Annotated in this window: 53 protein-coding genes, 7 tRNA genes and 1 riboswitch (1 of these 61 running past the window's edge); of the genes, 21 read left to right on the forward strand and 39 right to left on the reverse strand. The window is 66.7% G+C overall.

Features of this window, described 5'->3' with window-relative positions; translation table 11 throughout:
• A partial coding sequence (locus tag ABIN76_RS06675; protein WP_346958943.1) for a hypothetical protein occupies positions 1–226 on the forward strand: 226 nt, incomplete at its 5' end.
• A 17-nt stretch (positions 227–243) separates the two neighbouring features.
• Here the strand turns inward: ABIN76_RS06675 and ABIN76_RS06680 are convergent.
• Both ABIN76_RS06680 and ABIN76_RS06685 read right to left on the reverse strand, forming a co-directional pair.
• Positions 244–1,374, reverse strand: coding sequence for a tyrosine-type recombinase/integrase (locus ABIN76_RS06680; RefSeq protein ID WP_346958944.1), 1,131 nt, complete (start codon positions 1,372–1,374; stop codon positions 244–246).
• Positions 1,375–1,462: 88 nt separating this feature from the next.
• Positions 1,463–1,544 (reverse strand) — tRNA-Leu (locus ABIN76_RS06685).
• Between the two features lie 207 nt (positions 1,545–1,751).
• On the opposite strand from ABIN76_RS06685, the gene ABIN76_RS06690 reads away from it, so the two are divergent.
• Positions 1,752–2,357 carry an ANTAR domain-containing response regulator gene (locus tag ABIN76_RS06690; RefSeq protein ID WP_056739732.1) on the forward strand — a complete coding sequence of 202 codons (606 nt, stop codon included), beginning with the start codon at positions 1,752–1,754 and terminating at the stop codon, positions 2,355–2,357.
• A gap of 97 nt (positions 2,358–2,454) precedes the next feature.
• On the opposite strand, the gene pyk is transcribed toward ABIN76_RS06690, so the two are convergent.
• From pyk to hisI, 11 genes are all read right to left on the reverse strand, one after another.
• The gene (pyk, locus tag ABIN76_RS06695) at positions 2,455–3,951 is read right to left on the reverse strand and encodes a pyruvate kinase (protein ID WP_346958945.1); all 1,497 of its coding nucleotides are present in this window, start codon (positions 3,949–3,951) and stop codon (positions 2,455–2,457) included.
• Between the two features lie 91 nt (positions 3,952–4,042).
• The gene (locus tag ABIN76_RS06700) at positions 4,043–5,500 is read right to left on the reverse strand and encodes a glutamate synthase subunit beta (protein ID WP_346958946.1); all 1,458 of its coding nucleotides are present in this window, start codon (positions 5,498–5,500) and stop codon (positions 4,043–4,045) included.
• Complete coding sequence (gltB, locus tag ABIN76_RS06705) at positions 5,493–10,109, reverse strand: glutamate synthase large subunit (protein ID WP_346958947.1); 4,617 nt, start codon at positions 10,107–10,109, stop codon at positions 5,493–5,495. Before gltB ends, ABIN76_RS06700 begins: the two co-directional genes overlap by 8 nt.
• Before the next feature lie 271 nt (positions 10,110–10,380).
• Positions 10,381–11,610 (reverse strand): prolipoprotein diacylglyceryl transferase, encoded by a 1,230-nt coding sequence (gene lgt, locus ABIN76_RS06710; RefSeq protein WP_346958948.1) that lies wholly within the window; start codon positions 11,608–11,610, stop codon positions 10,381–10,383.
• Positions 11,611–11,613: 3 nt separating this feature from the next.
• Entirely contained in the window at positions 11,614–12,414 is an 801-nt protein-coding gene (gene trpA, locus ABIN76_RS06715) for a tryptophan synthase subunit alpha (protein ID WP_346959124.1), read from the reverse strand.
• Positions 12,415–12,467: 53 nt separating this feature from the next.
• Entirely contained in the window at positions 12,468–13,829 is a 1,362-nt protein-coding gene (gene trpB / locus ABIN76_RS06720) for a tryptophan synthase subunit beta (RefSeq protein ID WP_346958949.1), read from the reverse strand.
• Between the two features lie 90 nt (positions 13,830–13,919).
• The gene (gene trpC, locus ABIN76_RS06725) at positions 13,920–14,735 is read right to left on the reverse strand and encodes an indole-3-glycerol phosphate synthase TrpC (RefSeq protein ID WP_346958950.1); all 816 of its coding nucleotides are present in this window, start codon (positions 14,733–14,735) and stop codon (positions 13,920–13,922) included.
• Positions 14,736–14,737: 2 nt separating this feature from the next.
• Positions 14,738–15,025 (reverse strand): HGxxPAAW family protein, encoded by a 288-nt coding sequence (locus ABIN76_RS06730; RefSeq protein WP_346958951.1) that lies wholly within the window; start codon positions 15,023–15,025, stop codon positions 14,738–14,740.
• A 114-nt stretch (positions 15,026–15,139) separates the two neighbouring features.
• The gene (locus tag ABIN76_RS06735) at positions 15,140–15,769 is read right to left on the reverse strand and encodes a Trp biosynthesis-associated membrane protein (protein ID WP_346958952.1); all 630 of its coding nucleotides are present in this window, start codon (positions 15,767–15,769) and stop codon (positions 15,140–15,142) included.
• Positions 15,766–17,334, reverse strand: a complete 1,569-nt coding sequence (locus ABIN76_RS06740; protein ID WP_346958953.1) for an anthranilate synthase component I — start codon at positions 17,332–17,334, stop codon at positions 15,766–15,768. The genes ABIN76_RS06735 and ABIN76_RS06740 overlap by 4 nt, the downstream gene beginning before the upstream one ends.
• Positions 17,335–17,422: 88 nt before the next feature.
• Positions 17,423–17,815, reverse strand: coding sequence for a phosphoribosyl-AMP cyclohydrolase (hisI, locus tag ABIN76_RS06745; RefSeq protein ID WP_346958954.1), 393 nt, complete (start codon positions 17,813–17,815; stop codon positions 17,423–17,425).
• Between the two features lie 144 nt (positions 17,816–17,959).
• Here hisI and ABIN76_RS06750 point away from each other — a divergent pair, with 144 nt between their 5' ends.
• A complete protein-coding gene (locus tag ABIN76_RS06750) occupies positions 17,960–18,604 on the forward strand; it encodes a TIGR03085 family metal-binding protein (protein ID WP_346958955.1) in 645 nt (214 codons plus the stop codon).
• 458 nt (positions 18,605–19,062) lie between these two features.
• On the opposite strand, the gene ABIN76_RS06755 is transcribed toward ABIN76_RS06750, so the two are convergent.
• Positions 19,063–19,956, reverse strand: a complete 894-nt coding sequence (locus tag ABIN76_RS06755) for a helix-turn-helix transcriptional regulator (protein WP_346958956.1) — start codon at positions 19,954–19,956, stop codon at positions 19,063–19,065.
• A 155-nt stretch (positions 19,957–20,111) separates the two neighbouring features.
• Between ABIN76_RS06755 and ABIN76_RS06760 the strand changes: the two genes are divergently transcribed.
• The 3 genes from ABIN76_RS06760 (at position 20,112) to ABIN76_RS06770 (ending at position 22,939) form a co-directional block, all read left to right on the forward strand.
• A complete protein-coding gene (locus ABIN76_RS06760; protein WP_346958957.1) occupies positions 20,112–20,954 on the forward strand; it encodes an SDR family oxidoreductase in 843 nt (280 codons plus the stop codon).
• Between the two features lie 109 nt (positions 20,955–21,063).
• Positions 21,064–21,837, forward strand: a complete 774-nt coding sequence (locus ABIN76_RS06765) for an SDR family NAD(P)-dependent oxidoreductase (protein ID WP_346958958.1) — start codon at positions 21,064–21,066, stop codon at positions 21,835–21,837.
• Between the two features lie 76 nt (positions 21,838–21,913).
• Complete coding sequence (locus ABIN76_RS06770; RefSeq protein ID WP_346959125.1) at positions 21,914–22,939, forward strand: aldo/keto reductase; 1,026 nt, start codon at positions 21,914–21,916, stop codon at positions 22,937–22,939.
• 207 nt (positions 22,940–23,146) lie between these two features.
• On the opposite strand, the gene ABIN76_RS06775 is transcribed toward ABIN76_RS06770, so the two are convergent.
• The 4 genes from ABIN76_RS06775 to ABIN76_RS06790 form a co-directional block, all read right to left on the reverse strand.
• Complete coding sequence (locus ABIN76_RS06775; RefSeq protein WP_346958959.1) at positions 23,147–23,959, reverse strand: AAA family ATPase; 813 nt, start codon at positions 23,957–23,959, stop codon at positions 23,147–23,149.
• A complete protein-coding gene (locus ABIN76_RS06780; protein WP_346958960.1) occupies positions 23,956–25,383 on the reverse strand; it encodes a Mu transposase C-terminal domain-containing protein in 1,428 nt (475 codons plus the stop codon). The genes ABIN76_RS06775 and ABIN76_RS06780 overlap by 4 nt, the downstream gene beginning before the upstream one ends.
• 41 nt (positions 25,384–25,424) lie before the next feature.
• Positions 25,425–26,036: a recombinase family protein gene (locus ABIN76_RS06785; RefSeq protein ID WP_346959126.1), complete on the reverse strand. Its 612-nt coding sequence runs from the start codon at positions 26,034–26,036 to the stop codon at positions 25,425–25,427.
• Positions 26,037–26,320: 284 nt separating this feature from the next.
• Positions 26,321–26,683: a hypothetical protein gene (locus ABIN76_RS06790; RefSeq protein WP_346958961.1), complete on the reverse strand. Its 363-nt coding sequence runs from the start codon at positions 26,681–26,683 to the stop codon at positions 26,321–26,323.
• Positions 26,684–26,753: 70 nt separating this feature from the next.
• On the opposite strand from ABIN76_RS06790, the gene ABIN76_RS06795 reads away from it, so the two are divergent.
• From ABIN76_RS06795 to ABIN76_RS06805, 3 genes are all read left to right on the forward strand, one after another.
• Positions 26,754–27,449, forward strand: coding sequence for an RNA polymerase sigma factor (locus ABIN76_RS06795; protein WP_346958962.1), 696 nt, complete (start codon positions 26,754–26,756; stop codon positions 27,447–27,449).
• Positions 27,446–28,105 carry a hypothetical protein gene (locus ABIN76_RS06800; protein WP_346958963.1) on the forward strand — a complete coding sequence of 220 codons (660 nt, stop codon included), beginning with the start codon at positions 27,446–27,448 and terminating at the stop codon, positions 28,103–28,105. Before ABIN76_RS06795 ends, ABIN76_RS06800 begins: the two co-directional genes overlap by 4 nt.
• A 190-nt stretch (positions 28,106–28,295) precedes the next feature.
• The gene (locus ABIN76_RS06805) at positions 28,296–28,769 is read left to right on the forward strand and encodes a hypothetical protein (RefSeq protein WP_346958964.1); all 474 of its coding nucleotides are present in this window, start codon (positions 28,296–28,298) and stop codon (positions 28,767–28,769) included.
• 92 nt (positions 28,770–28,861) lie between these two features.
• On the opposite strand, the gene ABIN76_RS06810 is transcribed toward ABIN76_RS06805, so the two are convergent.
• The 5 genes from ABIN76_RS06810 to ABIN76_RS06830 form a co-directional block, all read right to left on the reverse strand.
• Positions 28,862–29,473, reverse strand: coding sequence for a recombinase family protein (locus ABIN76_RS06810; protein WP_346958965.1), 612 nt, complete (start codon positions 29,471–29,473; stop codon positions 28,862–28,864).
• 113 nt (positions 29,474–29,586) lie between these two features.
• The gene (locus ABIN76_RS06815) at positions 29,587–30,747 is read right to left on the reverse strand and encodes a TniQ family protein (protein ID WP_346959127.1); all 1,161 of its coding nucleotides are present in this window, start codon (positions 30,745–30,747) and stop codon (positions 29,587–29,589) included.
• A gap of 27 nt (positions 30,748–30,774) precedes the next feature.
• Positions 30,775–31,683 carry a TniB family NTP-binding protein gene (locus ABIN76_RS06820; protein ID WP_346959128.1) on the reverse strand — a complete coding sequence of 303 codons (909 nt, stop codon included), beginning with the start codon at positions 31,681–31,683 and terminating at the stop codon, positions 30,775–30,777.
• Between the two features lie 2 nt (positions 31,684–31,685).
• The gene (locus tag ABIN76_RS06825) at positions 31,686–33,329 is read right to left on the reverse strand and encodes a DDE-type integrase/transposase/recombinase (RefSeq protein ID WP_346959129.1); all 1,644 of its coding nucleotides are present in this window, start codon (positions 33,327–33,329) and stop codon (positions 31,686–31,688) included.
• Between the two features lie 256 nt (positions 33,330–33,585).
• Positions 33,586–34,539, reverse strand: coding sequence for a LysR family transcriptional regulator (locus ABIN76_RS06830; protein ID WP_346958966.1), 954 nt, complete (start codon positions 34,537–34,539; stop codon positions 33,586–33,588).
• A 106-nt stretch (positions 34,540–34,645) separates the two neighbouring features.
• Between ABIN76_RS06830 and ABIN76_RS06835 the strand changes: the two genes are divergently transcribed.
• Both ABIN76_RS06835 and ABIN76_RS06840 read left to right on the forward strand, forming a co-directional pair.
• Complete coding sequence (locus tag ABIN76_RS06835) at positions 34,646–35,833, forward strand: TDT family transporter (protein ID WP_346958967.1); 1,188 nt, start codon at positions 34,646–34,648, stop codon at positions 35,831–35,833.
• A gap of 156 nt (positions 35,834–35,989) precedes the next feature.
• Positions 35,990–36,529: a DUF3105 domain-containing protein gene (locus ABIN76_RS06840; protein WP_346958968.1), complete on the forward strand. Its 540-nt coding sequence runs from the start codon at positions 35,990–35,992 to the stop codon at positions 36,527–36,529.
• A 463-nt stretch (positions 36,530–36,992) separates the two neighbouring features.
• Here the strand turns inward: ABIN76_RS06840 and hisF are convergent, their stop codons facing one another.
• The 14 genes from hisF to ABIN76_RS06910 all read right to left on the reverse strand — a co-directional run bounded on the left by hisF (position 36,993) and on the right by ABIN76_RS06910 (position 48,149).
• The gene (hisF, locus tag ABIN76_RS06845) at positions 36,993–37,769 is read right to left on the reverse strand and encodes an imidazole glycerol phosphate synthase subunit HisF (RefSeq protein WP_346958969.1); all 777 of its coding nucleotides are present in this window, start codon (positions 37,767–37,769) and stop codon (positions 36,993–36,995) included.
• A 48-nt stretch (positions 37,770–37,817) separates the two neighbouring features.
• Entirely contained in the window at positions 37,818–38,660 is an 843-nt protein-coding gene (gene hisG / locus ABIN76_RS06850; RefSeq protein ID WP_138769531.1) for an ATP phosphoribosyltransferase, read from the reverse strand.
• A 103-nt stretch (positions 38,661–38,763) separates the two neighbouring features.
• Entirely contained in the window at positions 38,764–39,027 is a 264-nt protein-coding gene (locus tag ABIN76_RS06855) for a phosphoribosyl-ATP diphosphatase (protein WP_024367461.1), read from the reverse strand.
• An 81-nt stretch (positions 39,028–39,108) separates the two neighbouring features.
• Positions 39,109–39,594 carry a 6,7-dimethyl-8-ribityllumazine synthase gene (ribH, locus tag ABIN76_RS06860; RefSeq protein ID WP_175321713.1) on the reverse strand — a complete coding sequence of 162 codons (486 nt, stop codon included), beginning with the start codon at positions 39,592–39,594 and terminating at the stop codon, positions 39,109–39,111.
• A 44-nt stretch (positions 39,595–39,638) separates the two neighbouring features.
• Complete coding sequence (ribA, locus tag ABIN76_RS06865) at positions 39,639–40,334, reverse strand: GTP cyclohydrolase II (protein ID WP_346958970.1); 696 nt, start codon at positions 40,332–40,334, stop codon at positions 39,639–39,641.
• A 21-nt stretch (positions 40,335–40,355) separates the two neighbouring features.
• Positions 40,356–41,039: a 3,4-dihydroxy-2-butanone-4-phosphate synthase gene (gene ribB, locus ABIN76_RS06870; protein WP_346958971.1), complete on the reverse strand. Its 684-nt coding sequence runs from the start codon at positions 41,037–41,039 to the stop codon at positions 40,356–40,358.
• Complete coding sequence (locus ABIN76_RS06875) at positions 41,036–41,674, reverse strand: riboflavin synthase (protein WP_346958972.1); 639 nt, start codon at positions 41,672–41,674, stop codon at positions 41,036–41,038. The genes ribB and ABIN76_RS06875 overlap by 4 nt, the downstream gene beginning before the upstream one ends.
• Entirely contained in the window at positions 41,674–42,738 is a 1,065-nt protein-coding gene (gene ribD / locus ABIN76_RS06880; RefSeq protein WP_346959130.1) for a bifunctional diaminohydroxyphosphoribosylaminopyrimidine deaminase/5-amino-6-(5-phosphoribosylamino)uracil reductase RibD, read from the reverse strand. The genes ABIN76_RS06875 and ribD overlap by 1 nt, the downstream gene beginning before the upstream one ends.
• Positions 42,739–42,993: 255 nt before the next feature.
• A riboswitch (FMN riboswitch) is annotated at positions 42,994–43,147 on the reverse strand.
• Between the two features lie 82 nt (positions 43,148–43,229).
• Positions 43,230–43,886 carry a ribulose-phosphate 3-epimerase gene (gene rpe / locus ABIN76_RS06885; protein WP_346958973.1) on the reverse strand — a complete coding sequence of 219 codons (657 nt, stop codon included), beginning with the start codon at positions 43,884–43,886 and terminating at the stop codon, positions 43,230–43,232.
• Positions 43,887–43,949: 63 nt separating this feature from the next.
• A complete protein-coding gene (locus ABIN76_RS06890; RefSeq protein ID WP_346958974.1) occupies positions 43,950–45,572 on the reverse strand; it encodes a transcription antitermination factor NusB in 1,623 nt (540 codons plus the stop codon).
• The gene (fmt, locus tag ABIN76_RS06895; protein WP_346958975.1) at positions 45,569–46,489 is read right to left on the reverse strand and encodes a methionyl-tRNA formyltransferase; all 921 of its coding nucleotides are present in this window, start codon (positions 46,487–46,489) and stop codon (positions 45,569–45,571) included. The genes ABIN76_RS06890 and fmt overlap by 4 nt, the downstream gene beginning before the upstream one ends.
• Positions 46,486–47,061 (reverse strand): peptide deformylase, encoded by a 576-nt coding sequence (def, locus tag ABIN76_RS06900; RefSeq protein ID WP_346958976.1) that lies wholly within the window; start codon positions 47,059–47,061, stop codon positions 46,486–46,488. The genes fmt and def overlap by 4 nt, the downstream gene beginning before the upstream one ends.
• 70 nt (positions 47,062–47,131) lie before the next feature.
• The gene (locus ABIN76_RS06905) at positions 47,132–47,977 is read right to left on the reverse strand and encodes a cytochrome (protein ID WP_346958977.1); all 846 of its coding nucleotides are present in this window, start codon (positions 47,975–47,977) and stop codon (positions 47,132–47,134) included.
• 100 nt (positions 47,978–48,077) lie between these two features.
• A tRNA-Val gene (locus ABIN76_RS06910) sits at positions 48,078–48,149 on the reverse strand.
• 471 nt (positions 48,150–48,620) lie between these two features.
• Here ABIN76_RS06910 and ABIN76_RS06915 point away from each other — a divergent pair.
• From ABIN76_RS06915 to ABIN76_RS06940, 6 genes are all read left to right on the forward strand, one after another.
• A tRNA-Gly gene (locus ABIN76_RS06915) sits at positions 48,621–48,693 on the forward strand.
• Between the two features lie 47 nt (positions 48,694–48,740).
• A tRNA-Cys gene (locus ABIN76_RS06920) sits at positions 48,741–48,811 on the forward strand.
• Between the two features lie 40 nt (positions 48,812–48,851).
• A tRNA-Val gene (locus tag ABIN76_RS06925) sits at positions 48,852–48,926 on the forward strand.
• 57 nt (positions 48,927–48,983) lie between these two features.
• A tRNA-Gly gene (locus ABIN76_RS06930) sits at positions 48,984–49,056 on the forward strand.
• Positions 49,057–49,103: 47 nt separating this feature from the next.
• Positions 49,104–49,178, forward strand: a tRNA-Val gene (locus ABIN76_RS06935).
• A 159-nt stretch (positions 49,179–49,337) separates the two neighbouring features.
• Positions 49,338–49,604, forward strand: a complete 267-nt coding sequence (locus ABIN76_RS06940) for an antitoxin (protein WP_346958978.1) — start codon at positions 49,338–49,340, stop codon at positions 49,602–49,604.
• Between the two features lie 139 nt (positions 49,605–49,743).
• Here ABIN76_RS06940 and zapE read toward each other — a convergent pair whose 3' ends face one another.
• Complete coding sequence (gene zapE, locus ABIN76_RS06945) at positions 49,744–50,781, reverse strand: cell division protein ZapE (RefSeq protein WP_346958979.1); 1,038 nt, start codon at positions 50,779–50,781, stop codon at positions 49,744–49,746.
• A 216-nt stretch (positions 50,782–50,997) separates the two neighbouring features.
• On the opposite strand from zapE, the gene ABIN76_RS06950 reads away from it, so the two are divergent.
• From ABIN76_RS06950 to ABIN76_RS06965, 4 genes are all read left to right on the forward strand, one after another.
• Positions 50,998–51,915 carry a sulfurtransferase gene (locus ABIN76_RS06950; protein WP_346958980.1) on the forward strand — a complete coding sequence of 306 codons (918 nt, stop codon included), beginning with the start codon at positions 50,998–51,000 and terminating at the stop codon, positions 51,913–51,915.
• A gap of 10 nt (positions 51,916–51,925) precedes the next feature.
• Complete coding sequence (locus ABIN76_RS06955; RefSeq protein WP_346958981.1) at positions 51,926–52,396, forward strand: SufE family protein; 471 nt, start codon at positions 51,926–51,928, stop codon at positions 52,394–52,396.
• A 9-nt stretch (positions 52,397–52,405) separates the two neighbouring features.
• The gene (gene ybaK / locus ABIN76_RS06960) at positions 52,406–52,903 is read left to right on the forward strand and encodes a Cys-tRNA(Pro) deacylase (protein WP_346958982.1); all 498 of its coding nucleotides are present in this window, start codon (positions 52,406–52,408) and stop codon (positions 52,901–52,903) included.
• A gap of 161 nt (positions 52,904–53,064) precedes the next feature.
• Complete coding sequence (locus tag ABIN76_RS06965) at positions 53,065–54,060, forward strand: alpha/beta hydrolase (protein ID WP_346958983.1); 996 nt, start codon at positions 53,065–53,067, stop codon at positions 54,058–54,060.
• A gap of 398 nt (positions 54,061–54,458) precedes the next feature.
• Here the strand turns inward: ABIN76_RS06965 and ABIN76_RS06970 are convergent, their stop codons facing one another.
• On the reverse strand, positions 54,459–55,112 hold the end of the coding sequence (locus ABIN76_RS06970) for an alpha/beta fold hydrolase (RefSeq protein ID WP_346958984.1). The gene runs 684 nt beyond the window's last position; the window shows 654 of its 1,338 coding nt (coding positions 685–1,338); its start codon lies off the right edge, out of view; it ends in the stop codon at positions 54,459–54,461.

Raw genomic sequence — 55,112 nt, forward strand, 5'->3', positions numbered from 1 at the left:
CCAGCGGGCACATCAACTGGCCGCCCATGGGCAGAAACTACTGGCCATTGACAGAGCTGCAAAGGGAGAGTTCCCGCATTCCGTCTGGGGCAAGGGAAAGATCGTCTTTACGTCTGTCCACTTGAAGGAGATTGCTCTGTTGCGCGAAGTCCGATCCACGAACCCCTCCCCGGCTTCCGTCCGAATGATCGGGACCCGTGCCCAGGGACGCCAGAAATACTCGTAGTTTGGCGAGGACCGCAGCTAGCCGCGCCAGACAACGGCGGACCTCTCAACGGCGTCCGCAGCATCTTGAAGGGCTTGAGGCATCAAGTGGCCGCACACCTGCTCCGTCGTCCGGGTGGATGCGTGCCCCAGGCGCCTGGACACAGTGAATAGAGAAACGCCATCTTGGATCAGCCAGGACGCATGAGTGTGACGCAGGTCGTGAATTCGGGGCTCCTTGGTGAGTCCGCGGGCTTGCGCCGCCTTCACTGCGGGAACCCAATAGTGATGCCAATACAGCTTGTGAACGATCCGTTCACCCTTCGGCGTCGTAAACAGAAGCTCCGATCCGGGACGGCTGGCCACTAGGGGGATGAGAACCTCCACTAAGTGCGGGTTTAGCGAAACGGTCCTCTTGCCGGCGCCCGTCTTGGTGGCACCGATGTAGTACTCGGAATCTGCGCCGCGTTTCCACGCCTTGTTGATCCGCATTGTTGCGGGCCTGGACATGAGGTCCACATCGGCCACGGTCACGGCAGTTGCCTCGCCAAAGCGTGTTCCGGTCATGACCAGGAACTCGGTGAAGGCCCTGTACCTCTCCCCCATACCCTCAAGGATCATCCCAAATTCGGCGTGGGTCAGGAACCGGGTCTCATCTTCCGCCTTTTCGCCCGAAGGTAGCTGTACGCCGCGGCAGGGATTTTCCTTCCGGTATCGCAGCATGACGGCCGTCTCCATTGCGGCGAAGATCAGGCCGTGGTTGTTCTTGATGGTTTTGGGAGACCTGCCCTTCTGCTGCATCGTCTTGATCCAGTAGGTCAAGTGCCGGTAGTCAAGCTTGTCGACCGGGATATGACCGATGACGTCCGCAATGTGCAGCTTCAGCATCGTCTGGTACGTGTGGACAGTCCCGACGGACGGGCGAACCAAAAGGTCGATGTGTTCCTGAATCACTGCCGCCACTGTGGGTGATTTGGTCTGGTTCTTGACCATCGCATGCTGGGCGATTTCGAAGGATTGATTATTTGCGTCAAGGAGCCGCTTCAACGTCTGAGCTTCAGCCGACGTAGCGAAGGTGATCCCCTCTTGCTTTCGCGTCTCGGGGTTCCGCCAGCGGACCGTAAAGGATGTCGATCCATCCGATTTTTTTCGTTCCCAAATGCTGGCCATGCCTGAAATTCTAGGCTTCGTGTGCACAGAAAACGAGTTTCTGTGCACACTCCAGCGGCCAAATCAGCTCTGACCAGGGAAAACACTGTGCCCGAGGTGGGACTCGAACCCACACACCTTTCGATACCGCATTTTGAGTGCGGCGCGTCTGCCAATTCCGCCACTCGGGCGCGGAGTACACCGGTTGTCATATTCGCCTGCTCCATGGTGCTGTGAGCAACGCGATCGCTTCCGGTGCGCGAAATTACTCTACATGCAGATAGGCTGAATTCCAGAATCGCGCCAGTGACGCCGCATCGATCCCAACCGGCCCCCAGTACACCAGCGGACTTGCCTCAGATGGTTCAGTTCCCGCCGTACCTTTCCAAGGAGTACCCGTGTCAGAACAGACGGAGTCAACCCCCACCTCCCAGCCGGCGCGCCGTGTCGTGGTCGCCGAGGATGAGACCCTCATCCGCCTGGACATCATCGAGATCCTGCGCGGCGAAGGCTACGACGTCGTCGGCGAAGCGGACAACGGCGAGAAGGCCGTGCAGCTCGCGGAAGAGCTGAAGCCTGACCTCGTCCTGATGGACGTCAAGATGCCCGTCATGGACGGCATCTCCGCCGCTGAAAAGATCGTCAAGGCCCGCATCGCCCCGGTGGTGCTGCTGACCGCGTTCAGCCAGAAGGAACTAGTCGAGCGCGCCCGCGACGCCGGCGCCATGGCCTACGTGGTCAAGCCCTTCACCCCGGCGGACCTGATCCCCGCCCTGGAGATCGCCCTGTCCCGGCACGAGGAGATCAAGGCCCTCGAAAGCGAAGTCAGCGACCTACAGGAGCAGTTCGCCACCCGCAAGCTCGTGGAGCGCGCCAAGAGCCTGCTGACCACCAAGATGGGCTTGACCGAGCCGGAGGCCTTCCGCTGGATCCAGAAGACCTCGATGGACCGCCGACTGAGCATGCGCGAGGTTGCCGAGACCATCATCAACCAGGTCAACTAGCGCCCGGCAGGCCCGGCAAACGGGCCCACCGACAAAGGGAGGGTCCCCGCCGCTGAATACCAGCGGCGGGGACCCTCCCTTTGTATTGCCTGAAGAACTAGACCTTGGTGTTCTTCTTCTTCTTTTCCGGCCAGGGGCCGAGCTTGTCCTTGGTGACGGCCTCGCCGTGGCTGCCGGCGTCGGCCAGGTCGCCCACCTTGTGGACCTTCAGCATGTTGGTGGACCCGGCCTTTCCGGGAGGCGAACCGGCCGCAATGACCACCATGTCGCCGTCCTCGACGAGGTCCATCTCCAGCAGGTTGCGGTCCACCTGGGCGGTCATCTCATCGGTGTGGCCCACCATCGGGACCAGTACCGGTTGGATGCCCCAGGTCAGCGCCAGCTGGTTCCAGACGTGCTCCACCGGGGTGAAGGCGAAGACGGGGCGGATCGGGCGCAGCCGGGAGAGGCGGCGGGCCGAGTCGCCGGACTGGGTGAAGGTACAGATGTACTTCGCTTCCAGCTGGTCGGCGATTTCGACGGCGGCCCGGGTGATGGCGCCGCCGCGGGTCTTCGGCTTGGTGCCCAGCGGGGGGACGCGCTCCAGACCGTGGACCTCGGTGGATTCGATGATCCGGGCCATGGTCTTGACGGTTTCGATCGGGAACTTGCCCACGCTGGTCTCGCCGGAGAGCATCACGGCGTCCGCGCCGTCGAGCACGGCGTTGGCGCAGTCGGAGGCCTCGGCGCGGGTCGGGCGCGGGTTGTCGATCATGGATTCGAGCACCTGGGTGGCCACGATGACGGGCTTGGCCCAGCGGCGGGCCAGTTCGACGGCGCGCTTCTGCACGATCGGCACTTCCTCGAGCGGAAGCTCCACACCGAGGTCGCCACGGGCCACCATAATGGCGTCGAAGGCGTCGATGATTTCGGGGAGCTGCTCCACGGCCTGCGGCTTTTCGATCTTGGCGATCACCGGCACGCGGCGGCCTTCTTCGTCCATGATTTCGTGGACGCGCTTGATGTCCGAGGCGTCGCGGACGAAGGAGAGAGCCACCATGTCCACGCCGCGGCGCATGGCCCAGCGCAGATCGTCCTCGTCCTTTTCGCTCAGGGCGGGGACGTTGACGGCGACGCCGGGCAGGTTGATGCCCTTGTTGTTGGACACGTAGCCGCCGACGACCACCTGGGCGACGACCTTGACGTCGTCGACCTCGATGGCCCGCAGGGCAACCTTGCCGTCGTCGATCAGCAGCGAGTCGCCGGGGTTGACGTCCTCAGTGAGGCTCTTGAGCGTCGTGGAGCAGATGTCCTTGGTGCCCGGAACGTCCTCGGTGGTGATGGTGAAGGTGTCACCGACGGCCAGCAGGTGCGGCCCGTCGACGAAGCGGCCGAGGCGGATCTTCGGGCCCTGCAGGTCGGCCATGATGGCGACGGCCTTGCCGAGCTGCCCGGCGGCCTTGCGGACGTTGTCGTAGGTGTTGTCGTGCACGGAGTAGTCTCCGTGGCTCATGTTCATGCGGGCCACGTCGACCCCGGCTTCCAGCACGGCGAGCGTGTTCTCGAAGCTCGCGATCGCCGGTCCGAAGGTGGCCACAATTTTAGCGCGTCTCATATACCTACCCTAGTTGTCTCTTGGTTGTTTTAAGTTCTCGCGGGAATGAACGGCCGGTGTCCGGCCCGGGCCCGCAAGGGGCCGGGCCGGACTACAGGACGGCGATCGCGCGGTCGGTCGGCGCTACCGGCGCCGGGAGAACGGTGCTGCCCATCAGGAACTTGTCCACCGCGGCGGCGCAGGCGCGGCCCTCGGCGATCGCCCAGACGATCAGCGACTGGCCGCGGCCGGCGTCGCCGGCGACGAAGACGCCTTCAGTGTTGGTCATGTAGTAGCCGTCCCGTGCCACGTTGCCGCGGCCGTCGAATTCGGCGTGCACCTGGTCGGTGATTCCGGCCGGTTCGGCGCCGGTGAAGCCCAGCGACAGGAAGACCAGGTCCGCCGGGATGATCCGCTCGGTGCCGGCTTTGGGCAGCCGCTTGCCGTCAACGAATTCGGTTTCAGCGACCTTGACGCCGGTCAGCTTGCCGTTCTCGCCGACGAATTCGACGGTGGACGCCAGGTAGGTGCGCTCACCGCCTTCCTCGTGGGCGCTGGCCACCTCGAACAGGGTGGGGAACGTCGGCCAGGGCTGGTGCGCGGCCCGCTCCGCGGACGGCTGCTTGCCGATCGCCAGCGTGGTCACGGATGCGGCCTGGTGCCGGTGCGCGGTGCCGAGGCAGTCCGCGCCGGTGTCGCCGCCGCCGAGGATGACCACGTGCTTGCCGGCGGCGTTGATCTGGTTTTCGACCGTCTCGCCGGCCACCACACGGTTGGCGGGGACCAGGTAGTCCATCGCAAAGTGCACACCTTCGAGCTCGCGGCCCGGGATCGGCAGGTCCCGCGGCACGGTGGCGCCGGTGGCCACCACGACGGCGTCGTAGCGCCGGCGCAGCTGCTCCCAGGTCACGTCGGTGCCGACGGCGACGCCGGTCCGGAAGCGCGTGCCCTCGGCCTTCATCTGGTCGAGGCGGCGGTCCACGTGCTCTTTTTCCATCTTGAAGTCGGGGATGCCGTACCGCAGCAGGCCGCCGATCTTGTCGTCACGCTCGTACACGGCGACGGTGTGGCCCACCCGGGTCAGCTGCTGCGCGACGGCGAGCCCGGCGGGGCCGGACCCGACGACGGCGACCGTCTTGCCGGAGAGGCGCGCCGGCGGCAGCGGGGTGACCCAGCCGTTGTCGAAGGCCTGGTCCACGATGGAGACCTCAACCTGCTTGATGGTCACGGCAGGCTGGTTGATCCCCAGCACGCAGGACGCCTCGCAGGGTGCCGGGCAGAGCCGGCCGGTGAACTCGGGGAAGTTGTTGGTGGCGTGCAGCCGTTCCATCGCTTCCTCGCCCTTGTCCCGCCAGACGAGGTCGTTCCACTCCGGGATGAGGTTGCCCAGCGGGCAGCCCTGGTGGCAGAACGGGACGCCGCAGTCCATGCAGCGGCCGGCCTGGCTTTTCAGGACACCCTTTTCCTGGGCTTCGTAGACCTCTTTCCAGTCCATGATGCGGACCGGAACGGGACGGCGGGGCTGCGTTTCACGCTGGCGTACTTTCAGAAATCCGCGTGGATCAGCCACCGGTCACCTCCAGGATTCGAGACCAAACTTCTTCGCCGTCGGGGTCCAGGCCCTCTTCGATGGCGTCAAGACGGGTTTGCAGCACCGCCGCGTAGTCGCGCGGCAGCACCTTGGTAATGCGGGCGGCGGTGTCGTCAAAGTTCTCGAGCAGCCGGGCCGCGTGCAGCGACTCGGTTTCCTCGAGGTGCTTGACCAGCAGCCCGTGGACAATTTCGCGGTCCTCGGCGTCCAGTTCGCGCAGCTGCAGCTCGCCGGCGTCGAGTGCCTGCTTGTTGACCCGTTCGGTCTGCAGGTCCAGGACGTAAGCGGTGCCGCCGGACATGCCGGCGCCGAAGTTGCGGCCGGTGCGCCCAATGATCAGCGCCTGGCCTCCGGTCATGTACTCGCAGCCGTGGTCGCCAATGCCTTCGACCACCGCGGTGGCGCCGGAGTTGCGCACCATAAAGCGCTCCCCCACCTGGCCGCGCAGGAACAGCTCGCCGCTCGTGGCGCCGTAGCCGATCACGTTGCCCGCGATCACGTTCCGCTCCGCGGCGAACACGTTGGTGCGGTCCGGGCGGACGATGATGCGGCCGCCGGAGAGTCCCTTGCCGACGTAGTCGTTGGAGTCGCCGAACATCCGCAGCGTGATGCCGGCCGGCAGGAACGCGCCGAGGGACTGGCCGGCGGTGCCGGTCAGCGTGATGTCGATCGTGTCCGTGGCCAGCACGTCGGTGCTGAAGGTCTTCGTGACCACATGGCCGAGCATGGTGCCCACGGACCGGTCCGTGTTGATCACGTCGACGGCGATCTTCACCGGGGTGCGGTCGCTCAACGCTTCCGCGGCCATCGCGATCAGCCGCTGGTCGAAGTGCTTGTCCAGCTCGTGGTTCTGGCCGGTGAGGTTGCGCAGCGGGGCGTCGTCGTCGAACTCCAGTCCGTGCAGGATGGGGTCCAGGTCCAGCCCTTCGGCCTTCCAGTGGCTGATGGCCTCGCGGGTGTCGAGCATTTCGGCGTGGCCGATCGCCTCTTCCAGGCTCCGGAAGCCGAGCTCGGCGAGGATCTCACGGACTTCCTCGGCCAGGAACTCGAAGAAGTTGACCACGAATTCGGGCTTGCCGTTGAAGCGTGAACGCAGCTCGGGGTTCTGCGTCGCGACGCCCACCGGGCAGGTGTCCAGGTGGCAGACGCGCATCATGATGCAGCCGGAGACCACCAGCGGTGCGGTGGCGAAACCGAACTCCTCGCCGCCGAGCAGCGCGGCGATCACCACGTCGCGGCCGGTCTTCAGCTGGCCGTCCACCTGCACCACCACACGGTCGCGCAGGCCGTTGAGCATCAGGGTCTGCTGGGTCTCGGCAAGGCCGAGTTCCCAGGGCACGCCGGCGTGCTTGAGCGAGTTCAGCGGCGATGCGCCGGTGCCGCCGTCGTGCCCGGAGACCAGTACGACGTCGGCCTTGGCCTTGGTGACGCCGGCGGCGACCGTGCCGATGCCGACCTCGGAGACCAGTTTGACGTGCACCCGCGCCGAGGGGTTGGCGCGCTTGGCGTCATAAATCAGCTGCGCGAGGTCCTCGATCGAGTAGATGTCGTGGTGCGGGGGCGGGGAGATGAGTCCGACGCCGGGCGTAGAGTGCCGGGTCCGGGCCACCCAGGGGTAGACCTTCTGTGCCATCAACTGGCCGCCCTCGCCGGGCTTCGCGCCCTGCGCCATCTTGATCTGGATGTCGTCCGCGTTGGTCAGGTACAGGCTGGTCACACCGAAGCGGCCCGAGGCGATCTGCTTGACCGCCGAGCGCCGGGTCGGGTCCAGCAACCGGTCCACGTCCTCGCCGCCTTCACCGGTGTTGGACTTGCCGCCCAGCCGGTTCATGGCGATCGCGAGGGTCTCGTGGGCCTCCTGCGAGATGGAGCCGTAGCTCATCGCGCCGGTGGAGAAACGCTTGACGATGCTGGAGACGGGCTCCACTTCCTCAAGCGGGACCGCCGGGCGCAGGCCGCCCTTGAACTTCAGCAGCCCGCGCAGGGTCATCAGGTTCTGGGACTGGTCGTCCACGCCGCGGGTGTAGGCCTTGAAGATGTCGTAGCGGCGTTCACGCGTGGCGTGCTGCAGCCGGAACACAGTTTCCGGGTTGAACAGGTGCGGTTCGCCGTCGCGGCGCCACTGGTACTCGCCGCCGCCCAGCAGGGGCTGGTGCGGCAGTTCGATGCCGCTTTCCGGGTAGGCCATCCGGTGCCGCGCCGCGACCTCGGCGGCGATGACGTCCAGGCCCACGCCGCCCAGCTGGGAGTGCGTGCCGGCGAAGTATTCGTCCACCAGTTCCTGGCCCAGGCCCAGCGCCTCGAAGGTCTGGGCGCCGGTGTAGGAGGCAACCGTGGAGATGCCCATCTTGGACATGATCTTCAGGACACCCTTGCCGAGGCCCTTGATCAGGTTGTAGACGCCGTCCTGGGCGGTGACGCCGGTGACGTCGCCGGAGGAGATCAGCTGCTCCACGGATTCCATCGCCAGGTACGGGTTGACCGCGGACGCGCCGTAGCCGATCAGCACGGCGACGTGGTGCGTCTCGCGGACGTCGCCGGCCTCGACCACCAGCGCGGTCTTGGTCCGGTTGGCGCTGCGCAGCAGGTGGTGGTGCACGGCGCTGACCAGCAGCAGCGACGGGATCGGCGCCCACTGGGCGTTCGAGTCGCGGTCCGAGAGCACCACATACTGGACGCCGCGGTTGATGGCGCCGGAGACCTGCTCGCAGATTTCGGTCAGCCGGGCGCGCAGGGCGTTTTCCCCGCCGTCGGGACGGTACAGGCCGCGCACCTTCATGGCGACCCTGTCGCCGTCGGCGTTTTCGATGTTGGCGATCTTGGCCAGCTGGTCGTTGTTGATCACCGGGAACGGCAGCGAGACCTGCGGCTGGCGGACCTGCTTGGTGTCCAGCAGGTTTCCGTTGGGGCCGATCGCGCAGGTCAGGGAGGTGACCAGTTCCTCACGGATGGCGTCCAGCGGCGGGTTGGTGACCTGTGCGAAGGACTGTACGAAGTAGTCGAAGAGCAGCCGGGGCCGCTTGGAGAGCACAGCCACCGGGGTGTCCGAACCCATCGCGCCGAGGGGTTCGGCGCCGGTGCGGGCCATCGGGCCGAGCAGGATCTTCAGTTCCTCGGTGGTGTAGCCGAAGGTGCGCTGGCGGATGTTGACCGAGGCTGCCGTGTGCACCACGTGCTCGCGTTCGGGCAGGTCCGCCAGGTCGATCAGGTTGTCCTTGAGCCACTCGGCCCAGGGGTTCGCCGCGGCGACCTCGGCCTTGACCTCGGCGTCGTCGATGATCCGGCCGGCTTCGGTGTCGACGAGGAACATTTTGCCGGGCGAGACGCGGCCCTTCTTGACCACCTTGGAGGGTTCGACGTCGATCACGCCCACCTCGGAGGCGAAGACGACCAGGCCGTCCTCGGTGATCCAGTACCGGCCCGGGCGCAGCCCGTTGCGGTCCAGGGTGGCGCCGACGAGGTTGCCGTCGGTGAAGGACACGGCGGCGGGGCCGTCCCACGGTTCCATCAGCAGCGAGTGGTACTCGTAGAACGCGCGCCGGGCGGGGTCCATCGTGGCGTGGTTTTCCCAGGCCTCGGGGATCATCATCATGATCGAGTGCGTGATGGGCCGGCCGGAGAGCCAGAGCAGTTCCGCAACCTCATCGAAGGAGGCCGAGTCCGAGGCGCCCGGGGTGCAGATCGGGTAGAGCTCTTCGGGGCTGTCCCCCAGCAGCGGGTTGGCCAGCTGCGACTGGCGGGCACGCATCCAGTTCCGGTTGCCCTTGACCGTGTTGATCTCGCCGTTGTGCGCGATGGTGCGGAACGGCTGGGCCAGCGGCCAGGACGGGAAGGTATTGGTGGAGAAGCGCGAGTGGACGATCGCGAGCTTGGTCTTGAAACGCTTGTCCGAGAGGTCCGGGTAGAACGGTTCGAGCTGCGCTGTGGTCAACATGCCCTTGTAGACGATGGTCCGGGAGGACAGCGAGGGGAAGTACACGCCGAACTTGTTCTGGGCGCGCTTGCGGATCCGCCAGGCCCTGGAGTCGAGTTCGTTCCGGGAAAGGGTCTCCCCGGTGCTGGAGGCGAAGAACGGCTGCGCGAAGTACGGCATGCAGGCCCGGGCCATGGCGCCCACCAGGTCGGCCACAATCGGGACCTCACGCCAGCCCAGGACGGTGAGCCCCTCGTCGGCTGCGAGGCCTTCGATGCCGGCCTTGGCGGCGTCGGATTCGCGCTGTTCGGCCGGCAGGAACGCGGTACCCACCACGTACTGGCCGGCGGCGGGCAGTTCGAAGTCGGTGACCGCGCGGAAGAACTCATCCGGGACCTGCATGAGGAGGCCGGCGCCGTCGCCGGTTCCCTCATCGGCGCCGACGGCACCGCGGTGCTCGAGGTTGCGCAGGGCGGTCAGTGCGGCGTCAACAATGTCGTAGCCGGGTTCGCCGCGCAGGGTGGCGATGATGGCCAGGCCGCAGGCGTCCTTCTCCTGCTCCGGGTTGTACAGTCCGGCGGCGTCGGGCAGTGCCGCGAAACGCTTGAACGGTGAGATAGCCGTGGCGGGCTGGTCCGGACCGGACCAGCTGGGGCTGTGCAGGGTTTGGGTCATGGGAGACGTCCTTCCTCCTGATCGTGCGTATGGGAGGGACAACATTGGCCCGTATCGGTGCGCCGGTGTGACGGGCACAACAACGTGTTTTTCCTACTCGAATTGTAGGCCAGCGCCGCTTGCTGTACGAACAGTTACGCGGGCCGCCGGCCCGGGTTTGCATAGCGTGCAGCTGTCTGCTGCCTGCCGTCCCATGCAAACCATCTCGCCACGACGCTGTGGACTCGGGCCCAGCCGGCGTTCGCCCTGCAGCCCGATTGCCGGCGCTGAGCTACTTGGTGCTGTCAGCTTCCGGCGCGGTTCCGGTGCCCCTGCTGCCGGATGCTCCGGTGGCAGGTTCTCCGCTGGCGGGTTTGATGCCGCCGGTTGATTCGCCGGGCGCTTCGGCTGGGGCCGAAGCGCGGTCCGGACCGCTCTGGTTACCCGGGACATTATCACGCGATTCAGTATCTGAGACAGCAGTGTCCGAATGGCGGATAGTCGCGGTGGTGGCCGGCACCGTGGCCGGCTCCGCGTCGGCGTCGTCCGCCTCGGCGTCGTCCTTGGCGGTTGCGTCGGAGGTTGTTGCGTCGGCAGCGTCCCCCGTCACAGCGGCCTCCGGTTCGCGGCCCGGCAGGTAGGGGGTGTCCGGGACCTCGCGCTTGCGCAGGCCCAGGACGATGAAGACCGCCAGGGCGGCGATGAGCACGAAGATGCTGGTCCAGACGTTGAGCCTGGTGGTGATGCCGAAGAGGGTGATCTGCTCGGCGTCGTCGATCCGCATGGCTTCGATCCAGACGCGGCCCAGCGTGTAGTAGATGGCGTAGAGCCAGAACAACCGGGCGCGGCGGAAGGAGAACCGACGGTCCAGGGCGAGCAGCACCACCACGCCCACGAGGTTCCACAGGGATTCGTAGAGGAACGTGGGGTGGAACAGTGTGTCAGCCGGCATGCCGGCCGGGAAGTTGGGGTTGTCGGCGTCGACCTGCAGGCCCCACGGCAGGGTGGTGGGGCCGCCGAAGAGTTCCTGGTTGAAGTAGTTGCCCCAGCGGCCGATCGCCTGGGCGAGCAGCAGGCCGGGGGCGGCGGCGTCCATGAAGGCGCTGAGCTTGACGCCGGCGCGGCGGCAGCCGATCCAGGCGCCGACGGCGCCGAGCACCACGGCCCCCCAGATCCCGAGGCCGCCGCGCTGGATCTGCGGGATCAGGGACAGGTCCCCGGTGCCGTCGAAGCCGGGGCCGAAGTAGGCGTCCGGGGAGGACACCACGTGGTAGAGCCGGCCGCCGATGATGCCGAACGGGATGGCCCAGATGGCGATGTCCCAGACGCTGCCCTCAGGCGCGCCGCGGCGTGCCCAGCGCACGGACGTTAGCCAGAGGCCGGCGATGATGCCGGCCAGGATGCACAGCGCGTAGGCGTGGATCCGCAGGGTCCCCCAGGGCAGCGGGATATCGAAGCCGGACCAGTCCGGGCTCGGAATGCTCGCGGGAACCATCGCTGCCGCGTGGAGGATTGACTGCATTGCTTACGCTTCTTCCCTGGTGAGGCCGGTGCTGAGCTCTTTCGTCAAGGACGCTACAGCATCGACGCCGCCCTCACCGATCGCCGCGACGAGGGCCGTGCCGACGATGACGCCGTCGGCGTAGGCGGCGATTTCGCGGACGTGGCCGGCGTTGGAGACGCCGAGGCCCACGCAGACGCGGTCAGCGCCCGCGGCGTGGGCTGCGGCGACGACGTCCTTGGCCGCGGAGCTGACGGAGGTGCGGGCGCCGGTGACGCCCATGATGGAGACGGCGTACACAAACCCGCGGCTCGCGTCGACGGTGCGCTTCATCCGTTCCGGTGAGGACGACGGTGCCACCAGGAACACCCGGTCCAGGCCGTACTTTTCCGAGGCGGCCATCCATTCCCCGGCCTCGTCCGGAATCAGGTCCGGCGTGATGAGCCCGGCTCCCCCGGCGTCGGCCAGGCGGCGGGAGAACTCGTCCACGCCCATCCGGACCACGGGGTTCCAGTAGGTCATGACCAGGACGGCAGCCTCGGTTTTGCTCGTGATGCCGCGGACGACGTCGAAGACCTGGCTGACGTGGAAGCCTTTGGCGAGGGCCTCGGTGGTGGCGGCCTGGATGACCTGGCCGTCCATCACCGGGTCCGAATACGGGATGCCGATCTCGATCAGGTCGGCGCCGTTTTCGGCCAGCGCGATGCCGGCGGCGATGGTGTCCTCAACGCTCGGGTAGCCGGCGGGCAGGTATCCGATCAGGGCGGCCCGGCCCTGGGTCCTGGCCCGGTCAATGGCCGCCGCGGACTTGCTGGCCGGCTGCAGATTGTCTTCGGCGCGGCTTTCGCTCTGGCCTTCGGTGCTGTTGTCGGCGTGGCTCACAGCTGCTCCCCCTCCTGGGCGATCTCGTGCTCGGGTGAATCCTTGTCCAGAAGGTCGAACCATTCCGCGGCGGTGGCCACGTCCTTGTCGCCGCGGCCGGAGAGGTTCACGAGCACGATCTTGTCTGAGGCGCCGCCGGGGGTGTCTCCGGCGTCGGCGGCCAGCCGCTGGCCGACCTTGATGGCGCCGGCCAGGGCGTGCGCGGACTCGATGGCCGGGATGATGCCCTCGGTGCGGCAGAGCAGCCGGAAGGCTTCCATGGCCTCGCTGTCCGTGATCGGCTCGTAGCTGACCCGGCCGATGTCGGCGAGGTAGGAGTGCTCGGGTCCGACGCCCGGGTAGTCCAGGCCGGCCGAGATGGAGTGCGACTCGATGGTCTGGCCGTCGTCGTCCTGCATCAGGTAGGAGCGGGCACCGTGCAGCACGCCGGGCTTGCCCAGCGTGATGGTCGCCGCGTGGCGTCCGGTTTCGACGCCCTCACCGCCGGCTTCGAAGCCGTAGATCTTCACCGAGGGATCATCCAGGAAGCCGTGGAAGATGCCGATCGCGTTGGAGCCGCCGCCGATGCAGGCGCAGACGGCGTCCGGCAGCCGGCCGGTCTGTTCCAGGATCTGGGCGCGGGCTTCCTCGCCGATGACTTCGTGGAAGTACCGGACCATGGCCGGGAACGGGTGCGCTCCGGCGGCGGTGCCCAGCAGGTAGTGGGTGTTGTCCACGTTGGCGACCCAGTCGCGGAGCGCCTCGTTGATGGCGTCCTTGAGCGTCTGGGAGCCGTTGGTCACCGGGACGACGGTGGCCCCGAGGAGCTCCATCCGGGCCACGTTGAGGGCCTGCCGGCGGCAGTCCTCGGCGCCCATGTAGACCACGCACTCCAGGCCCAGCAGGGCCGCGGCGGTGGCGCTGGCGACGCCGTGCTGGCCGGCCCCGGTCTCGGCGATCACGCGGGTCTTGCCCATCCGCTTGGCGAGCAGCGCCTGGCCCAGCACATTGTTGATCTTGTGCGAGCCGGTGTGGTTCAGGTCCTCGCGCTTGAGGAAGATCCGCACTCCCCCGGCGTGCTCGGCGAAGCGCTTGGCTTCGGTGAGCAGTGAGGGGCGTCCGGAGTAGTTCTTGTTCAGTTCCGCGATCTGCGCGGTGAACTCGGGATCGGCCTTGGCCTTCTCGAAGGTGTCCTCGAGCTCGTCCAGGGCGGCGATGAGGGACTCGGGCATCCAGCGGCCGCCGTAGGAGCCGAAGTAGGGTCCCGGGTTGTGGCGCAGGGAGGGTGCGCCCTGCGGTCCGTCTTCATCCGGCCGGCTGCCTTCCAGGAACGCATCCACGGGGCTGTCCTCTGAGCCGGCTGTTGGCGCATCGACCATCAGTCTCACCATCCTGTTCCACTGCTAACTAGATCTTCGGTGCCGCACGGAAGCGCCGCGGAGTCCGGCCGGGAATCCGGCCGGGCGCGGTCAGGAACGTGCAGCGATTTCTTCGGCTCCGGCGGCCATGAATTCGGCGATCCGCTCGCGCGGGGTCGCATCGCTGACCAGCGCCTCGCCGACCAGGACCGCGTTGGCGCCGCTGGACGCGTAGTGCCGGACGTCGTCGACGCCGCGTACACCGGATTCGCCCACCACAAGTGACCCGGCCGGGATGCCGGCGGCGAGTTCGGCGAAGACGGAACGGTCGACGTCGAGCGTCTTGAGATTACGGACGTTCACGCCGATGATCCGGGCTCCCGCGGCGACGGCGCGCTCAACTTCACCGGCGGTGTGGGTTTCCACGAGGACGTTCATGCCCAGTTCGTGGCTGAGCGCGCTGTACTCGCGCAGCTGCATGTCGGACAGGGAGGCGACGATCAGCAGGACCAGGTCGGCGCCGTGGGCACGGGCCTCCCAGATCTGGTACTCGTCGATCATGAAGTCCTTGCGCAGCAGCGGGATGTCCACCGCGGCCCGGACGGTGTCCAGGTCCGCGAGCGAGCCGTTGAAGCGCCGCTGTTCGGTGAGGACGCTGATCACGGCCGCGCCGCCGTCGGCGTACTGCACTGCCAGCGAGGCCGGGTCCGCGATGCTCGCCAGGTCGCCCTTGGAGGGGCTGCGCCGCTTGATCTCGGCGATCACCTTGAGTTGGGACCGGTCCGTTGGCCCGCCGAGGGCGGCCCAGGCGTCGCGTGCCGGGGCGGCCGTCGCGGCACGCTCCTTCAGTTCGGCGAGCGTGACGAGGCGCTGGCGTGCCTCCATATCCTCCCTGACACCGGCATTGATGTCATCGAGAACAGTCACTCTTAGTGGCCGGAGTTCTTCAGCTTGCTGCCGCCGACGCCGTATCCGGCTTTGCGCATAACGAAGCCGACCACGAGGCCGATCAGCATGACGGCCGCGCCCGCGATGAAGATCGGGGTGTTGGCGATCACGAAGGCGATGGCTGCGATGAGGGCGCCGATCAGCATCACGATCACGGTGGTCCAGGCCGCCGGGCTGTTGCCGTGGCCGGTCGGCTCGCTGTGGTCGACGCCGTCGTAGACGCCGGTGCCGGCGGCGGGCTTGGGTGCAGAAACAGGGGCTTTGCTCATGGAAATCTCCTCAGGATCAATACTGCTTACATTCTGCCATTTATTGGCGGCGCCGTTGGCCGCGTTGCTGGCTTTGTGACCGGCCGCGGCCGCAGGGGCACCCGCGGCGCCGGCTCAGGTGGGGTCGTCGCCGCGGGAGAGCCGGTCCCAGCTGTCGATCTCGTCGGTCGGCCCGGCGGGGTCCGAGGGGCCGCCGGTGGCGGCGGCGTCGTACTTGGTGCGGCTCTTCCAGTACCGTCCGGCGGGCACGATCGCCAGGGCGCTGAGCCCCAGCAGGGAACCGGCGACGACGGCGAGGACGGGAAAGGCGGTGGTCGCCACCTGGACGTTGCTGCCGCTGATGCCGGTGGCGGCGGCGATGGAACCCTGCGCCGCGGCCAGCGGGTCGGCCAACACGGTCGCCGCGGCGGCAACGATCCCGGCGGCGGCGAGCAGGATGATCGCCGTGATGACCCACCGGGCGATGCGTCCGGCGATCGACGCGGCGAGGCCGCCGGCCAGCGCAACCAGGGCCAGCGCCGTCACCGTGGTGGCTGCCTTGCTCCCCTGGACCTGCAGTCCGTCCTGGCTGCTGACGCCCTGGCCCAGCTGGCTGGGGTCCAGCTGGACGGACAGCCAGGTCTGGGTGGTGGTGCCGAAGACCGCCAGCGCCAGCGCGGCGACGACCAGGACCAGGGTGGACTTCCGGGCCCAGCGCGGGACGGCCGGGCTGGTGCTCTTGATCGTTCCCGCGGGGCCGGTCATGGCTGCTCCGTCCCGGCGGCGGGTACCGTGTCGGCCGTGATGTTGCGCAGCGACTGGGCCGTGTGGACCGCGCGCATGGGGGCGGCGGCCTTGTTGATGGTTTCGATCGCCTCGGTGGCGTTGACGGAGTCGGCCACGATCCCGCCGCCGGCCTGCACGTAGGCACGGCCTTCGCGGAGCAGCGCGGAGCGGATGGCGATCGCCATGTCCAGGTCGCCGGCGAAGTCCAGGTAGCCCACGACGCCGCCGTAGATGCCGCGGCGGTGCGGTTCCAGCTCGTCCAGCAGCCGCAGCGCCCGGGGTTTGGGCGCGCCGGAGAGGGTGCCGGCCGGGAAGGTGGCCTTGAGCACGTCGTACGCGGTGGCGGACGGGGCGAGTTTGCCCACCACCGTGGATACCAGGTGCATGATGTGGCTGAACCGCTCCACCTCCATGAACTGGGTGACGTCCACGGTACCGGCCACACAGACCTTGGAGAGATCGTTGCGGGAGAGGTCCACGAGCATGAGGTGTTCGGCGCGTTCCTTCTCGTCGGCGAGCAGTTCCTCGGCGAGGGCCTTGTCAGCTTCGATGGTCTTGCCGCGCGGCCGGGATCCGGCGATCGGGTGGGTGATGACGTCCTCACCGGTTACCGTGACCAGGGCTTCCGGGGAGGAGCCCACAATCGAATACTGGCGGCCGGCGGCGTCCTCGAGGCTGAAAATGTACATGTAGGGGCTGGGGTTGGTGTTCCGCAGCACCCGGTAGACGTCCAGCGGGTCGGCTCCGCATTCCATCTCGAAGCGCCGGGAGATCACCACCTGGAAGACCTCGCCGTCGACGATTGCCTCCTTGCCGCGGTCCAGGGCGGCGAGGTAGTCGTTCTCGTCCCAGCGCTCCTGGACGCTGGAGGCGAAGTCGACGGCGGCGGGCTGCAGCACCGAGATGGGCTGTTCCGTGGGGGCGCTGACCTTGGCCAGCAGGTTTTTCACCCGGGCGACGGCGTCGTGCCAGGCCTCGTCGACGCGTTCGGAGCTGTTGTCGAAGTTGATCGCGTTGGCGATCAGCAGCACGGTGCCGTCCATATTGTCGTGCACGGCCATGTCCGTCACGAGGTTCAGCGCCATTTCCGGCAGCTGCAGGTCATCCTCCGGCGGGCTGGTGAGTCTCTCCCAGTGCCGGACCGTTTCCCAGCCGAGGAAGCCGACCAGGCCGGAGGTGAAGGGCGGCAGGCCCTCGAAGCGGTCGGTGTGCAGGGCGCGGAGGGTGTCGCGGATGGCGTCGACCGGGCTGCCCTCCAGCGGCACGCCCACGGGCGGCTCGCCGAGCCAGTGTGCCTGCCCGTCCTTGGTGGTCAGGGTGGCGCGGGACCGCGCGCCGATGAAGGAGTAGCGGGACCAGGCGCCGCCCACCGCGGCGGACTCCAGCAGGAAGGTTCCCGGCTGGCCCTGGGCGAGTTTGCGGTACAACCCGATCGGCGTTTCGGCATCAGCCAGCACTTTCAGCCGGACGGGGATGACACGGCTGTGGCCGGCGAGTTCCCGGAACTCGTCCAGGCTGGGGCTGATGATTCCAAGGTCCTGCATGGCTGCGTTTTTCCGCCTGTTCTCTTGCTCTGTTGCTGGTGGGAAGCCGCGCTGCGCGCCGCGGTGGAGTGCGGCTGTGCGCGCGGGGTCAGTCGGCGTAGCCGACGACGGCGTCCAGCGCGCGTCCGTCGAAGCACGTCCGGGTGCCCGTGTGGCAGGCCGCGCCGACCTGGTCGACGCGGACCAGCAGCGCGTCGCCGTCGCAGTCGATCGCCAGGGACTTGACCCACTGGACGTGGCCGGAAGTGTCGCCCTTGCGCCAGTATTCCTGCCGGGAGCGGGAGTAGAAGGTGACGCGTCCGGTGGTCATGGTGCGGTGCAGCGCCTCGTCGTCCATCCAGCCGAGCATCAGCACCTCGTTGGTGTCATACTGCTGGACGATCGCCGCCACCAGGCCGGCACTGTCCCGTTTCAGGGACGCGGCCAGGCCGGCAGGGAGCGGAGTTTCGCTGACGGGGGCGGGGGCGGGCTGCTCAGACATCAGCTCAAGTCTAGTGCCTCGGGGCCGGCCGCCGCCCGGCGCCGGCGGCCCCGCGCTTAACATGCCCGCCAAAAGGCCGCCGCCGCCAAAATCACGGCGCCCGCGGTGCACACGCACCGGCGTCTCGTGCTAGTTTCACAAGTGATGCATTTCGTCGATCCATCCCGAGAAGTTCTGGCCGAAACCTTGCTGGCGGCCGGTCCTGACTCCCCCACGCTCTGCAAGGGCTGGCAGACCCGGGATCTTGCTGCCCACCTGTACCTTCGCGAGCGAAAAGCCCGCGTTGGACTGGGCCTGCTGATCAAGCGTTTGTCCAAGGCCTCGGACGAAGCTACGGCCGAACTCGCCGCCAAAGTCCGGACGCCGGACGCCTACGCGCGGCTGGTCAACACCTTCCGCGCCGGTCCGCCCGCGCTCTCCCCCATGCGGATCAAGGCCCTGGACGAAAGCTCCAACCTGATCGAATATTTTGTGCACACCGAGGATGTCCGCCGGGCGGTGGACCGCTGGGCCCCGCGCGCCCTGGACGAGGCCTACTCCGACGCTCTCTGGGATGAACTGATCAAGCGTGCCGCCATCCTGTACCGCGGCGTGGACCTGGGCATCGTCCTGGTGCGCCCGTCCGGTCCCCGGCATGTGGCCAAGCGCGCGCCCGTCTCGGTCGCGATCGTCGGCGAACCGGGCGAACTCCTGATGCACGCGCATGGCCGGACCCGGCACGCGCTGGTGACCTTCGAGGGCCAGCCGGACGCCGTCGCTCTGCTGCAGTCCGCCGAAGTCGGCCTCTAAGCGCCTCAGCCAACCTTGTCGGTCCTGGCATCCGTGAGTTTGGCCTTAGACCGGTCGCCCCGCAGTCCACGTGCGCAGTCCTAGGCACAATACTTCACAGAGCAGGAGCGGGTGTCGCGCTTGCATTTGCCCCGGCCCGTAAATTCCAGCGTCGGTGCCTAAACACTCCGCGCCGGTGCGTCTCGCAACCCTAGGGATTCAAGACACTGAGGTTATGAGACACAGGGATCCAGATATGGCGACCGGTTCAGGTGTCCGTAAGGGGATCCCTGAACGTGCATTCCTCACGAACCGCACAGAAATCAACCACCGGAAACAGGCCCTCTAGCCATGAGCTCCGGGCAAAAATGGCATCGGCCCACGTGACTGAGCAAGATCACCCTTGCCACCGAATTGGCCGGCAGGAAGTTCCCCGCTGCGGACCGGTTGCGCTGCTTGAGGGTTCTTGGTCGTGAGGACTAGGAGTCTGTTGGGGCCGCTTGGCGTTGGCCGGCCGCGTCGCTGGTTACACTCCAGCTGGCGAGGAGTTTCAGGGCGTCGACGGTGTGGGAGCCGGGAGGGGCGCTGTAGGCGATGAGTTGGAGGCCGCGTTCAGCGGAGAGGTCCATCGCTTCGAAGTGGAGGTCGAGGTCTCCGACGATCGGGTGGGTGATGAGTTTGATGCCGGTGCGGTGTTCACGGACGTCGTGGGAGGCCCACAGCGTTCGGAAGGGTTCGCTGCGGGTGGAGAGCTCGCCGATGAGGTCGCTGAGGATCCGATCATGGGGGGAACGGCCGGCTTCGGCGCGCAGGAGGGCGACTGTGGCGTACGCGGCGTCGTCCCAGTCCCGGTAGAAGGCGTCGGCGCGAGGGTCGAGGAAGACGAACCGGCCGAAGTTGGCGGGTCGCTGGGGTTGTACGTAGAGCTCGGAGAACACGGCGTAGCCGAGCTTGTTGGCGGCAAGGATGTCGAGGCGGCCGTTCTGGATGAACACGGGCACGTCGGTCATGGCATCGATGAGTTGCTGGAGGCCGGGGCGGATTTGCTGGGGGCGGGTGACACCGCGGCGACGCCGGGGGTGCTCTCCTTCGTTGGCTGTGCGCACAAGGTCATATAGGTGGGTTCGTTCAGCGTCGTCGAGTTGTAGAGCGCGGCTAATGCCTTCGAGCACGGCCTCGGAGACGCCTTTGGCGTTACCTCGCTCGAGTCTGACGTAGTACTCGACGCTCATCCCGGCTACAAGGGCGACTTCCTCCCGGCGCAGACCTGGCACACGGCGGCGTCCACCGAAATCGGGCACGCCAATCTGTTCAGGGGTGAGCCGGGCACGCCTGCTGATCAGGAACTCACGGAGGTCATTCGGGGTGTTCATGTCTTCGAATTTACGCCCTCCGCTCGCTCGTAGGGGGTCCCCAGTATTAACCGGATAGGCAGTGACTGCCTCACGCATAGCGGAAGTCGTTGACTGGATTCATCACCCCATCAGGGCCGCCGTAATTGCCGGCCCATACGACAGTAAGGCACATCATGGCTGACAGTAACGTTTGGTTCATCACCGGTGCGGGCCGCGGTCTCGGCGTCGATATCGCCCAGTCCGCTCTCTCCGCCGGTCACAAGGTCGTCGCGACCGGCCGCAACGCGGATAAGGTGCTCGCCGCGATCGGCGAGCACGAGAACCTGCTCACCGTCTCCCTCGACATCACTGACCCCGCCGCCGCGGATAACGCCGCGCAGGCAGCCGTCGACCGATTCGGTCGCATCGATGTCCTCGTTAACAACGCGGGCAACTTCTACGCCGGCTACTTCGAGAACATCAGTGACGAGCAGCTGCGCAAGCAGATGGAAACCAACTTCTTCGGTCCGCTGAACGTGACCCGCAGCGTCCTGCCGGTCATGCGCAAGCAGCGCTCCGGTCAAGTCATCACGATCACCTCCGCAGCCGGCCTCATCGGCCAGGAATTCTGCGCCGCCTACGCACCGTCGAAGTTCGCCCTTGAGGGCTGGATGGAATCGCTGCGCTACGACCTCGAGCCCTACGGCATCAAGACCGTGGCCGTGGAACCAGGATTCTTCCGCACTGAACTGCTCGTCGAGGGGTCCTCCACCATCTGGCCGGAACTGGTCATCGAGGACTACGCCGAGCGCACCGCACAGACCATCGCCGCGTGGTCGAGCATGAACGGCCAGCAGGGCGGCGACCCGAAGAAGCTCGCACAGGCACTGGTCACCCTGTCCGACTCCAAGGAGCTGCCGCTGCGCTTCCTCGCGGGAGCCGATGTCATGGGCAGCGTCGAGCAGAACCTCGCCGTCATTCAGGGACAGATCGACGCCCACCGCGACCTGTCGTCCTCCCTCAACTACGAGAGCTGATCCAACAGACAGCGAACGCGTACCGACCCCGCATCACTGATGCCGCGGCCAAGTAGGGGCATCAGATCATCAACAGAGAAACCACACCTCATGCAAAGGACCCCACCTCATGACTTTGAAGTTGACCGGAACTGTCGCGATCGTCACCGGCGCCAGCAGCGGTATCGGTGAGGCGACCGCGAAGGAACTTGCCGCTCACGGCGCGACCGTCGCCGTCGTTGCCCGCCGTAAGGAGCGCCTCGACACCCTCGTGACCGAGATCGAGGCCGCCGGCGGCGCCGCCTTCGCCATCGCCATCGCCGCAGACATCACCGACCGCGCCCAGGCGGAGCAGGCCGTCCAGGGCGTCGTCGACCGGTGTGGCCGGCTCGACGTCCTGATCAACAACGCCGGCCTCATGCTGCTCGGACACGTCGTGGATACCGATGTGGAGGAGTGGGAGCGGATGATCGCCGTGAACCAGAACGGCCTGCTCTACATGACTAAAGCCGCGCTGCCGCACCTGCTCACGTCCGCCAGGGACGATCTGCGCGGTGTTGCCGACATCGTGAACATTTCCTCGATCGCTGGCCGCCAGGCGTGGGCGAACTTCGCTGCATACAACATGACCAAATTCGGGGTGAACGGCTTCACCGAAGCGCTCCGTCAGGAAGTCACCAAACTGCAGGTCCGCGTCGGCGTCCTCGAACCCGGAGCGGTCGCCACCGAGCTCGTGTCGCAGAACAGCCAGAAGGTCCAGGACGACCTGGCCGCCTCGGACGGCGCGGCGATCCCCGTGCCGCTGCAGCCGGTCGACATCGCCGAGAGCATCGCGTTCATGGTGACCCGTCCGGCCCGATCCTCCATCGCCGAGCTGTGGGCCATGCCCACTTCCCAGGCCTAGAACACCCGACACCAGAAACACCTGAGACCAGAACGGACACCATCACACGAAGTACCGAACACTCACCGGAACAGGCATCAGCGTCTCCAACCTCGCCTTGGGCACGATGGGCTTCGACACCGAAACCGAAGAATCCGAAGCGTTCGCCATCCTTGACCGGTTCGTCGAAGCCGGCGGCAACCTGCTGGATTCCTCGAACGTCTACGGCGCCGGCGCCTCTGAGGAGCTGCTTGGCCGCTGGTTCGCCAGCCGTCCCGTCGATGTCACCAGCCGGGTCGTCCTGGCAACGAAGGGCCGCTACGGAACCGGACCGGACACCAACGACAACGGGTCCTCGCGCCGCAACCTGTCCCGCGCTGTCGACGCGTCGCTGACCCGCCTCGGCCGCGAGAACATCGACCTGTACCAGTTGCACGGCTGGGATCCGCTGACCCCCATAGAGGAAACCCTGGGGTTCCTCGACGATGCCGTGCACGCCGGGAAGATCACCTACATCGGTCTGTCGAACTTCACTGGTTGGCAACTCCAGCTCGCCGTCTCGACCGCGAAGGCCATGGGCCTGCAGCTGCCGGTGACACTGCAGCCGCAGTACAGCCTCGTCGACCGGGAAATCGAGTTCGAGATCATCCCCGCCGCCCGCTACAACAACATTGGGCTGCTTCCGTGGTCTCCGCTGGCCGCCGGATTCCTCAGCGGAAAGTACTACAAGGGCGAAGCGTGGGCAGAAGGTACCCGGGCCGGCGCGGGCAACCCCATGAATGAGCACATCTTCCGTGAGTTCGCTGCCAAGGACCAGAACTGGGAGATCCTCGAGGCGGTCCGTTCGATTGCGAACACCCTCGGTGCAAGTCCCGCCCAGGTCGCCTACAGCTGGATCGCCAACCGGCCCGGCGTCGTCGCACCGATCATTGGTGCGCGCACCCTCGAGCAGCTCGAAGAGAACATTGTTGCAGCCGACCTCGACCTAGGCGACGAGGCGACCGCAGAGCTGGCGAAGGTCAGCGCACCGACCCCGAATGACTACCCCTACGGTCCGTTCGGCGTGCGGATGCGTCGACGCTATGTCGATTCCAGCGACCAGCCCATCCTCGAACTCTTCTAGAGCCCCCTCCCTTTGATGGGCACCCGGGACGACCCAGCCGTCTCGAAACCCATGGGATAAGAGACTTCTCATACGCCCCGCCGGTAGCCAGACGGCGGAGCGAAGGTTCGCTAGAACTCGGGCAACTTCTTACCGCCGGCGATTCTCATAACTACGTGTGACTGTTAGTTGGCAATGGCGGTTTTTTCACAGGTCGGTTTGGCGGTTTTAGCTGATTCCGATGACGAGTGTTGAGCGTGCGGCCTCAATGACGTCGTCGGTGATGGTGCTGAGTTCATTGATTTTCATGACCCGTTCGATTTGGGTGAAGAGCCGGTCGATGAGGCGGAAGTTGCCTCGGGTGATGCGGGCGACGGCGGCGATGGCCTGGGCATCGGTGAAGTCTTCGGGGTTCAGGGTCTGGCCGAGTTTGTGCCATCGGCGTTCGAGGACGAAATTCAGTTCTTCCTGTGCGAGTGGGCGGTATTCGTGGGCGAACCCGACCCTGCTGTAGAGCTGTGCGTAGCGGCTGAACCATTTTTCGATCCCGGGCATGCCGATGAGGATCAGGGCCATGTTGTCCCGGTCGTAGCGGTCGCGCAGCAGTTCCAGCGCGGTGGCGTTGAGCCGCTCGGACTCGTCAATGATGAGCAGCTCGACATATTTGTTGACGCGGGTGTGGGGCCCTGTCCCCTTGCCGATGTCTGACAGGTGTTGGTCCACGCAGATCGACACGCGTGAGTTGGTGTGCTCGATGTCCGCGTGGATCTGTTTGGGTGTGGTGAGTACGGCGGGGGTGTAGAAGACGGTGCGGGAGCGGGCGAGTGCGGCGTAGACCTGGTGATCGGATTCTTCCCGGGGTCCCCACTCCTCCAGTAGCTTCTGCGCCTTGTGCCAGTTGGCGTAGCGTCTGGCGGAGAGCGTCTTTCCAATCCCAGCCTGCCCGTAACAGATGCCGATTGTGTGCTGGCGGCGCACCGCGTCCGCAAACTCCACAAACCGGCGGTGCTCCTTGGTGGCAATGAAGCTTTGTGTTGTCATCGGTAGTCCTCCACGTAGGTGCGTAGCTTCGGGCGCTTCTTGGGTTGAACGCCAGGGGCCGGGGCGGGAGCCGGCTTCGCTGATGCCAGGTCCGGCAGGTGTCGGGCCACGACAGCGATGCGCTGGTTGATTTGTCCGCGCAGTTCCCTGCGGCGCGCCGATCGTGCGGCCTGGATGTCCTTCAGGGTGAGGGTGGAGGTTTCGTGGTCGGGGTCCACGGCTTTGCAGATGAACTGGTTTTTGTGGAAGACGCGGATCTCGGTCACGTCCCGCGGGTCGTAGCGGACAACGACGGGTTCGCGGACGTAGGCGGCCAGCAGGGGCGAGACGTATCGGAGTCCCTGGAAGTGCACGCCGTCGCGGTGGACGATCCGGGGTTTGGCCACGGTCAGCAGGAGCAGGTTCAATTCGTCCATGGTCGCAGGGAGCCGGGGCAGCCAGCCGTCACGTACCCAGGCATCATGCGGTGTTGTTCTGATCTCGGGGTGCTCTCGCTGGTGGTAGTCCTCCGAGATGAAACGGCTGATTGCCGTGTCGAGCTCCTTGAGTGTCAGTACCGGCGCAGGGGGCGGGTGCCCGTGGGCCAGGCGTCCGGGCAGTTCGGCCAGCAGTTCCGTATTAATGGTGCCGTAGAACCGTTCGATCTTTCCCCGCCCTTGGGGTCTTGCGACAGTTGAGTAGGTGATTTCGAAGTGCAGGTCCTTCGCTGTTTGGGCTAGGTGATGGCTAGTGAAGTCTGAGCCGTGGTCGACGTAGAGAACGTCGGGGATTCCGCACATCGGCCACCCTGCACCTGCCTTGGGCCAGATTCCCTGCCGCAGTGCCAGTGCTGTGTTCAGGGCCGACGGTGCTCCAAGGAAGAGCATGTAGCCGCAGATCGCGCGGGAGTAGTCGTCCATGATCGTGGTCAGCCACGGGCGCACGGGTTTCAGGTTGGCGTCCAGGACAAGGATGTCCAGTTCGGTGTGGTCTGTCTGCCAGATGGCGTTGGGACGTTCGGCCCGGTGCCGCCAGGCAAGTTCATAGGTGTCCCGGTAGGCGGCCGTTCCCTGCTGGGCGAGCATGATCATGCCGGGGTCCAGGCCCGCGGTGATGGAGCGGACCGTGCTGTAGGAGAGGGACGGCCAGTCGTGGCCGGCGGCGACGCGGTTGGCTTTGCGGGCGATGGCAGCTATAGGCAGAGGCGGTTTCACCAGGGCCAGGCCTTCAATGAGTGCGACCAGCTCGGGGGTGCTCCTGCGCCGGGTGGTCCCGCGGTTGGCTGTGGCCAGTCCGGCGATGCCGTCGCGTTTGTAAGCTGCGTGCCAGCGCTGCAGTGTCCGAAGCCCGATGCCTTCGTTCGCAGCAAGGGTCGTCAGCGGCACACCCTCTTCGATATGCCGGCGCAGGATCTGCCAACGCACCACCGCTGTCTGATCAGGCATGGAGGCAGTGTCACCGGTGAGGGTGCCGCTGCCTCCGGCCGTCACCGGACTGTTTTCTGTGTGGATGTGGAACGCCGCCGCGGCGCAGCAGGGACTGGTTCGCGCCGGAGTGCCCGGTAAACGGTGGTGCGGCTGACGCCCAGAACCTCGCCGATTTTCTCGACAGTCATGTCCTTCTGCTCATACATCCGGCGGGCGGTCCGGAGCTTGTCCTTCGTCAACAACGGAGGCCGGCCACCAACTCGCCCCCGCGCCCGCGCAGCCTGAAGGCCTGCGTTGGTCCGTTCGCGGATCAGATCCCGCTCAAACTCCGCCAGCGCCGCGAACACATGGAAGACGAGACGTCCGCCCGAGGATGTGGTGTCGATTGCCTCCTGCAGAGACCGGAACCCGATGCCGCGCTCCTGGAGATCGGCCAGCTGGTCAATGAGATGCCGGATGGATCGGCCGAGCCTGTCCAGCCGCCACACAACCAGTGTGTCCCCGGGACGGAGTTGATCCAGAACCTTGGTCAGTTCCGGGCGGGACTCCAGAGACCCGGAAGCCGTGTCGGTGAAGATCCGGTAGCAGCCGGCCGCCTTCAACGCGTCCTGTTGCAGGGCCGCGTCCTGGTCCCCGGTCGATACCCGGGCGTAGCCCAAAAGATGTCCCATACGCCCAAATGTACCAATACCCGTCAGCCAGCAGAAGAACCGGCACATAGAAACCGGCACTGAGTTTCGCTACGAAAATTGAGGGGTCATTGAATCTCTTCGAGGAGTTGGCTTGTGTCAGTTTCAGAAGTCGTCTGCACGAAATGTCAGTAGTCGTCTGCACCCGGACAAAGTCGGGACTACTCCGGTGTAGGCGGACCCTGACCGGGTCCTCGAGTAGGCGTAGAACAGCCTCAACTGAGTATGCGTGCTGCCACTCACTCGGGACCGCGCCGGGGAGCGGGCTAGCCGGCCTTCGGCGTGTAGTCCGGGTAGTAGCGCTGGATCTCGCTGACCGTTTTCCCTGCGGCGATCATGCGTTCAACAGGCATGAGGCTGCGGACTTCATCGTCGCTTGAACGGACACTGTTCCACGGGCCGATGGTCTGATAGCAGAAGTCGTTGGGGTCGGCCAACCGCGTGTCGTCGTAGCATTCCGGATGGTCCGGATCGTTCGATACCGGCTGTGCTGATGCGGGCTGCACCTGCCTGGTTTCTTTCTGGGCGGCGGCGCCGGTGAGAGCGGAGCCACTGGCGGCGGCCGCCCCGAGTCCCAGCATGAGTGTTAGTGCCAATGAACCGGCAATGGCCTTCGTCCTGCGAATCATCGTTCCCCCAAAATTCGGTACGCGGCTTCGGAGGGATCAATGTAGCACCCTCCATCGCAGGAGGCATCGGGTGGCGGCGGCTGATGGAGCCGACGGACACGAACGTCAAAGAATCTCAAAGTCGAGGGAACTTTTCCAGAGGCACCGGACACTACTAGGTATGAACGAATTGGGGGAACAGGATGCTGAGCTGTGGGAAAGGTGCGTCAACGGTGATCCAGATGCTCTGGGAACTTTGTTTGACCGGCACTCGGATGCCGTCTTCCGGTACTGCCTCAGCAGAACCGGGTCGTGGCACGATGCTGAAGAGCTTGTATCGGTCACGTTCCTGGAGGCGTGGCGGCAGCGCCAGGGTCTAAGCCTGCAGCGGGATTCCCTTCTTCCCTGGCTGCTGGGGGTGGCAACGAACGCGGCAAGGAACAAGGCCCGTTCCATCCGCAGACATGAGCAGTTTTTAGGCAGGCTCCCGCATTCCCTGGTCGTTCCGGATCATTCCACCGCTACGGACGAGCGGATGGACACCGAACGGCAGGTCAGGAATCTCCTGGACGGGTCCGCCGGACTCAACGCCGGTGAGCGCGACGTCCTCCTGCTGTGCGTGATGAACGGCTACAGCTATGAGGAAACCGCCGAGGCACTGGGCATCCGAATCGGCACCGTCCGTTCGCGTGTGAACCGGGCCAAGAAAAAACTCCGCGCCGCCGCCCCACATCTCCTCGACCGCGCCGGGGACTCCGCAACAATCCTGGAATCGAGGCTGTCATGAACCTTTCAGACGTCCGCTATCCCGCCGACACGAAGACCGCAGTCCGGAACCTGCTCATCCAGGAAGCCCGCCGGGCGCCCAAGCCCGCCCCGCGGTGGCGCAAGCCTGTAATGCTGACCTTCGCCGGGCTGGCACTGGCCGGCACCACGGCCGCCGGGGTCTACGTGGCATTGGCGCCCGTGGACGATAAACGAGAGGTCCGGTGCTATTTCCGCGCCGATCTGGAAAGAACGTACCCGGCGCCGAACGCGCCCGGGATCACCATGCCCCCGTACATGTTGACCGGCATCATGGCGACCGGATTCGACGCCAACAACAACCCAACCCCGGACGACCCCAGCTCCGGGATGGTTCAGATCACCGACCCGATTGCCACCTGTTCGGACCTGTGGGACAGGAACCTCATGAATCCGGGGGGGATCACCGCCGACCTCATCCCCGCAGATTTCACCGCCCCGCCCGCACCTGCCGCCCCAACATGGAACGGCCTGGATCGGGATGCTCAAGGGAACCCGCTTATCCCGGAGCAGTCTGACATCGGCCCCGGCCACTACGTCCCGCACCTCACCGAGTGCGTGGTCGAGAACTCTGTCGCCGTCATCCCCGGGCCTGCCCAGGTGTGCGCCCAGCTCGGAATCCCCGCCCTCGAAAAATAGTCACCGACCACTGACGGAAATGAAGGAGCACATGAAAACCTCGACCACAACACTCACCTTGGCGGCCCTCGTGGCCGCGGCCGGTCTCTTGACGGCCTCAACGACACTGACGGCCGCCGTCGCATCCCAAACCGAATCATCAGCTGTTCGCCCAGCCTTACACGCCACGGCGACCAGCACTTCCGGTGCCGTGGAAGACACCAGGGACATCCGCTGCTACTTCCGCGCCGAGCTGGACCGCACCTACCCGGCACCGAACGCGCCAGGTATCACCATGCCGCCGTTCCTTCTGACCGGCACCATGGCCTCCGGATTCGACGGCAACCACAACCCCACCCCCCAGGATCCAAGAGCGGGAATGCTGCCCATCGCCGACCCGGCCGCCGCCTGCACCGATCTGTGGGACAGAAACTTCATGAACCCGGGTGGGATCACCTCTGACTTCATCCCTGCTGACTTCATCACCCCACCCGGCACAGCCGGCGGCTGGGACGGAAGAAGCACGGACGCCCAAGGCAAGCCGCTCATCTCCGGTCCGTCCGAGCACCACGCCGGACACTACGTCCCGCAACTCACGGAATGCGTCATCGAAGGAACCGTCAGCGTCATCCCCGGAACCGCCGACATTTGCAGCAAGCTCGGGATTCCCTCACTGGTGAAATAGCTTGGTCCTGGCGTCCTGGCGTCCTGGCGTCCTGGCGTCCTGGCGTCCTGGGGTAGCAGTTGCCTCTCAGAGTAAATCGCGCATTTGGACGTCTACCGTGAAAGCAGCTTTTCGCCGTCCGGGCGTAGTTCGCCGGTGGGCGATACGTGTCGGTACAGGGTCTGGCGCGATATGCCCAATTCGATGCAGAGATCGCCGACCTTTGTATCCGGCTTACCCATGGAGGCCAGGGCGAGCCGGAGTTTAGCGGGAGTCATCTTGTAGGGGCGTCCGCCGTTCCGGCCGCGGGCACGTGCGGAGGCGAGTCCCGCGAGTGTGCGTTCGGAGATGAGTTCGCGTTCGAATTCGGCCAAGGCGGCGAAGATTCCGAAGACCAGCTTTCCAGAGGCGGTGGTGGTGTCGATGGCGGCGCCCTGCCCCGTCAGGACCTTCAGACCGATCCCGCGTTCGGTCAGGTCGTGGACGATGTTGACCAGGTGCCGCAGGTCCCGGCCCAGCCGGTCCAGTTTCCAGACGACCAGGGTGTCTCCGTGGCGCAAGGCTTTGAGGCAGGCGGCCAGTTCGGGCCTGTCATCCTTCTTGCCCGAGGCCCTGTCTTCATAGAGGGAGTCCTTGTCGATGCCGGCGGCCAGGAGCGCGTCGCGCTGCAGGTCCGTGGTCTGGGAGCCGTCGGCCTTTGAGACGCGCATATATCCGACAAGCACGGCATGTCCCCTTAGTCATTTATACGTTCGTTTAAGTGACAGGCCGATTCCAAATCGAACTGGAAACGAAATATGTCACTTAACCCGTTATTTATTCTAAGTCAGGCAAAGGGTCATTGATTCTCTGTTTGTGACAAAAAGTCGAGGGGTATGTGAAGCTCGGCGAAGGTTTCCCGGAGACTGCCCACGGATTCTTCACTCCGGCATCCGTACCGTGCGAAGTCGTAGAGCTGCTGCGCGACGAGCGGGTCTACTTTGGCTGCTGCGATGCAGACTTCCAGTGCGTCCGTTGCCTGTTTCCAGAGCTCATCGAGAGTCGGCTTCTCTTGAGCGGTTGCTGTCCGCGTGCCGGGCCGGGTTCCGTCGCTGATCCGGGGGTTCGGTTCGGGACGCAGGAGGTGCGCGGAGGTACCCAGAGCGGTCAGTGAGCCGGCTTCGATCAGTTCCATTGCGGCGGCGGCTGCTCCGAGCAGCTGCTGCTGGGCGGGCCAATTAAGGGTCTCGAACGGCTGCCACGAATACAGGCCGGCCCGAAAAGGGTGGCCGCAGTGTTCCCAGACACGACGCACGTCGTCCAGTTGCCGGCTATATCGTCCCTGCGCGGTGGTGAGTTCGTCCAGGAGGGTCCGCAACAGCCGGAACCAGATGCCGGCGTGAACCGGATACCGGGGAAGGTCGACGGAACCGGTGGTTATCGCCTGCCAGGTCCGCCGGTCCATGAGGGACAGCGACTCCGGCAGTGGCCGCTGGTCATGGGCGGGAGTTACCCACAGAATGTGATCAGGAGGATGTCCTTCGTAGGTTTCGAGCCGGCGCCCGTGGACCAGGCAGCTGGCCATGAGTGGCAATTGCCAGAAGAGCAGTAGCGCCGGGCTGGATTCCAGGCAGTCCGGGCATCCCCGCCGTGTCCCGGTTTCCGGCAACCATGGCCGCCACTTTCGCGGGGCGTAGATATTGCGCCGCTTCGGCGGCAGGAGCACCGAGAGCTGGTGCACGTAGGTTTCGTAAGCGCCGGGGGCATGGATGAGGCTGTCGAAGAGCCATGGCACCCAGGCGGCCATGGTCATGGCGTTTACGCGGTGTTGGTCAAGACCGGTGCGCTTGGCGAGCTCTTCGAGCAGGTCCGTCGGCGGGTTCAGATCCAGCTCGGGGTCGCTGAGTTCCCTTTGGCCGAGTCCGTGTTCGAGCATCGCGTCGGAGTACATGCCGTAGCTGGCAGCGATCCGCCGCAGCCAGGAAGACAACGATTCCATTTCTACAGGTGCCGGGTGCAGGGTGCAGGGGCCAGCGTTCCGGCGGTCTCACATCAGTTCGCGTTCGAACAAGCGCCGCCGTTCGGTGGGTCCTGCGTAGTCGGCCATGACCAGGGTGCGGCGATTGATGCGTTCTTCACCGCTTTCCACGGCGGCGATCGCCGCGGTGGTCAAGAGCCGGGTGAGTTCGCCAATGGTTCCCTCGCTTCGGGTTAGCAAGTACTGCGCCATATCGGGGGTAGCGATGTCCGAGGGGCGCTGCAGCGGCAGGGCGGCGGCGAAGCTGGCCAACAACGACAGTGTGTCCTCACCCGTATTCCACAGGGGAAGGACGATGGGTTCGAACCGGTTCTCCAACTGATCATCGGATCTGACCGCGAGATACGCCTCCCGTGTTCCGACACCGATGATCGGGATGCGTAGCTCGTTGCCCAGGAATCGCAGGAGATTGAGGAACTCCCGGCGGCTGTAGCTCTGCCCGGCGAGGACGTTGTGCAGCTCGTCGATGACAAGCATGCGCACTCCCGTTGAACGCAGCAACTTCAGCGAGATCTGCTCCACGTCGGCCAGACGCCGGCGTGGTTGAAGAGGTGCACCCAGCGCCGCCAGGAGCGCGATGTAGAAGCGCAACACGGAAGGCTCGGACGGCATCTGCACGCACAACACCGGAATGTTTTCCCGGTCTGCCTCGGTCACAGGTAGGTGCCCCCGGCGAAACTTTTCCACGATCATCGACTTGCCGTTGTTCGTCGGCCCGATCAGCAACAGGTTCGGCATTCGTTGTTTGTCCGGCCAGCACAGCAGGGTCTCCAGGCGGGCCACCGCCTCCACTGCGCGCGGGTAGCCGATCCACCGGTCGGCCCGGATCAGTTCAACCCGTTCGTTCGCAGGCAATCGGGCCGTGTCCCGCACACTCGGGTGCAGGTGGGACAACTCGGGTGCCTCGTAGTCGGGCATGGTCACCACTGCTCGATCTGATCGAATCGGGGCACCCGGGCCGCGTCCGACACCGTGTCCGGTGCCTGATCAGCAAGGGCTTGCGGCGGGAGCAAAGGGGCTGGTATCCCGCCGCGCCGCGTCGTCGCTGCATTGCGGCGGTCGGCGTCGCGTCGCATGCGCTTGGTTGTTTTCGACGCAGTAGCCGCGATCTCTCTCATCTGCTCGATCGTGCGGAACAATGCCGCCTCATCCACTTGCGCTAGGCCGCGCTCGTGCAGGCGCGCCAATGCGCGTCTGTGCTCCCACAGGCTCACAGACGGGTTCGCCATCGTCCGGTAAGGAACCTCCACATAATGAACCCCCTCCGGTTCCAACGCCCAGATCCGGCTGATGTCCCGGGGGTCCCGACGGATCAGAAACGGCCCAAGCGTGTCGCGCCGGCTGATCCACGGTTTCAGCACGTTCGAGAAATAGTGGACATGGTCGATGACGAATCCCGTTCGCGTCAAGGTACGCCGCACGACGGGAAGGAAGTCGACCAGGAAGGCTGTCGGGTTCAAGGCAACCGCCGGCAGCCCCGTGGCCGCCACTCCTTCTGCCCACCGACCGGTGGGCGTCTGCCCCAAGGTGCTGTGGAGGGTGCCGTGGTAGCTGGTCACGGCCAGGGTCATCCATTTCTCCAGCTCGCGCAGGGTCAGCGCCGCTTTCCGGTCCGAGTCATACCGGCCCCGTTCGACGGGATTGGAAAAGGTGGTTCCGGGAAGTTCGTGGATTTGCTGCATCGCGGTGCCGATCACCCGTTCCACGATCCCGCCATAGTGAGGCCGGCCCGGCGGGCGGTAGGCCAGCTGGATACCGTGTTGCTCGCATCCTCGCCGGAGCGCCTCGCTCTTGAATTCGCTGGCGTTATCCAAGTGCAGCTGTCTCGGCTTCCCGCTCATGGGCCACTGCGCCTCAATACCCAAACTCTCAAGCGATGGCCTTTTGTCAGTGCCGGCATGCGCCAGGCACAGCCCGACCGACACTGCCGAGGGCGCCTCCAGGGTGACGACCATGCCAACAATGCATCGGCTGTAGACATCGATCGCGACAGTCAGATACGGGCGGCCGATCGGTTGGCGCTCCCGTTCGTCGACGACGATGACGTCGATGACCGTGTGATCGATCTGCACCTGTTCCAAAATTGTGCCGATCACCGGCACCTCGTCCCCGGCAGACTGCAACTGCCGCACCGAATTGGGGCCACCCCTGCGCCGGCCTACCTCAACTGGATTCAGCGCCCGGATTCGCCGCTCGACCGTGTTTCGGGCCGGGACAGGGAGCTGTCGTGCGCGGCACGTTGCAGCGATGTCGCGATACACAGCCGCCAAGGTACGTTTCTGCCGGGTCAGGAACTGCTTCCGCACGATCTCGCGGACGACGTCTTCGACTTCGTCCAACAGACGCGCGGTTCCTTTCCCTCCGGAGGAGCGGCCCGGGGCCAAATCCGTCAGCAACCCAGACCCGGCGCGATGGCGTTTGATCAGCACGTATACCTGGCGTCGCGATATGCCCAACGCCAGGGCGGCCGCATCAACTGCCGCCCTGCCGACGACCGCGTGCGCTGCCAGGGGCGTGATCACCGCCGAAACTGACTTCGTCCGGTCCCACAAAGCATCGGGCATGGTCAACGTGCCCGGCTCACGAATGTGTGTAGATTCTGCATCCACTCCGCTACCTCCCTTGGTGTGCAGAGGAGTAGTAAGCAACATCGACATTAGTGCAGAGGAGTATTGAAAAACCAGTGCTCAACACTCGCCTGCACAACCGCGAAAACCGGCGGCCCGCCGTGCAGGCGAGTATGGAAAATGACAGCTTCTTTGTAGCGAATACGGTCGTTTTAGGCAGCCGAACCTCCCTACTTCGCGAAGTCGCCTGGTTTCATGACTTACGGCGGGTGCCGGCTCCCGGGACAGCTCTGGCGGCGATGGCTGCCAGGTCACGGGCCGGTCCGGGCGGTGGTGTGGGGCCGGTCTGCCAAAGGGCGGTCAGGGTGCGGCGCAGGGGTAGCCCGCGGACGGGAACGGCGATGAGCCGTTGCAGGGCGAGGTCGTCGCGGACGGCCAGTGCGCTGAGTACTCCGGGGGCTGTGCCGGCTGCGATGGCGGAGCGGACGGCAGCTGTCGTGGAGAGTTCCACCAGCGAATCTGCCAGGGGCGGGGCCCCTGCGGTGGTGAGCAGGTGTTCGAGGGCGTCCCGGGTTCCGCTGCCGTGTTCCCGGGTGACCAGCGCGGTTGTAGCCAGTTCGGCTGCTGTGACGGGGGTCCGGCGCCGGGCCCAGGGGTGGTCCGGGGCGACGACCACGACCATGTCATCGTTCTGTACCGCCGCTGCGCTCAGGTCCGGGGGAAGGTGCGGGCTTTCGATGAAGCCGATGGCTGCCTGTCCGGATCGGACCAGGGCTACGGTGGCTTCACTGTTGTTCACCGCCAGCTCCACGACCGTGGGGACCAGTCCGAGGGACTCCTGCTGGCGGCGCAGCGCGACCAGCCAGAGCGGCAGCAGGTGTTCGGCGATGGTCTGGCTGGCCGCGACCTTTAGTTGCCGGGCGGTGTCGGATCGGAGCGAGGCGATTCCGGCGTCCAGGCGTTCCGCGGCTGCGAGGACCTCCGCCGCCCACCCTGCGACCAGTGCACCTGATTCTGTCAGGGTGGATCCCCGCGGTGTCCGGGTCAGCAGGGCGGATCCGATCTGGGACTCCAGGGAACGCATCCGGGAGGAGACAGCCTGCTGGGACAGTCCAAGGTGTTTCCCGGCGGCGGAGAGGGATCCCAAATCATGGACCGCGGCAAGCATTTCCAGGGCGGAGAGATCCGGTATCCGGGGGCTGAGCATCGGGGAATCTCCTTCAGAAACGTCACATGTGGTACAAGTCCGGCTTGTACCCTGACAAGTGTATGCCCCCTACTGCGGCAGGTCCCGGTCCGGGAGCATGGAAGGTATGGAATCTCTGCTGCTGACCGCCGACGAACACCACTCCACACCACCGGCACAGACCCGGGGCGGCCGCACCGGGGGCCGGCGCGTCCTGCGCCGTCTGGATAGGCCCTCGGAGCTGTTCGCGAACCTGACCCCGAACTGGTTCGCCTCCATCATGGGAACCGGGATCGTCGCGACCGCCGCCGCGACGCTGCCCCTGCAGTTTCCCGGCCTGCGCACTGGCGCCACCGTCGTCTGGGCTCTGGCGTCCCTGCTGCTGATCCTGCTGAGTGCCGCGACCGGGGTGCACTGGATCCGGCACCGGGAAACCGCCCGAAGCCACCACAGCCATCCGGTGATGGCGCACTTCTACGGCGCACCGCCCATGGCACTGCTCACCGTCGGCGCCGGTACCCTGCTGCTGGGCAAAGACGTCCTGGGCGAACAGCTGGCACTCGGCATCGATACGGTGCTCTGGATCGCCGGGACCCTGCTGGGGCTGGCCAGCGCCGTCGCTGTCCCGTACCTGCAGTTCAGCCGGCACCAGGTCACACAGGACAGTGCGTTCGGCGGCTGGCTTATGCCCGTCGTCCCGCCCATGGTTTCAGCCTCCACCGGGGCCCTGCTGCTGCCCTACGTCCCGGCCGGGCAAGCACGCCTGACCCTGCTGATGGGCTGCTACGCGATGTTCGGACTGAGCCTGCTGGCCTCCATCATCATCACCACACTGATCTGGAACCGCCTCGCCGGGCACAAGATCGGGGCCGCCGCGGCAGTGCCCACCTTGTGGATCGTGCTGGGCCCGCTGGGCCAGTCCATCACCGCCGCGAACCTCCTGGGCGGGAACGCCCACCTCGCCGTGTCCGGGACCCTGGCCCGGGCGATGGAAGCCTTCGGCGTCTTGTACGGGGTGCCGGTTCTGGGCTTCGCGCTCATGTGGGCCGCCCTCGCAACCGCCATCACGATCCGCACCGCCCGTCAGGGCCTGCCGTTCTCCCTGACCTGGTGGTCCTTCACCTTCCCCATCGGAACCTGCGTCACCGGCCTGACCGGCCTCGCCGCCCACACCCACCTCGCCGTGTTCGACGCAATGGCCGTCGCAGGCTACACCCTGCTGGTCGCCGCGTGGATCATCGTCGTCGCGCGGACCTTCCACGGCAGCATCCTCGAAGGCACCCTCTTCCAGAAGCCCGCAACGACCGCACCGTAGGCGGGCCGCAGCGGACCAGCAACCCGTCACGCAAACAAGCAACCGTTAACAGCGCCCGAAGGTGGCCTCATGAAACCCCGGACAACACCCGGTTCACAGCAACGCTCACCCACCAACACAAAAGGGTCCAGGTCGCCCGCCCGATTGCAGCGGCCATTGATCGCCGTCGGCGTGCCACTCCTCCTCGCAGCCGGCGCGCTCACCTACGGGCTCACCGCAAACGGCAGCGGTCAACCGACCCCGTCAGCAGAGAAGGGCCCGACCATGATCGAAGGAGTCATCAGCTATGCCGGCCTGAGCAGGAACCACGTCCAGACCGCGGTGACCTATCCGCAACGTCCCGGCGTCGGCGGAGACCACTCACCGGTGTGGACGAACTGCGGAGCCTACGACCGGCCCGTGCAGGAAACCCGGGCAGTGCACTCCCTTGAACACGGTGCCGTCTGGATCAGCTACCAACCCGGGCTTCCCGCCGATGACATCGCCAAACTCGCCCGGCTTGCAACCAACCAGAGCCACGTGTTGGTCAGTCCCTTTCCCGGACAGGGATCCCTCATCGAAGCAACCGCCTGGGGAAAACAACTAAGCGTCACAGACCCGGCAGATCCGCGGCTGTTCGCATTCATCAAAGCATTTCAGCAGGGTCCGCAGACACCCGAACCCGGCGAGACCTGCAGCGGCGGAGTCAACGGATAAATCAGGAGACATACCGCCGCTCGACCGGTCAGCCCCCAACGCGCGCTGTCCCATGAACTGCCGCGCACCCGTTGATGGCTCCCGGGCGGGACGACAAACCGCCAATCTAAACTGCGATTTAACCGCCAACTCCGACTAAAAGACACAACTACGTCTCGAAACCATCTGGTTGAATCGTTGTGTCCACCTTTAGTTATGAGACACCATCGGTGCCTCGCGGGGTCCGTGCTCCATTTCGGCGAGAACGGCCACGACGGTGAAAAGCCTGGCCCAATGGGAGTGAACCAGCAGGTCTACGTGTTGGCGGTCGGTGGACTGTTGCCGTGTTGAACGCGTGCATAGCGAGCGGTTTCGCCATCCCTGCCCTCCGGACAGATCCGAAACGCCACGCGCTTGGTTGAAGCAGCGGCACACAGGTGGCCAGGGACCTCGGCCGTTCCGAAAGTAGGCGGCGCCGGCCCGTTTAGCGGACTTCGAAGCCTGCCTCGCGGATGGCGGTCTTGACCTGGGCGATCATGTCCAGCGGGCCGAAGTGGAACACCGAGGCGGCCAGCACGGCGTCGGCGCCCGCGGCCACCGCCGGCGGGAAGTGCTCGGGCTTGCCGGCGCCGCCGGAAGCAATCAGTGGCACCTTCACGCTGGCGCGGGCCAGCCGGATCAGTTCCAGGTCGAAGCCGTCCTTGGTGCCGTCGGCGTCGATCGAGTTGAGCAGGATCTCGCCGACCCCGCGGTCGGCGGCCTCCCTCGCCCAGGCCAGGGCGTCGATGCCGGTGCCCTGGCGGCCGCCGTGGGTGGTGACCTCGAACCCGGACGGGGTCGGCTGCGAGCCGGGCCGGGTGCGCCGGGCGTCGAGGGAAAGCACCAGGACCTGCGAACCGAAGTGCCGGGTGATCTCGTCGATCACGTCAGGCCGGGCGACGGCCGCGGTGTTGATGGCCGCCTTGTCCGCGCCGAAGCGCAGCAGTTTGTCCACCTCGGCGACGCCACGGACGCCGCCGCCGACGGTCAGCGGGATAAAGACTTCCTCCGCGGTGCGGCGGACGACGTCGAAGGTGGTTTCGCGGTTGCCGGAGGACGCGGTGACGTCCAGGAAGGTCAGCTCATCGGCGCCGCCGTTGTCGTAGCGGTGCGCGAGCTCGACGGGGTCGCCGGCGTCGCGCAGGCCTTCGAAGTTGATCCCCTTGACCACGCGGCCGGCGTCGACGTCCAGGCACGGGATAACGCGGACGGCTACGGACATGGCTGCTCCTGGAATTTGCTCACGGCTGAGGGCTTCACGGACGGGACGCTAGATCCGGCAGGCGTGGATGCTGCTGACCAGGATGGCGCGGGCACCGAGGTCGTAGAGCTCGTCCATGATCCGGTTGGTTTCCTTCTTGGGCACCATGGACCGGACGGCCACCCAGTCCGAATCGCGCAGCGGCGAGACGGTGGGCGACTCCAGGCCCGGGGTGAGGGCCGCGGCCTGCTCAACGAGCTCCTTGCGGATGTCGTAGTCCATCAGCACGTACTGTCGGGCGACGAGGACACCCTGAAGGCGGCGGATCAGCACCTCGGTGGCCGGGTTCTGCTCGCCCTTGCGGCCGATCAGCACCGATTCGGAGTTCAGGATCGGCTCGCCGAAGATTTCCATCCCGGCGGCCTTGAGAGTGGTGCCGGTTTCGACGACGTCGGCGATCGCGTCCGCGACGCCGAGCCGGACGGAGGATTCGACGGCGCCGTCGAGCCGGACGACCTTGGCGTTGATGCCACGCTGGGCGAGGTAGCCGCGGAGCAGCCCGTCGTAGCTGGTGGCGAGGCGCTTGCCCTCCAGCTGGTCAATGGAGCTGAAGTCCCCGACCGGGCCGGCGAACCGGAACGTGGAGGCGGCGAAGCCCAGTGGCAGCAGCTCCTCGGCCTCCACCTCGGCGTCGAGCAGCAGGTCGCGGCCGGTGATGCCGACGTCCAGCGTGCCCTGGCCGACGTACACGGCGATGTCGCGCGGGCGGAGGAAGAAGAATTCAATATCGTTGTCCGGGTCCACCATGACCAGTTCGCGGCTGTCGCGGCGCTGGCGGTAACCGGCCTCGGCGAGCATGGCGGAGGCGGCTTCGGACAGGGATCCCTTGTTCGGGACGGCAACTCTCAGCATGGGAAGTTCTTTCTGGTTAGGAAGTCATCGGGTGCAGGCACAACGGGCCACGTGGTGCGCCGGGCTGCGCGGACTTCAGTCCGCGCAGCCCGGCGCGACGTGGCTAGAGATGCTTGTAGACGTCTTCCAGGCTGAGTCCTTTGGCGAGCATCAGAACCTGCAGGTGATAGAGCAGCTGCGAAATTTCTTCCGCCGCGGCCTCATCGGATTCGTACTCGGCAGCCATCCAGACTTCGGCTGCTTCCTCCACGACTTTCTTGCCGATGCCGTGGACTCCGGAATCCAGTTCGGCGACGGTGCGGGAGCCCTCCGGGCGGACGGCTGCCTTCTCACTCAGTTCTGCGAACAGCGATTCGAAATTCTTCACACCGTCCAGCCTACTTGTTCACGGCCGGGCCACGCCTGCCGGGCCCCAGCATGACGCCCCGGATGTGAGGGAATACACAGCCTACGAGTACTGCTTGAGCGTGACGGCGGTGGCGAGGGCCGCGGTGACGGCTTCGTGGCCCTTGTCCTCGGTGGAGCCCGGCAGGCCGGCCCGGTCGATGCCCTGCTGTTCGGTATCGCAGGTCAGCACCCCGAAGCCCACCGGCACCCCGGTGCGTACGCTGACCTCGGTCAGGCCGAGGGTGGCGGCTTCGCAGACGTACTCGAAGTGCGGGGTTCCGCCGCGGATCACCACGCCCAGCGCCACGACGGCGTCGAAGTGCGGGGCCAGCCGGGCCGCCGCCACCGGCAGTTCAAAGGTCCCGGGGACGCGCAGGACGGTCGGTTCGGCGATGCCGGCGTCCTTGGCGGCGCGCAGCGCGCCGTCGAGCAGGCCGTCCATGATTTGGGTGTGCCAGCTGGCGGCCACAATGGCCAGTTTCAGCCGGGAGGTCTCGTCGGGCTGGAAGGTGGTGAGGTCGATCTGGGGTGCGCCGTGGCCGCTCATGCAGGTTCCTATGCTGTGGGAGGTGGGGGTCTGGTGGTGGGCTGTTAGCCCTGTTCGTGCTCGAAGCCGAGTTGTCCCGCGGCGGGGGCGGCGGGCTCCATGTCGAGGACCAGGCGGTGGTCCATCCGGTCCTTTTTGGTCTGCAGGTAACGCAGGTTCTGCTCGCGGGAGGGCACCTCGGTGGGTACCATCTCAACGACCTTGACTCCGGCCTGGGCCAGGCGGTCCTGCTTGTCCGGGTTGTTGCTCAGCAGGCGGACCTCGTGCAGGCCCATCTCGGCGAGGATCTGCGCCGCGGCGTTGTAGCAGCGGGCGTCCACCGGCAGGCCCAGCTGCTCGTTGGCCTCCACGGTGTCGAACCCGGCCTCCTGCAGGGCGTAGGCCTTGATCTTATTGGCCAGGCCGATGCCGCGGCCTTCCTGGCCGCGCAGGTAGAGCAAGGTGCCGCCGAATTCGTGGATCATTTCCAGGGCGTAAGCGAGCTGTTCGCCGCAGTCGCAGCGGTACGAACCAAACACGTCCCCGGTGAGGCATTCGGAATGCAGGCGCACCAGGGGTGCCTGGCCGTCCGTGGCCGGCAGCGGGGAGCTGACGGCGAGGTGCTCGGCGCCGGTGTCCAGATCGGTCCAGGCCTGGGCCACGAAGTCACCGTACGCGGTGGGCAACTGGACGATCGGTCCGCCGCTGACCGGATGCGGCTGCTGTCCCGGGGTGGCCGGCTGCGCTTCAGAAGTCGTCATTGTCTCTCCTCAATCAGGGTGTCAGGCGGATTCCGCTGCGTGGCTGCCGGTGTTGCCGGCCTCAAGGTACGCCACCAGGTCGGCAATCGAAATCAGCGGGCAGCCGTGTTCGAGCGCGAAGCCGCGAAGTCCGTCCAGCCGCATCATTTCTCCGTCGTCGTGCACCAGTTCTGCGATAACGCCCACGGGCTCCAGACCGGCCAGCCGGCACAGCTCGACAGCCGCTTCGGTGTGGCCGGGACGCTCCCGCACACCCCCCTTAACGGCGCGAAGTGGGAAAACATGCCCGGGACGGGTCAAAGAATTCGGCTGGCTGGTCGGATCGGCCAGGATCCGGGCCGTCAGGGCGCGGTCGGTGGCGGAGATTCCGGTGCTCACGCCCACGGCCGCGTCGCAGGACACCGTGTACGCGGTGCCCTTTGAGTCCTGGTTGATGGTCACCATCGGCGGCAACGCCAGTGCGTCCGCCCGGTCGCCGGGTAGCGGCACGCAGATGACGCCGGAGCTATACCGGATGGTCCAGCCCATCAGCGCCGGGGTCGCGTGCTGCGCGGCGAAGATGATGTCGCCTTCGTTCTCGCGGTCCTCGTTGTCCACCACCAGCACCGGACGGCCCGCGGCCATGGCACGGATGGCGTCCTCGATCGGGTCCAGCGCCGACGGCGTGTCGACGGCGACACCGCGGTCCTCCTGCAATTTGCTCATGATGCTGCCTCCTGGCCGTGCACGGCCGGCGCGAACGCGAGCAGCCGCTCGGTGTACTTGGCCAGCACATCCACTTCGAGGTTGACGCGGGCGCCGATGGACTTGGCGCCGAGGCCGGTTTCGGCCAGGGTGGTCGGGATCAGGCCGACTTCGAACCACGGGGCCGGCTCGGGCGCCGGGCTCACGGCCGTGACGGTCAAGGAGACGCCGTCGACGGCGATTGAGCCTTTCTCCGCGATGTAGCGGGCCAGCGCGGCCGGCACCCCGAAGCGCAGCCGGTCCCAGTTGCCGAGCGCCTCGCGTTCCAGCAGCTCGCCGACGCCGTCGACGTGCCCCTGCACCACATGGCCGTCGAGCCGTCCGCCGGCCGGGACGCAGCGCTCGAGGTTGACCGGATCGCCTGCGGCCAGTCCGCCGATGGTGCTGCGGACCAGGGTCTCGCCCATCACGTCAACGCTGAAGTCCGTGCCGTCGATGTCCGTGGCGGTCAGGCAGACCCCGTTGACGGCGATCGATCCGCCGTGGGCCAGGCCCTCGGTGCTGCCGGGGGCGTGCAGGCGCAGTGTGGCGCTGGTGTCGCCGTCGCGCTCGACGGACAGCACCTTCCCCTGTTCGGCGATAATTCCGGTAAACATCAGTAGCCTCCTGCGGCGGTGTCCGCGTCGGTGCGCGGGGTGAAATCGGATGAAGTGTCGGTGGCGGGGCGCAGGTGCAGCCGCAGGTCGCGGCCCAGTGTCCGGACGGCGCCGCCGGAAGCGTGGTCCCAGTCCCAGTGCTGGGCGTCGGCGAGGGTGCCGATGCCGAGGTCCTCCAGGGCTGGGGTGCCGGAGCCGAGCAGCGTCGGAGCCAGGTAGACGATGAGCTCGTCGACGAGGCCGGCGGCCAGGAACGCGCTCAGGATCCGCGAGCCGCCCTCCACCATGAGGTGCCGGACGCCGGCGTTGAACAGTTGGTCCAGTGCCTCGCGCGGCTGCCGGGTGGGCAGGTGCAGCACCTTGCCGTCGCCGCCGTTGACCGCGGCGTCCTCGGGGATCCCGCGCAGGCCCATCACCGCGCGCAGCGGCTGCTTGTCCGCGGGTGCGCCGTCGGGGGTGCGGGCGGTCAGCCGCGGGTTGTCCACCAGGACGGTCTGCGTGCCGACCAGGATCGCGTCGATCCGGCCCCGCAGCGCGTGGTTGTCGGCGAGCGATTCGGGGCTGGAAATCCACTGGCTGGTGCCGTCACTGGCCGCGATCCGGCTGTCCAGGGTCTGGGCGATGTGCAGGGTGACGAACGGCCGTTTGGCGGCGACGGCGTCGAACCAGCGCCGGTTGAGCTCCAGGGCAGCCACGGCGCCGAGTCCGGAACGGACCCGGACCCCGGCTGCGCGGAGGGTGGCCGCTCCCCCGGCGGCCGGATCGTGCGGGTCATCGACCGCGTAGACGACGTCGGCGACCCCCGCTTCGATGATCGCCTGGGCGCACGGGCCGGTGCGGCCGCAGTGGTTGCATGGTTCGAGCGTGACCACCATGGTGGTGCCGGTCAGGTCCAGCCCGGCGGCCGCGGCCTGCGCGATCGCGTCGGCCTCCGCGTGCGGGGTGCCGGCGCCGCGGTGGTAGCCGGTGACCAGGGGCGCGCCGTCGGGGCCGATGACAACGGCGCCCACCAGCGGGTTCGCGCCGCGCGGACCCTGCGCCGCCGCAGCGAGGGCCGTGTCCATGGCGGCCGTCTCGGCGGCGCTGAAACCGGCAGCGGCCGCGAAATCCGCCCTGCCCGTCTCATCGATATCCTGCGGCCCGGCGGCCGGCTGCTGAACGCTCATTTGCCGTCCGCCCGGTCCCGTGGGACCGCGGAGTCGGCGAAGAGCCATCGCAAGGGGTTCATGTCTGTCGTTCCTTCCCTCAAGAACCGCGATGGCTCCGGGGGTATACGACAGCGCAATTCCGCGGCGCCGTGGGGCGCCGCAGTAACAGCTGTACGTGCTTCTCTCATCCAGACTTTAACTGTCGGTACCGGAGTTCCACCGGTTCAACCGTCCGCCGTCGGCCTCCCCCAGAGGGAAAGTGACGGCTCGCGGGTCGCGGACTATAACCGCCGGTTCGGACTTACACCGACCCCGGAGCACGTATGTGTGTAGCTATTCTGACACAACCGCCGGTGCCGTCCCGCTATTCCCCGCGGACGGGCGGTACAACCTTCGTCATGTTCGCGTCAGCGGCTGCCGGCAGCCCGGAGCCGCGCGATCGCGTCCGCCGGGTCGTCGGCGCCGTACACCGCGGATCCGGCCACAAAGACGTCCGCGCCTGCCTCGGCGGCACGCCAGATGGTCTTCTCGGTGATGCCGCCGTCCACCTGGAGCTTGATATCTAGGCCGGAAGCGTCGATCGCCGCGCGGGCCCGGCGGATCTTGGGCAGCGTAAGGTCCAGGAATTCCTGGCCGCCAAAACCGGGCTCCACCGTCATGATGAGGATCATGTCCAGCTCGCCGAGCATGTCCAGGAACGGCTCCACGCCGCTGCCGGGCCGCAGCGCCAGGCCCGCCTTGGCGCCGCGCGCGCGCAGCTCACGGGCCAGCTTCACCGGCGCGATCGACGCCTCCGCGTGGAACGTCACCGAAGCCAACCCGGCGTCGGCGTAGGCCGGCGCCCAGCGGTCTGCGTGATCGATCATGAGGTGCGCGTCCAGCGGGATAGGGCTGACTTCCTGCAGCCGCTGGACCACCGGAAGGCCGAGCGAGAGGTTGGGCACGAAGTGGTTGTCCATCACGTCCACGTGCACGGCGTCCGCGGTCCTGATCTTGTGGAGCTCGGACTGCAGGTTTGCGAAGTCCGCCGACAGGATGCTGGGGTGGATGCAGCAGTGGGCCATGGATTTCCTTGTCGTTGTGCTGGTCGGAAAGGTCGGGTAGCTGGTGCCAGTATGGCCCGGGTCTCAGGCTTTTTTGTGGATGAGCGCCAGGAACATGGCGTCCGTCCGGTGCCGGTGCGGCCAGAGCTGGGCGGTGAGGTTGTGGCCGGCCTCGAGGTGGCCGCTGAGGCTGACCGCGTCCAGGGCGGCGCCGGCGTCGAGCAGTTCGAGGTCGTCGCGTTTGCGCAGCGCATCGCTGACGACGGCGGTGGTCTCGGCCGGGTGCGGCGAGCAGGTCACGTACGCTACGACGCCGCCGGGCTTGACCGCGTCCAGGGCGGATTTGAGCAGTTCGCGCTGCAGCGGGCCGAGGTCCACCAGGTCCTTGGGGGTGCGCCGCCAGCGGGATTCCGGCCTCCGGCGCAGCGCGCCCAGCCCGGTGCAGGGCACGTCCACGAGCACCCGGTCGAAGCTTTCCGCCTGCTCGGATCCGACCTCGCGGCCGTCGCCGGTCCGGACATGCCACACCTCGTGCGGGACGGCGGCCAGCGCCTGCCGGACCAGTTTCGCGCGGTGCGGCGCCGGCTCGTTGGCGAGCAGGGTGGCGCCGTGCTGCCGGGCCAGCGCGCCGAGCAGGGCGGCCTTGCCGCCCGGGCCGGCGCAGAGATCAAGCCAGCGTTCGCCGCCGTCGGCGCCCGCCTGGCTGCCAGCGGCGGCCTGGCTGCCCGCGGCGGTTCCCGCGGAAAGGTCCACCGATGCCAGGGCGCGGGCCACCAGCTGGGAGCCGACGTCCTGGACCCGGGTGCTGCCGTCCCGCACGGAGGCGAGCCGGCCCAGGTCACCGCCGCTGGACAGCGCCGATCCTTCCACTAGCTCGCCGGGGGTGGCGCCGCTTTCCAGGGCCTCGTCCAGGCTGCCCAGGCCGGGAAGGGCCACCAGGTTCACTACGGGGGCGGCGTTGTCCGCCTCCAGGAGCTCGTTGATTTCCGTGACCGGGCGGCCGTGCGCCACGAGCGACTGACGGAAGGCGCGCACGATCCACTCCGGGTGGGCGTACCGGACGGAGGCGACCTTGGTTTCATCCTGCTCGTCGCTGAGCAGCAGTTCCAGCCACTCGTCGAGGGTGTGCGCGGAGACCTTGCGGAGCACCGCGTTGATCAGGCCGGACGGGCCGGCGCCGATGACGGCGCGGGCCAGGCCCACGGTTTCGTCGAGGGCGGCATGGGCAGGGACCCGCATGGCGAGGAGCTGGTGGGCGCCGATCCGCAACGCGTCGAGGATCGCCGGGTCCAGCTGGTCCAGCGGGCGGTCCACGCAGCGGGCGAGGATGGCGTCGTAGGTGCCTTGGCCGCGGAGCGCGCCGTAGCTGAGCTCGGTGGCGAACCCGGCGTCGCGCTTGTCCAGTCCGTGGTGCCGGATCCGGGCCGGCAGCACCAGGTTCGCGTAGGCGTCCTCGGCGGCCACCGCGCGCAGCACTTCGAAGGCCACCAGCCGGGCGGGATCGGCGCGCCGGGTGCGCTGCGAAGGGGCGTTTTCGGTGAAGCCGCGCTGCGGTCCGCGGTTCCGTTCGCGTCCCTGCGCGTTCCGCTTGACGCCGCCCCGGGGGCCCTGGCCGCCGCGGCCGCCTTGGCCGGACTTGCCGGAGGACGGGCCGCCGGCGGCAGCGCCGCGTCCCCGGCCGTTGCCGTTGGATCCGGATTCGCTCATTCGAAGACCACGCTTTCCAGTGTTGCCTGTCCGCGCGCCCAATCAGCGGCGGTCATCATTTTTTTGCCTGCGGGCTGGACCCGGGTGAGCTCAATGGGGTGCGAACCGGTCCCGACGAGGACCGCCTTCCCGTCGAGGGCCAGTTGCCCCGGGCGCAGGGCCGGGGCCGCCGGGCGGAGCACCACCGGTTCGAGTTTGACGCGTTGACCCTCGAGTGTGGTCCAGGCTCCGGGTTCCGGCGTCACTCCGCGGGAGCGGCGGCCGATCGCCAGGGCCGGCTGGTGCCAGTCGAGCCTGCCGTCGTCGAGGGTGAGTTTGGGGGCCAGGCTGACCTCTCCCTGCTGCGGGACGGCGGTGGCTTTGCCGGCGTCGACGGCGGACAGGGTCTGGGTCAGCAGCACGGCGCCGCTGTGGGACAGGCGCTCCAACAGCTCGCCGGCAGTGTCAGCCGGCCGGACGGCCTCGGTCAGCGTGCCGTACACCGGTCCGGTGTCCAGGCCCTCTTCGAGCCGGAACGTCACGGCGCCGGTGATGTCGTCCCCGGCGATCAGGGCGCGCTGGACCGGCGCTGCGCCGCGCCAGGCCGGCAACAGCGAGAAGTGCAGGTTGATCCAGCCGTGCCGGGGAATGTCCAGGGCCGCCCGCGGAATGAGTCCGCCGTAGGCCACAATCGCTGCGACATCCGGTGCGGCGGCCTCGATCCTGGCCGTCACACCGGCGTCGACCTTGGCGGCGTGGATGACGTCGATGCCGAGCTCCGCGGCGCGGGCGGCGACCGGCGAGGGTGTGAGGACCCGTTTGCGTCCCAGCGGTGCGTCCGGCCGGGTCAGCACGGCGACGACGTCGAACCCGGCAGCGACGAGGGCATCCAGCGACGGAACGGCGACGGCGGGGGTGCCCGCGAAAAGGACCCTCACTGGCCGGTTCCGAAGGCGGAACCCGCGCCGAAGCTAGAGCCGACGGTCTTGGCCCGCTTCGACGTCGTCTGCTCGGTGATGGAGTCGTAGTTGGCGTTGCGGATGGCGCGCAGGGCGGCCTTGCGGTCCTCGCCGTCGAGCCGGTCGGTGAAGAGGATCCCGTCCAGGTGGTCGGTCTCGTGCTGGAAGACCCGGGCGAGCATGCCTTCGCCTTCGAGCACCACCGGGTTGCCGTGCACGTCGACGCCGGTGACGCGGGTGCTGCGGTGCCGGCGGACCGGGAACCCGAGCCCGGGAATGGACAGGCAGCCTTCCACCTCGTCCGGCTGGAAGTCATCGCTGTTTTCCAGCACCGGGTTGATGATGTGGCCCTCAACCCCGCGGATCCGGTAGGTGAAGACCCGCTGGCTGATCCCGACCTGCGGGGCTGCCAGTCCGGCGCCCTCCACGTCCTCCATGGTTTCGGTCATGTCGGCGACGAGCTTTTCCAGCTCAGGCCCGAATTCCGTCACGGGATCGGCAACTGTGCGCAGCACAGGGTCCCCAATGATGCGGATATTCAAGATGGCCATGGGCGGTGTGTCCTCACGGTGGGCGGCTTCGGGATCCCGTCCAGTTTAGTGGGTGGCGCGGGTTTCCGGCTCAGCGGGCAGCGGGCGGCGCGATCGGCAGCAGGGCCGGTCCGGCGGCCAGGGTGTCCGCAGACATTTCCCAGACGCGCCGCAGCGCGCAGAACTTCCACCAGTGATGCTTGAGCACGTCCGGGTTGGCCCGCTGCGGCCGCACCTCCGTCTCGCCGATGGCCACCGCGAGCAGGATCGGAGAGTCACCGTGCTGCCACGCTTCCCACTCCCCTGCCACCGGGTCCACCAGGCTTTCTTCGGCCTTCATACCCGCCACCAGCTGCATCACCACCTTGTCATCGAGCGGCTTGACGGTGCCGTCCCGGCTGGTCCCCTTGGTCTTGTAGTCGATGAGGCAGGTACGGCCGTTGATTTTCGCCACCAGGTCCAGGGTGCCGGCGTAGCCCACCGTCTTGTTCCAGACCGTGATCTCCGGAGCGACCGGCTCCACCTGGAACAGCTCCCACCACTCGTCAAAGCGCGCGGCGAACGCTTCCTCGCCGTTGGCGGCCAGCGCCTCACGGGTGTCCTTCATCTGGTGCGGGCGGCCGAGCGCCCGCAGGGCCACCTGTTCGCAATAGTTGTGGACGCGGTCGCCGCGCTTGGCGGCGTCGTCCCGGTGCGTTTCGGCTGCCTTGGCGGCCCGGCTGACCGCCTGCCGAATCTTGGCCGGGCTGCCCAGAATGGCCGGCAGCGTTGGATCCGCGGCAAGGCTGTTCGCGCCCATGTAGCCGAACCAGCCGTCCAGGCCGTGGGGCTGCTGGCCGATCACCGTGGTGATGGACGGGACAGAGAACTGCTCCGACGTGGAACGGGCATACATCCGGCCGTATTCGGTGGCATGGGCGAGGAGCGGGGCGGTCATAGAAAAACTCTTTCACAGGGGTCGGACACTGCAGGAAACAGGCCGCGGGAAAACAAAATGGCCCGCCCCGCTCTGTGAGCGGAACGGACCATCTTTCGGGTGGGCGATACTGGGTTCGAACCAGTGACCTCTTCGGTGTGAACGAAGCGCGCTACCACTGCGCCAATCGCCCCGGTGCCATTGAATGCTAGCCCACCCCGGCGGAATTTAGAAATCGGGACTTCCCGCGGCGGCGCCGCCTTGCCTGGTACCGGCCTCGCTGCGACCGATGGACGAAGATGGCCGCTATGCGGGCAACATAGCGGCCACCATTGGCGAATCGTCGGGCCAACTTCCCCTGTGGGCCGCAGAGCCGCGCCCGGCCACGCACCCGGCGCGGCGCCCGGCCGCCGGCGTCGTCCAACCCCACAAGCGCCCGGCCGCCGTCGTCGCCCCACCGCTCAGGCGCCCGCCCCCAACGCCGCCAGACCCGGCGCGAATTACACGTCTGTAATTAGCAAAATCCGCTAGATTGCAGGGAAAGACGGGGGTCAAGCGGCGGGGAACGCGCCCCGATTTGTAAGTTCCCTGAACCTCCTATAGAGTTCTTACTCGTTGGAACGCGAGGAAATGCCGATTACGGCAGGGAATCGCCGGCAACAATGCGGACGTAGCTCAGCTGGTAGAGCACCACCTTGCCAAGGTGGATGTCGCGAGTTCGAATCTCGTCGTCCGCTCGCAGGACACTGTCACGGATATGGTTCTTCTGGAACCGTGTCTACACGGTGGGTTGGCCGAGAGGCGAGGCAGCGGCCTGCAAAGCCGTATACACGGGTTCGAATCCCGTACCCACCTCGGTGAAAACCCTGGTTTCCGGTTCCGGCCGGTTACGAAGGGGCGATTGGCGCAGCGGTAGCGCGCTTCCCTGACACGGAAGAGGTCACTGGTTCGATCCCAGTATCGCCCACCAAAGCAAGGGAACTTGCTTGATCCAGTACCACCGGCCCAGCCGGAACGGACTAAAAATGCGGACGTAGCTCAGCTGGTAGAGCACCACCTTGCCAAGGTGGATGTCGCGAGTTCGAATCTCGTCGTCCGCTCTCTTGTTTCAAAGCTTCACAACACCACTCCGGATCCTTCCGGTTGCGGGCGATTGGCGCAGCGGTAGCGCGCTTCCCTGACACGGAAGAGGTCACTGGTTCGATCCCAGTATCGCCCACCACAAAAGCAGCTCCTTTGGGGCTGCTTTTTTCATTGCCCTCTCCGATCCCCCGCCCAGGGTCTTTCTCCTCTGGGCGTACACCCTTGGCACGTCTTCACCCGGCGGTTAGGATCGAAAGCGCTAGGAGCGATCTGGCTCCGCGACTGAAGGGAGGTGCCCGTGGGTTTAATTGACGATCTAAAGGGCAAGGCTCAGCATCTGATTGGTGGCAACGAACAGGCCATCAAGGACGGCATCGAAAAGGCGGGTGATTTCGTCGATTCGAAGACCGGCGGAAAATACGCCGACAAAGTAGATTCCGCCCAGCGAGGCGCCTCCGGCTTCGTGGACAACGCGGACGGCCGGCCGGCAACGGCCCCCGTCGCAGAGCCGCACGTCGCGGGTGAGCCACCCGTCACCGGGGAACCCCGGCAGCAGGGCCTCTGACCCAGGTACGTCAGCGAGGTGCCGGTCCCGCCGAGAGGCGGCGCCGGCACCTTCGTCGTTTAACGACCGACGCGGGGCCACTTTGGCCCATCCGGAGACTCCGAATCGGCCAAAAGTGACCCCGCGTTGCAGTTACAGGCTAGGACGGCTCGTGGTTCTGGCCCTCCCGGGCCAGGGCGGTGAGCCGGGACACGGCGCGGAAGTACTTCTTCATGTAGCCGCCGGTCATCATTTCCTCGGTGAACAGCTGGTCGAACGGCACGCCGCTGGCCAGGATCGGTACGTCCTTGTCGTACAGCCGGTCCGCCAGGACCACAAAGCGCAGCGCCACGGCCTGTTCGGTGATGGTCTCGACGTTGCGCCACACTACGCCGTCGATCCCGTCGATCAGCTGCCGGTACCGGCTCGGGTGCACACCGGCCAGGTGGTTGATCAGGGTGCTGAATTCGTCCTTGGCCACCGTCCGGCCGTCGAACTCCGCCTTCATGTGGTGCGTCAGCTCGTCGTTGCGCAGCGGCGCTGGTGCCTTGGGCAGGCCGCGGTGGCGGAAGTCCTCGCCGTCGATCCGGACGACGTCGAACTGGTCGGCGAGGACCTGGATCTCGCGCTGGAAGTCGACGGCGGCAAAGCGGCCGTCGCCCAGGGAGCCGGGCAGGGTGTTGGACGTGGCGGCGAGCTTGACCCCGGCGTCGGCGAGTTCGCGCATCAGCCGGGACATCAGGACCGTGTCGCCCGGATCATCGAGCTCGAACTCATCGATGCAGACCAGCTTGTAGTGGCTGAGCGCCTCCACGGTCTTGCGGAAGGACAACGCCCCCACCAGGTTGGTGTACTCCACGAAGGTGCCGAAGGCCTTGGGCCCCGGGGCTGCGTGCCACAGCGAGGCGAGCAGGTGGGTCTTACCCACGCCAAAGCCGCCGTCGAGGTAGATGCCCGCGCGGGAGGTGTCTTTCTTGCCGAAGAGACGTTTGAACAGGCCGTCACCGTCCCGGGAGCCGACGCCGGCAGCGAAGCTTTGCAGCGCATGGACCGCATGGGCCTGGCTGGGTTGGGCCGGGTCCGGCCGGTAGCTGGCGAACGACACCTCACCGAAGCGCGGCGACGGATAAAACCCGTTGAGGAGTTCATCCACGGAAACCGCCGGCGTTCTGGCGGCGAGCTGTTCGATCTGTACCAAGGTGGTCCGTTCTGCTGGTCTCGTGTCCCCAGAAAGAATACCGGCAACGGCGGGTTTCCATTCCGGGCGCGGGAACGGACGTGACGAAGGCCATATTTCTGCGCATGTAGGCCCGGGAAGCAATCCTGCCGGAGCGTGGTTAGTGTGGTAGCAGGCCCGGCGCCGCGCACCACCCATGGCCCGGCCCCCACGACCGCCCAGTGAAAGGCCATCTTCATGCCCTACCCCGTTGAGCAGAACGACAAATTCGCCGCCTACGCCCACCCCGAACGCCTCGTTTCCACCGAGTGGCTCGCGGCGGCACTTGAAGACGGAGCGCTCGACGGCGGCAAACTGGTGGTCGTCGAATCGGACGAGGACGTCCTGCTGTACGAAACCGGCCACATCCCCGGCGCGGTAAAGATCGACTGGCACACCGACCTGAACGACGAGGTCACCCGCGACTACGTCAACGGTGAAGCGTTTGCCGCGCTGGCCGCCGCCAAGGGGATCTCGCGCGAGAGCACCGTGGTCATCTACGGCGACAAGTCGAACTGGTGGGCCGCCTACGCGCTCTGGGTCTTCACGCTCTTCGGCCACGAGGACGTCCGGCTGCTCGACGGCGGCCGCGACAAGTGGATCGCGGAGGGCCGCCCGATGACCACGGACCGGACGGTCCCCGCGCCCGGTGACTACCCGGTGGTCGAGCGCAACGACGCCCCGATCCGCGCCTTCAAGGACGACGTGCTGGCGCACTTCGGCAAGCCGCTGATCGACGTCCGCTCGGCCGAGGAATACACCGGCCAGCGCACGCACATGCCGGCCTACCCGGAAGAGGGCGCCCTGCGCGGCGGCCACATCCCCACTGCAGCGTCCATCCCCTGGGCCCGCGCCGCCGCCGAGGACGGCACGTACCGCAGCCGTCCCGAACTGGAGGCCCTGTACCTGGACGAGGCCGGACTCACGGCGGGCGACGACGTCGTGGCCTACTGCCGGATCGGTGAGCGGTCCAGCCACACCTGGTTCGCGCTCAAGTACCTGCTGGGCTTCGACACCGTCCGCAACTACGACGGGTCCTGGACCGAATGGGGCAACGCCGTACGGGTCCCCATCGTCAAGGGCACCGAACGCGGCACCGTGCCGGCAGGAAAGTAAAATGGAACTGATGAATACCTCTGCCCTCCCCGCCGCCCTCGCGGACATTGTTGACGACTTCCAGGCCCTCGAAGAAGCCGAGCGGCTCCAGTTGCTGCTCGAGTTTTCGCGCGAGCTGCCGGATCCCCCGGCGCGCCTGCAGGACCACCCGGAGCTGATGGAGCAGGTTGTGGAATGCCAGTCGCCGCTGTTCCTGACAATCGAAACCGAGCCGGCCGGCGACGGGCAGTCCGGCGGCGCGCCCGAGCGGGTGCGCTTGTTCTTCAAGGCCCCGCCGGAGGCGCCCACGACGCGCGGATTCGCCGGCGTGCTGCACGAGGGACTGGACGGGCTCAGCCCGGCCGAGATCCTCGCCGTTCCGGACGACATGCCCGAACTCCTAGGTCTCACCCGGGCCATCACTCCGCTGCGGATGCGCGGCATGACGGCGATGCTCGGTCGGATCAAGCGCAAGGTCGCCGCCCTGCCGCAACAGGGCTGAGCCGGTCCCGTGGCCCGCAAACAGGCGTCCCAGGGAACCCCGGCCACCGCGGCACTCGCGGCGGCCGGGGTTTCCTTCGTCGCGCACCCCTACAGCCATGACCCCGCCGCCACCAGTTATGGTCTGGAGGCCGCGGAGGTGCTGGGGATTGACCCGGCCCGGGTCTTCAAGACCCTGATGGTCGACGTCGACGGGCGGCTCGCCGTCGGCGTCGTGCCGGTGAGCGGCAGCCTGGACCTGAAGGCGATGGCCGCAGCCCTGGGCGGCAAGAAGGCGGCGATGGCAGACCCGGCGACGGCGGAGCGCCGCACCGGCTACGTGCTCGGCGGCATCTCGCCGCTGGGGCAGCGCCAGCCCTCCCCCACGGTGGTCGACGAGAGCGCGCTGGGGCTGGAGACGCTCCTGGTCTCGGGCGGCCGCCGCGGCCTGGACCTGGAACTCAGCCCGGCCGAACTCATCCGGCTGACCGGCGCCCGCACGGCCCGGATCGGCTCACCCCGCAGCTGAAGCGCGAACGTACACCTGGGGCCCTCTTTTGCGCCCGCGCCGGGGCCGCAAGTGTACCTTCGCGAACGGTAACGATTCTAAACGTCCTGAACTGGCGTGATTCGACGTAGCCGCAGTAAAGGGGATGAGAACGGTTGTCCTCTTCGTGCTTGACTATGAGCATGGTGAACTCTAGTGATGTGTCCTGGCGTCTGGATGGCATCAACATGGAGGGGACAGTTGTCCGGCCCGCCGGCGATGGGCCGTTCCCGGCGATGGTCCTCGTCGCAGGCAGCGGCCCGACCGACCGGGATTGGTGTTCTCCGCTGCTTCCCGGCACAAACGGAAGCGGGCGGCTCTTCGCGGAAGCGTTCGCCCGTGTAGGAATCGCATCCCTCCGTTATGACAAGCGGGTGACCGGCCCGCACGCCATGGAGAACGTCCGGAAGCTCACAGGAAAACTCAGCATGCAGTCGCATCTGGACGAGCTGGTCGCGGCCGTTCAAGTGCTCGCCGGGTTGGACTACATCGACTCCTCCAGGATTGCCGGGCTCGGCAACAGCGAGGGCGCCCTCCATGTGCTCCATTACGCCACCAGTGCCCAGGAAATTCCCTTCGTCGGGATCGTGCTCGCTGCCCCACCCGGACGCCCAATACAGGCTGTGCTGCTGTCCCAGTTGACTCTGCAGTCCGCCCAGGTCCCTGGCGGGTCCGAGCTGATGCCGAAGGTCGAGGAAGCTGCTGCGCGCTATGCGGCCGGTCAGCCAATGGATCCCGATCCTGGTCTGCCTGACAGCGTGAAGATGGTCCTCGCGAGCTTCGAGGCTCCGATGAATCTTCCGTTTGCGCGGGAACTGTGGGTTGAGTCGACGTGCGACTCGCTAGGCCGGGTGGAGGTACCCACGCTGGTGCTGATCGGGGGGCGAGACGTACAGATCGATGTGCATGCCGACGGGGACCCGCTCCAGGAAACCGCGGCTGGAATGACGAACGTGACCTTCGCATTCCCGCCCGACGCGAATCACGTGTTCAAGGAAGATACCCGCAGCCCGGCGGAGGTGGCCGCGGCACCAGGGAACGGATACAACGACCCGGACACACATCTCGACCCCGAAAGCGTGGAAACCATCCTCGCTTGGCTGGGAGAGGTATTGGATTTAACGGTGCCCCCGGTCTGACGGGCCCAGCCAGGACGCCTGCTGGTGGACGGTATTGATGTTCAGCGGCAGCCGATGGGCGCCAAAGCCCGCCTCGGGCTGCAGCTGCAATTACCAGTTTCCAGGCCGAAACGTTCACGACAGCTACTCGCTCCTGGCCTGCCTGGGATACATCATCGTGTTGGCCTTCATCGGAGTCCGCTGGTTACGCTGGAACACCCGGTAATTCCAGCCGGGAACCGCCTCAAGGACAGGGCCGCAAGTGTACGCTCACGCTCCCGGGGCGGGCCGCAAGTGTACGTTCGCGCTCCCGGGGCGGGCCGCAAGTGTACGTTCGCGCTCCTGGACGGGGCCGCAAATGTACGCTCGCGCTCCACGACGGGGCCGCAAGTGTACGTTCGCGCTCCTCGGTCGGAGGGTTAGCCGGCCGGGGAGGGCCGGGGCGCCAGTTGCTGCCGCAGCCAAGCCGTGACCAGCGACTCCCATCGCTCCGGATCGACGTTCCATTCCTTGGTGTGCCGCGCCGTGGTGAACGCTTCGAAGGTCACCATCTCCGGGTTCTTCTCCGCGAGGTCCGCGGACGGGCCGTAGGGGACGTATTCGTCGTCGACGGAGTGCAGGATCAGCGTCGGCGTCCGGAGCTCGACGGCGCGGGACACCCAGTCCATCGCCTTCAGGTCCACCGGGGCGGCCAGCCCGGTCAGCCGCCGGCCCAGCGGGTGGCTCATCATCAGCTGCCCGTAGCGTCCGACGGCGGACGGGATCCGGTTCAGCTCGGCGTGGTGCGCCAGGACGTTGACCCAGTTGATCACCGGGGCGTCCAGCACCATCGCCCGGATCAGGTGGTGGTACCGGGACAGGTCAGCGGTCTGCAGGCAGATCGCGCCGCCCATCGACCAGCCGAAGAGCACCACCTCGTGGGCGCCCTGTTCCAGCGCGTAGCCGATTGCGGCCTCCACATCGCGCCACTCGGTGGACCCGAGGCCGTAGCGGCCGTCCTCGGCCGAGGGCGCCAGCCCATCGTTGCGGTAGGAAATCAGCAGGCTGGACAGGCCCAGCTGCCGGGCCACCCG

The sequence above is a fragment of the uncultured Arthrobacter sp. genome, assembly GCF_964021775.1.
Lineage (GTDB): Bacteria > Actinomycetota > Actinomycetes > Actinomycetales > Micrococcaceae > Arthrobacter.

What these genes read in the sequence shown, in the direction of transcription:
- ABIN76_RS06680 (WP_346958944.1), bottom strand. Translation starts at nt 1,374, where the DNA reads ATGGCCAGCATTTGGGAACGAAAAAAATCGGATGGATCGACATCCTTT.
- pyk (WP_346958945.1), bottom strand. Translation starts at nt 3,951, where the DNA reads ATGAGACGCGCTAAAATTGTGGCCACCTTCGGACCGGCGATCGCGAGC.
- gltB (WP_346958947.1), bottom strand. Translation starts at nt 10,109, where the DNA reads ATGACCCAAACCCTGCACAGCCCCAGCTGGTCCGGTCCGGACCAGCCC.
- lgt (WP_346958948.1), bottom strand. Translation starts at nt 11,610, where the DNA reads ATGCAGTCAATCCTCCACGCGGCAGCGATGGTTCCCGCGAGCATTCCG.
- trpB (WP_346958949.1), bottom strand. Translation starts at nt 13,829, where the DNA reads ATGGTCGATGCGCCAACAGCCGGCTCAGAGGACAGCCCCGTGGATGCG.
- ABIN76_RS06730 (WP_346958951.1), bottom strand. Translation starts at nt 15,025, where the DNA reads ATGAGCAAAGCCCCTGTTTCTGCACCCAAGCCCGCCGCCGGCACCGGC.
- ABIN76_RS06735 (WP_346958952.1), bottom strand. Translation starts at nt 15,769, where the DNA reads ATGACCGGCCCCGCGGGAACGATCAAGAGCACCAGCCCGGCCGTCCCG.
- ABIN76_RS06740 (WP_346958953.1), bottom strand. Translation starts at nt 17,334, where the DNA reads ATGCAGGACCTTGGAATCATCAGCCCCAGCCTGGACGAGTTCCGGGAA.
- hisI (WP_346958954.1), bottom strand. Translation starts at nt 17,815, where the DNA reads ATGTCTGAGCAGCCCGCCCCCGCCCCCGTCAGCGAAACTCCGCTCCCT.
- ABIN76_RS06750 (WP_346958955.1), top strand. Translation starts at nt 17,960, where the DNA reads ATGCATTTCGTCGATCCATCCCGAGAAGTTCTGGCCGAAACCTTGCTG.
- ABIN76_RS06755 (WP_346958956.1), bottom strand. Translation starts at nt 19,956, where the DNA reads ATGAACACCCCGAATGACCTCCGTGAGTTCCTGATCAGCAGGCGTGCC.
- ABIN76_RS06760 (WP_346958957.1), top strand. Translation starts at nt 20,112, where the DNA reads ATGGCTGACAGTAACGTTTGGTTCATCACCGGTGCGGGCCGCGGTCTC.
- ABIN76_RS06765 (WP_346958958.1), top strand. Translation starts at nt 21,064, where the DNA reads ATGACTTTGAAGTTGACCGGAACTGTCGCGATCGTCACCGGCGCCAGC.
- ABIN76_RS06775 (WP_346958959.1), bottom strand. Translation starts at nt 23,959, where the DNA reads ATGACAACACAAAGCTTCATTGCCACCAAGGAGCACCGCCGGTTTGTG.
- ABIN76_RS06780 (WP_346958960.1), bottom strand. Translation starts at nt 25,383, where the DNA reads ATGCCTGATCAGACAGCGGTGGTGCGTTGGCAGATCCTGCGCCGGCAT.
- ABIN76_RS06785 (WP_346959126.1), bottom strand. Translation starts at nt 26,036, where the DNA reads ATGGGACATCTTTTGGGCTACGCCCGGGTATCGACCGGGGACCAGGAC.
- ABIN76_RS06790 (WP_346958961.1), bottom strand. Translation starts at nt 26,683, where the DNA reads ATGATTCGCAGGACGAAGGCCATTGCCGGTTCATTGGCACTAACACTC.
- ABIN76_RS06800 (WP_346958963.1), top strand. Translation starts at nt 27,446, where the DNA reads ATGAACCTTTCAGACGTCCGCTATCCCGCCGACACGAAGACCGCAGTC.
- ABIN76_RS06820 (WP_346959128.1), bottom strand. Translation starts at nt 31,683, where the DNA reads ATGCCCGACTACGAGGCACCCGAGTTGTCCCACCTGCACCCGAGTGTG.
- ABIN76_RS06825 (WP_346959129.1), bottom strand. Translation starts at nt 33,329, where the DNA reads ATGCCCGATGCTTTGTGGGACCGGACGAAGTCAGTTTCGGCGGTGATC.
- ABIN76_RS06830 (WP_346958966.1), bottom strand. Translation starts at nt 34,539, where the DNA reads ATGCTCAGCCCCCGGATACCGGATCTCTCCGCCCTGGAAATGCTTGCC.
- ABIN76_RS06835 (WP_346958967.1), top strand. Translation starts at nt 34,646, where the DNA reads ATGGAATCTCTGCTGCTGACCGCCGACGAACACCACTCCACACCACCG.
- hisF (WP_346958969.1), bottom strand. Translation starts at nt 37,769, where the DNA reads ATGTCCGTAGCCGTCCGCGTTATCCCGTGCCTGGACGTCGACGCCGGC.
- hisG (WP_138769531.1), bottom strand. Translation starts at nt 38,660, where the DNA reads ATGCTGAGAGTTGCCGTCCCGAACAAGGGATCCCTGTCCGAAGCCGCC.
- ribH (WP_175321713.1), bottom strand. Translation starts at nt 39,594, where the DNA reads ATGAGCGGCCACGGCGCACCCCAGATCGACCTCACCACCTTCCAGCCC.
- ribA (WP_346958970.1), bottom strand. Translation starts at nt 40,334, where the DNA reads ATGACGACTTCTGAAGCGCAGCCGGCCACCCCGGGACAGCAGCCGCAT.
- ribB (WP_346958971.1), bottom strand. Translation starts at nt 41,039, where the DNA reads ATGAGCAAATTGCAGGAGGACCGCGGTGTCGCCGTCGACACGCCGTCG.
- ABIN76_RS06875 (WP_346958972.1), bottom strand. Translation starts at nt 41,674, where the DNA reads ATGTTTACCGGAATTATCGCCGAACAGGGGAAGGTGCTGTCCGTCGAG.
- ribD (WP_346959130.1), bottom strand. Translation starts at nt 42,738, where the DNA reads ATGGACACGGCCCTCGCTGCGGCGGCGCAGGGTCCGCGCGGCGCGAAC.
- rpe (WP_346958973.1), bottom strand. Translation starts at nt 43,886, where the DNA reads ATGGCCCACTGCTGCATCCACCCCAGCATCCTGTCGGCGGACTTCGCA.
- ABIN76_RS06890 (WP_346958974.1), bottom strand. Translation starts at nt 45,572, where the DNA reads ATGAGCGAATCCGGATCCAACGGCAACGGCCGGGGACGCGGCGCTGCC.
- def (WP_346958976.1), bottom strand. Translation starts at nt 47,061, where the DNA reads ATGGCCATCTTGAATATCCGCATCATTGGGGACCCTGTGCTGCGCACA.
- ABIN76_RS06905 (WP_346958977.1), bottom strand. Translation starts at nt 47,977, where the DNA reads ATGACCGCCCCGCTCCTCGCCCATGCCACCGAATACGGCCGGATGTAT.
- ABIN76_RS06950 (WP_346958980.1), top strand. Translation starts at nt 50,998, where the DNA reads ATGCCCTACCCCGTTGAGCAGAACGACAAATTCGCCGCCTACGCCCAC.
- ABIN76_RS06955 (WP_346958981.1), top strand. Translation starts at nt 51,926, where the DNA reads ATGAATACCTCTGCCCTCCCCGCCGCCCTCGCGGACATTGTTGACGAC.
- ABIN76_RS06965 (WP_346958983.1), top strand. Translation starts at nt 53,065, where the DNA reads ATGGTGAACTCTAGTGATGTGTCCTGGCGTCTGGATGGCATCAACATG.